The organism is Ectobacillus funiculus (assembly GCF_004138295.1).
In the GTDB taxonomy this organism is placed as follows: domain Bacteria; phylum Bacillota; class Bacilli; order Bacillales; family Bacillaceae_G; genus Ectobacillus; species Ectobacillus funiculus.
On sequence record NZ_SCFM01000014.1, the window covers coordinates 1 to 57,316 of the forward strand.

The window sequence follows — 57,316 nt, forward strand, 5'->3', positions numbered from 1 at the left end:
CTTTTGTATAATTCTTCCACTTTTAGTGTTGTTTTGCAACCAGTCTTCACCTCCTTTTGAAATCATATTTCATCATTTTTGCGAACTTCCAGCAGCTTATTTGCAGCTGTTGTAACCTCCTTACATACAGTTTCATATTTATTGTTGGTTGAAAATGGATAAATTATAAGGGTGATTTGGAAAAAATGTCGAAATTACAGGAACAATTTTAAAAGGAAAAGTTTTTCGTTGTATCGAATGTTACAATATCCCGTTTTTTGTAATATATGTAATATTTAGTTGGAGCAGCTGTTATCGACAGTAGTGAAGAATGCTGTACATATTTGTTGCATGAGAAATTAGAAGGGGACGTGGGTAGGAGTTGATACGATGAAACGACTGATGATTACGCTAGGGGTTTTAGCTTGTATGGCGATAGGATACGTTGCATTAAAGGAGCTGTTTATATATTATGGAAACCGCTCTCTTAGTGCGGCAGGTACTTTACATTCGCAAACAGTGGATGAGAAGGAGTCGTCGCTGCAGTTCATTCGAACTACACATGAAAGCTTAAATGCATTCTTGAATTTTGGAAAAGCTGATTCGTATACAGAGGGAGATTGGAAGAATCTGAAGCAATGGTTTCAAGAGCAGGAGCCTGCATTAAAGGAATTCCCTACTTTGCTGCGAGATACAAAGCTAAAGAACGATACAACACGTGCCTATGAAGCGCTTAAGTTAGGAGTAGATAAAAGCAATATACAGCTTGTTATATACGGTCATCGTATTTACCATGATTTAGATATTTTGGTGAACCAATACAGCCTTGAAACGAATATCTGGCATTATACAGAGTTCGAGAAGCAGGAAAACGTAAAAATAGTAGAAGGGGCAATCCAATCGGCTTCACAGTAAAAGCATGCTTGTCCTGCAGATAAATACACTGTATACCTAAAATTTCCGGCTACGTCGAATGATTGTTTTCTGGAAATTTTAGGTATACAGTGCTAAAAAGCTAGCAAAGGGCTTAGGCTTCTTTGTTAGCTTTTTTCTGCTTACGTAGCAGCTAGTTTACTGTTTCTCAGTGTAAGCTGATAAAGCTGTGCAATAAACTCTCATAAATCAGAATTTCGTTTATATACCTGGAATCTTTGGGTTTACTATCAAGAAAAGATTGTAGCAGTGTCAAAAAACCGACAAATTCTCCCGTTGATAAGGTTTTTCTTTATTTTTATTGTTCTGTTTGTTACTATACTTGGTAGCGAGCAAAACTGCAATGCGAACCTAATAGAGCTAAGGGGGACAAACATGCTAGAACAAAAAATGAGTGATATTAAAATGCCTGCTGATGCGATTATTCGAGTAGAGGAAATGAAGGGCGGCGTTGTTTTATCGGTAGAGATAGACGGCCGTGTTATCTATACGATGGCATATGATCAGGATACGGACAGCTATGGCGAATTGTATGACCGTAACGACAAACGGGCACGGCAGGTACACCATGATCTAATGGGATGGCAGTTGCTTCATTAAAAGCAGATTCGTAATTGCCGGTATCATTTTTGGATGAGCATTCTCTATTATTCTTACAAGACAGAAAACCAGCTTGTTTACAAAGTGGTTTGACTCTATATCTTATTAGCCATATGAGAATAGTGGACAAGCCGTGTTTTTGGCTAGTAGACGATTTCTGATAGACAGAGCACTTTTGTTTTCTAAACTGGTTGGCTCCTTTGCAATGAGTAGATATGTGGCAGTGGAACATACTCTCAGACCTATAAATACTATATTTTCTAAAGAAAAGACGCACGACTGACGCGTCTTTTCGCTTTTTTACACTTTAAGAAAGTAGAAATTTCTAGCTGGAAAACAACTCGACGTAGCGAGAAGTTTTAGAAATACAGTATCAGCGCCACTACGCCTTTGTCTGCGCCCAGGGGGACAGGGCTTGCCAATCGGCGAGAACACTCCGACCTTTGACTAAAAGAAGTCTCCTTGCGGGAATGAAGCGTTAGCGTAGCGAGTAGGTGGGAGTGTTCAAAAAAGGGATTGATAAATCATGCGTGCTCCAATCATAATGAGCACAGCCCGCAAGATGTTTACGATTGTTTTTCCGCTTAATTTCATATTGATATAGGCACCAAATCTCCCTCCTGCCCAAGCTCCTGGAACGAGGAGAAGTGCATATAGCCAAATGACATTTCCGAGCAGGATATGGGTAATAGATCCTGTTACCGATGATAGAAAAACGACGAGCATGGATGTCGCGACTGCAATATGAGGAGGAAATGCAAATAAAAGCAGCATTGCAGGTACGAGCAGCGAGCCGCCCCCGACCCCAAATAAACCGGATATACAGCCGATGAGAAAGGAAAGAATAACAGCCGTGGCAGGGTGAAAGCCGTATTGCACTGTTTTCCCTTCTTCTGTGATAAAGCTTCTCGTAATGGCGCGTTTTTTTGAGAATGGAACAGACTTCAATTTTTCCTTTAGCATCAATAAAACAGAAACTGCAATCATAAATATTCCAAAGTACAGCGAGAAGGAATCCTGATTAAAAAATTGGTTTGCCCATGAGCCAACCATGCTTCCAGGTCCGCTTCCTAGAAAAAACAGCAGTCCGCTTTTATAATCTACACGCTTGTGCTTCATATAGCTCAGTGTAGAGGACAGTCCTGTAAATACGACTGTTACGATAGATGTGCCTACTGCAAGTTGTGGGGACACATTGGGAAGGTGCAATAAAGCTCCTAGGCCGGTAAGCAAGGGAACAATCACAATCCCGCCACCTAGGCCCACAAGGCTCCCAATTGTGCCTGCAATAAATCCAACAATAAGTAATATGATATATTCCAAGGTACACAGCTCCTCTATGTATGGGGTATAAAATTAGTATACACTTTATTTAATGTAAGAGAGGAAAGGATTTTCAGTGCATGTTGTGTTGTAACTTGTTATAATTTTCCTGTTCTCAAATCAACATAAATGCTGAAATTTGGTGGATGTAGAAGTGAAACAGTCTGCAGCAACCATTCGGTGTTTCAATATTCAAACGGCACCTAATTAGATCAGCAAATTAGCAATATAGCTGAGGCGGCAGCAAAGAAATTTAAGATGGAAATAGGATTCTAAAAAGAAAGGAGGTGAATCCTGCTATAAAAACATACAAAAGCATAGAGGCATCATTTAAAAACTTCACGAACGATTAGCGTGCAAGTGGTGAAATCGAATTCGTAGAAGCAGGAAATGATCTAACGGTTTGATTTGTTTATGTTTTTAGTAGCAGCGAACAGGAACATGGATGAGGGTAAGGTCATGATAAAAAATAAAATTCACACTTTATATCCTTCTTTTACGAAATCAGAACAAAAGGTTGCAAATGCAATCCTGCAACATGGGAAACAAACTATTTATTTTTCAGTGACAGAGCTTGCTGAGGCTGCGGATGTGGGAGAGGCGACAATACTACGTTTTTGCCGAAAACTTGGGTATAAGGGATATCAGGAATTTAAGCTTACGTTAGCAAAAGAGCCATCCGATGAAGCTGGGCATGGAGGGGAAGAGAAGTCAGATGTGATACAAAGATTATTACACGGCTATGCGGAAAGTCTCGAGGATAGTTCCCGCTTTTTAAATCGTGAAGTTTTAACTGCAGCGGTGAATGCTTTGTTTCGTGCCCGCTCTGTACATATATTTGGGACAGGATTATCGGGAGTTACCGCTGTTGATATGAAATACCGATTTTGGATGGCGCGCAAGCATGCTGATGCAGCAACCGATTACCATGCACAGAGAATGACTGCAGGAGCGTTGACAGAAGGGGATGTCGTCATCGCTATTTCAATTACTGGAAACGAAACAGAGATGGCACAGGCGTTGCAGGAAGCAAAACGGAATGGGGCTATTATTCTTGCTATTACACACTATGCCGATTCTGTCGTTACACAAGCTGCAGATTATGTGCTATTCACAACTGGCGCAGAAACGTTTGCTGGCGCCAAGCTCTCTCAATTATTTATTGCGGATTGTTTATGTGAGGGAATTGCTCTACAAGAAAAAGAATCATCCGATAATGGATGATTCTTTTTCTTGTTAGAAAATTAAATTTAATAGTAAGTACATAATAGCTGCGAGTGAAGCGGAAATAGGCAAGGTAATGAACCATGTAATTAACATGCGCTGCGCTGTTCCCCATTTTACACCTTTTACACGGTGAGCAGAACCTACCCCTAAAATAGAGGATGTAATTACGTGGGTTGTACTTACCGGTAAGTGAATATACGTAGCCCCAAAAATGATAGCAGCTGATGTTAAGTCTGCGGCAGCGCCGTTTACAGGGCGAATTTTCATAATACGACCGCCAACGGTTTTGATAATTTTCCAACCGCCAATTGATGTACCGAGACCCATAGCAATTGCACAGGAAATCTGTACCCAGATTGGGATATCCGTTGTGGTAAGATAGTTATTGGAAATTAGAGCCATTGTAATAATCCCCATTGCCTTTTGGGCGTCATTCGTACCATGTGTATAAGATTGTAAAGCTGCCGTGAAAATTTGGAAAATCCGGAAGCCTTTATTTGTTTTTGCTAAGTTGTAGTTCTTAAAAATAAGCTTGAAAATTGAGTACACAATATATCCAGCTATAAATGCAAGAACCGGGGAAATAATAAGGGATTCAATAATTTTTAGAAATCCTTGATAATTAAGCGCTCCAAATCCTGCGGCAGCAATGGCTGCACCTGCGATCGAGCCGATGATGGCATGGGAGGAGCTGCTTGGAATACCGTAGTACCATGTGATTAAGTTCCATGCAATGGCTGCAATTAAGGCAGCTAGTATTACCACTGACCCGTTTTCCAGCTTAAATGGATCAACAATATCCTTTGTAATCGTTTTTGCCACACCTGTGAACGTCATGGCACCGAGGAAGTTCATCGCAGCTGCTAGTATAATCGCCTGTCGCGGCTTTAATGCTTTTGTAGAAACGGCAGTGGCAATCGCATTTGCTGTATCATGAAAGCCGTTGATGAAATCAAAGGCTAACGCACCAATGACAACTAAAATAGTTAAAATTAAAAATGTATCCATTGTTATGCCATTACCCCTTATGCGTTTTTCATAATAATTGTTTCTAATACATTTGCCACACCTTGACAGCTGTCAGCAATTTCTTCAAGATTCTCGTAGATTTCTTTGTATTGAATAATTTTAATTGGGTCCTTTTCTCGTGAGAACAAATGCTTAATGGAATGTCTTAAAATGTCATCACAAGTGGACTCATGGTCCTTGATTTTAATCGCATTTGTGCGAATATCGAGCAATTTTTTGTTAGATAGAAGTTCAATCGCAGTTGCGATTTCATTTGCACAGGCATGAATTTCGTTTACAAATTTTTGTATGTATTCATCCGCTTGTGTGATGGAGTACATATCAAATAAAGCAGCTGAGTGTTCTAGACCATCTAATACATCGTCCATACTCATTGCCAACTGTAAAATATCTTCACGTTCAATGGGTGTAATAAATGCTTTGTTTAATTCCATAATCAGCTCATGCATATAAGAGTCGCCTTTTGTTTCATACTCCTTCATACGAATGGATAATTCCTTTAAATCACTTGCGTTTTTAATTTCGTGATCGGCTAGAAATTGTGCACTCTCTTTTATGGTTTCTGAAATATTTGAAAGCATCTCAGAAAACTTATCTTTCTTTGCTTTGAAAACCATCCTTGTTACCTCCACCAAAAGTAATATATAAGACACACACAACTCGGATTGTATCAGAAAAATGTCGAAAACTAAAACATTTTATCGTAATTTTTACAAACTCTTAACATTGTTGCTGTTGTTTAGTTATTAAAGTACATGATGAATTTACAAAACCTTGAAACTTATTGTATAGGATGCACAATTTAGATAGAAGTATGAAATAGTACCTTTGTTTGGTAAGATAAAGAAAATGCTGAAAAGGATTGTTTTGCTATGATTTCAATAGGATTAACTGGCTGGGGCGACCACGAATCTTTATATTCTGACAAACAAGCAGCAAAGCAAAAGCTGCGTACGTACAGTCGTCATTTTTCGGTGGTCGAGGTAGATAGCTCCTTTTACGCGATGCAGCCGACTCGCAATTATCATAAGTGGATTGAAGAAACACCAGCTGATTTTTCATTTGTAGTTAAGGCATATCAAGGGATGACAGGGCATATGCGAGGGGACATTCCATTTACAGATGCAGAAGAGATGTTTACAGTCTTTAAACAGTCCATTGTGCCGCTGCAGGAAGCAGGAAAACTACGCATGGTGTTATTTCAATACCCGCCTTGGTTTGATTGTCAGAAGAAGCATGTAGAGTTGCTGCGTTATACGAAGGAGCGTATGAATGACATTCCATGCTCCATTGAGTTTCGGAATCAATCCTGGTTTGAGCCGCAAATGTGTGACAGAACGCTTGCATTTTTAGAGCAAGGGAAGTGGATTCATACGATTTGTGATGAACCCCAAGCGGGAGTCGGTTCCGTACCAGTTGTTTTGCAAGCGACTAGTCGTGAGGCAGCGCTTATTCGTCTGCACGGACGTAACATTCATGGCTGGAGCAATACAGGTTTGCCAAATTGGAGGGCAGTCCGCTGTTTATACCGCTACAATCAGGAGGAGTTATTAGAATGGGCAGAGAGACTGCGATGGCTACAAGAACAGACGAAGCAAATCTATGTTTTATTTAATAATAACTCTGGCGGTGATGCTGCTGATAATGCGAAACAGCTGATGAAGCTGTTAGGGGTGGAGGAGCCACAGAAGGATTCAGAGCAAATGCGTTTATTTGATTGAGGGAGAAGGAAGTGGAGAAAGAAGAAAAACGCTGTACAAACAGGGGGGATGCGCAGCGTTTTTCTCATATACATATAGGGGGTGAACCCCATTTAAGCTTCTTGTTAATAATGATAACCATTATCAATTAAAACGTCAACAGATTTATGGAAAACGGAGGGAGATGCGTTGAGACAGCAGGAACAGATTTATCATGAGATGCTTCATGCCTTACATGAGGCAAGAGACAGCCTTACATTCGCAAGCTTGTATGAGCATCTGCTGAGAAAAGGGATTATTGAGGATACTCGTGATGATCGTAAGCTTGTGGTCAGTGTGATGAGGCAGCTTGAGAGGGAGGGGAACGGTGTAGTTTCATTAATATGTCCAATCAAAAAAAATAAAGAGCAGTGAGCTGCTCTTTATTCAAAAGAATGACGAAAGTATAGTTAAAAATATCGGTTTGCAGCAGTAACGGCAAAGCCGCTTCTTTACAACGTAAGGTATAAATCTCCAGATAGAAGCTAATTCGGCGCAGCAGAAAACTTTAGAACAAACTGTAAGTGCAGCTACGTTCCTGACGTCACCTAACGGCTCGTCAACCGGAGCGTTTTTTTAAGCAATGCCAAGATATTTTAATGTTTTTGCAGGTGTACTATGATTAAAAAAGTGCTGTAAAAAAGCAATATCTACACCTGCTTTATAGGCACAATAGCCCCATGTTTTTCGCAACGTATGGGAACTTATACCCTCTAACCCGGCTTCTTTTGCTGCTTTATTCAGGATAAACCATGCATGCTGCCGGGTAATCGGTCTTGTTCCTTTTTGTGACTTTAGGAGCGGCTCACTCGGCTTAGAATTCTGTCGCTCTGTTATATAAGCTGAGATAGCTTCTTGCAGCTCGGAGTTAATTGAGAACCATTTATGTTTTGTCGTTCTATCATTTTGAAATAAAATAGAGTTACGTACATGTCCCCTTTCATCCATTACGTCTGCTACTTTTAGCTGTAGAAGCTCACTTACTTTTAATCCGGAGTTTACAGCTAAACTAAACAGCAAAGCATCGCGTCTGGACGATTGTAAAAGGATTTGCTTTATGTGATGCAATTGCTGTTGATCTTGAATCGGTTGACCCATTTGTTTCACGTATGACACCTTCCTCATGGAACAAGTAAACGAAGAGGGAAGAATCCCTGATTTTCACACTGTAGGAAAGTATAATTTCCAGCTAGAAGTCATTCGACGTAGTGGGAAATTTTAAGGATACAGTGTAAGAGCAACTACGCCTCTGTCCTCGCCCAAGGGCGGGGCTCGCCAATCGGCGAGTTTTCTCTAATATAACGAGAAGATGTGTATTTCGTGTGAACTTTTTATAGAATATAGGAAAATTGTCAAGATCCGTGTTCAGGTTTCTGTAGCTGGAAATAAAAGGTGACTCCGTCTTCTGAATTTTGTACACCGAAGGGAGCTTTGTGCAGTTCTAATATATGTTTAGTAATTGACAGCCCGAGTCCAGTTCCTCCTGTATGCCGGCTTCGGGATGCATCAATACGATAGAACCTATCCCATATCCTCTCTAAACTATCCTCTGGAATCGGCTCACCGGTATTATGGATAATAACCTTTACTTCGGAGCCGTAATCATATGCACCAAGTGTAATACATTGTCCGGTAGGAGTGTGGCGAATTGCATTACTTAGTAAATTGACTACCACCTGTTCTATTTTATTTCGATTTGCTTGTACGATAAGAGTTCGGTCTGCTTCAAGCTGCACATGCAGATGTTTGTTTTCTATGTTAAACGAAAGCTTTGCGTGTACTTGGCTCAATAAATCGCCGATAGAAAAGGGAGTCATTTTCAGCTTATACGTCCCGGATTCGAGCTTCGCAAGCTCCAACATCTCCAAAATTAGCGTATTCATGTTGTCGACTTCCTCTAAGATGACATCCGTATAATAGTCTGTATCTGAACTTATTTTGTCTTTAATTCCTTCTGCAAAGCTACGAATCACGCTAAGTGGGGTTTTTAGTTCATGGGAAATACCCGAGATAAACTCTTTGCGTGTTCGCTCAAGCTGCCGCTCCTTTTTTACTTCCTCTTTGAGCTGTTCATTAGTAATCCGGAGCTTCTCAATACGGTCCTTTAAATTAACAGAAAGCGTATTAATACTCTTGGATAGGCTTCCAATTTCATCATGAGATATAACGGGAAGCTTTTGGCTGAAATCGAGGTTTGCCATTTTTTTTGTTACATTGTGAATTTCTAAGAGAGGGCGTGCAATCATTTTAGAAAAATAGAATGACAGCAGAATAATGATGAAAAATACAAAGATAAAGGCATACAAATAATAATGCTTTAGTACATTCATCGCTTCATCAACGGGCTGGAGCGATGTCATTGCAAAGGCAAATGCTTGAATCTTTCCGTTTTGCATAATAGGCTTTACAAACACTTGATTCCGAACCTCTTCATTTTCCTGAAACGAGTACGTAGTCAGCTTTCGTTGGTCTGCTTCCCCGAGACGCACCGCAAGTTCCCAACTTTGTACCGCCTGCATGAGTGAATCCACATTACTAATAAAATGTAAGTCAGCTTTCAAAGGAAGGTGCAGCTTTGTAATATATCCTTCGGTGTCAATCATAAATTGGTGAGAGTCAAGTTCATCCTTAATCATATCCCACTGAATGCCAAAGGCTTTCAAATCTTCAATGACACTGTCGCTCCGCCATTTTTGATTTTTTGTCTGTATTGTTACAGGTATAATTACATTATCCTTTAAAATCCCTTTTATAAATACATGGTCACGTTCTTGGAGGGAGAGGTTCATAAATGACGAATAGGCTTCTCCGTTTAGAATGGTGTTTAATGGAATATAAAATGTTTTGTTTGTGTTAAGTTCTTTTATTTCCATATAATAGTAATCCTCGTCCTGTACGATGCCATTTCGATCGAGCAAGAGCAGCTGTGCGTTCGTTTGCTCGTAAAATCTTTGCTTAAGCTGCTTGACTGTAGTAAAATCTTTCCTGCTATGTTCATAGTCTGTGACAAATTCCTTAAACGCTTGTTGCACACGATCAGTTTTTTTCTGTATATAAAACTTTTCTAAAAAAAGGGATTGTCCGAGAAAAAAGAAAAGAAATGTAATGGTGAACAATCCCACTGTTAATAAAAATAGCTTCCAAACAACGCTTTCTCGCTTCATGTCTGCCCCCTAAGTTGCCTTAATTATTTGCTTCATTATAGCAAACGGATGAACAGACGGATGGAAAAATCAGAAGTTTATCCTAATGTTTGTTATTATTCAGCGTTTGTGCTTCTTGTTCTGAGGTATATTAAAGAAAACTCGCCGATTGGCGAGCCCTGCCCTTGGGCGAAGACAGAGGCGTAGTTGCCCTTATACTGTATTCCTAAAATTCCCCACTACGTCGAATGAACTTTCAGCTGGGAATTTATACTTTCTTACAGTGTAAAGAAAACTCGCCGATTGGCGAGCCCTATCCTTGGGCGAAGACAGAAGCATAGTTGCCCTTATACTTTGTTCCTAAAATTTCTCACTACATTGAATTGTCTTCCTACTAGAAATTTATACTTTCTTAAAGTGTAAAAAAACGGAGCTTGTCGTTGCAACGACAAGCTCCGTTTTTTCGGAAAAGACCTCCCCCACTGCTTTACAATTGTGAGGCCGCCTCAAGTGCAATTGTAATCATATCGTTAAATGTTGTCTGCCGCTCTTCAGCTGTTGTTTCTTCACCGGTAAAAATATGGTCACTTACTGTTAATACAGATAGTGCGTTCACACCATACTTTGCTGCTAATGTGTATAATGCTGTTGTTTCCATTTCGACAGCTAATACACCATAATCACCCAGTTTTTTTACCATATCCATGCTTTCGCGATAAAATATATCGGCTGTTAGTACGTTTCCGACACGTACATATAATCCTTTTCCAATGCCTGCTTCGTACGCTTTTCTTAATAAATCAAAGTTGGCGCATGGCGAAAAATCAAAGCCGGGGAAAGTTAAGCGATTGATGCTAGAATCTGTACACGATGTCATAGCAAGAATAACATCTCTCACCTTTACATCCTTTTGAATACCGCCGCATGTACCAACACGAATCAAATTCTTTACACCGTAGCTTTGAATGAGTTCGTTCACATAGATAGAGATAGAAGGAATCCCCATTCCCGTGCCTTGAACAGATACACGCTTTCCTTTATACGTTCCTGTAAAGCCGAACATACCGCGTACATTGTTATAACACGCTGCATCCTCTAAAAATGTCTCTGCAATATACTTGGCGCGTAACGGATCACCAGGAAGCAAAATCGTTTCTGCAATCTCACCTTGCTTGGCCTCGATATGAATGCTCATGAATTGTCCCCCCTAAATATATGTAATCCAAATTATACAATAGTGCGGGAAAGAAAACGATAAGAAAGCTGTGGATGAAGCTGCTTGAACAATTGTAGTATGCACGTCTGCTGCAGAAATCAAACTTTGGTGAACCCTTTCATATAAATGAGTGGAATCGAGCAGACTAGTAGCAGGATGACGAAGTTTTATGCCAGCTCATGCTTTATCATCTTTTGTCATCGGAATGTATCATCTGCAAAAAGAGGGGACAGGTGGTGAAGGTGGCAAGGAAAGCATTGAAACCGTCAATCATGTGAGGAAAGAGAGGGTTTCAATAGAAAAGGCTGACATTAGTCCAAACGGAACCGTTAGTGTAACTGCGGAAATTGCATAAGAAACGTTAGGTGCATTTTCTTTTGATGAGCGAATTGGACGAGAGACAGCTGGACAAAAGCAAGAATAGACTTATTACACAACCAATAATCTAGTGATAATGGAGGATGAAACATGAAGAAACAGCCATCAAACTTTACAGTCGCACATATTACTGATGATATGCACATGCGTTTAAAGCAAATTGAAGAGGACTTCGAGCAAAAATTAGGAAAGAAAGTTGCTCTTGTCGCCTATGAGGAGGAGAAGCGTTAAAAGAAAGGGCAGCCTTGCTTCTTCTTACACTATGGAAAAGTATAGATTTCCAACTAGAAGCGAATTTGGCGAAACAAGAAATTTTAGGAATACAGTATAAGGGTAACCACGTCTCTGCCTTCGCCCAAAAACAGATCTCGCCAATCGGCGAGTTTTCTTTAACTTTTCAATTGACAATGATTATCATTGTTGGTAGGATGGAAGAAAATATGAACGGAAGAGAAGGGGTTATTATGGAGGAGTTGTGGAATAAGTATCGCATTCGTACTATGGAGGCTGCAAGCGTTCATCTGGGGGGCAAACAGCTGATTGATGGGAAAGGGCTTGAGGCTTCTTTACAAACAATACAAAGCATGTTCCGTACTCCTGATAAAAAAACAGCAGCTTCGTTGTTTATAAAACGATATAATGTGTACATAGCTGTGCTAGAGGCTATGAGTTGCCGGAATGCGGAGACGCGGCTGTCACTCTCACAAATGTCATTCTCCTGTTCAGCTACTTATATTTTTACGTACGCCCCAATGTTATTTACGAAGCGAAGCAAACAAAGTCGTGATGCGTGGCGAGAGCAATTGCTGCAAGAGTTATTCCAAGAGCACCTTTCTGTCATGATTGCGTCGCTCGAACGTGAGACAGGGTTCTCAGCTTCTGTGATGTGGTCGCATATCGCGTATTATATTCATGTTATGTACGAGAGATGGATTCGCGAAGAAACGGATCCATTGATACAAGAGCGAATTATAGCTGATTTTGCTTACCTACAGAAGCTGCCTGCAAAGTGGTTCGGAGCACGTGACCAAAATCCGCTGTGTGTGTCATTTTCTTGCATGAAACATCCTATAGAAGACAAGCCGGTACTTGTCCGAAAAACGTGCTGTCTGAACTATAAGACAGAAACTAGCAAGGGGCCTTGCTATACCTGTCCACGTTTATCGGAGCAAGAGCGTCTTGAAAAAATACATGCATTATCTAAAAAGGCATAATAGATTTTATGTCTTTTTATTTGGAAAAAAACGGAATAATGTTACAATAGAAGAAAAACAGTCGGGTGATAGCGCATGAGAAACATAACGCTTGGAATGACGGTTTTATTTCTTGTTCTTCTTGTTGCGGCATACGTACATAAGCAAGGAAGTGGAACAGAACGTACAGTTTCTCTGATGAAGAGTGGGGTGAAATGGGAGGTTGAAACAGCGGCTATTGGCAAAAAAACAAAGGTTTCTTTTATTATTCAAGATGACAAGGGGAAGGGCCTTCGAGGCTTGAATGACGAAAAACAAAATGAAATACGAGCTGTAATTGTACCGCCGGATATGAAGGAGTATATAGAAATTCAACCTTCCTTTCTCGGAAAAGGAGCGTTTATGTTTACCCATATTTTTAAGCAAAAGGGGGAATATGCTGTCTTTTTGTACGAAAAAAACAAAAATATGCGGCAATCCTTTGCAAATACAAGGATAACAATTGGCCAAGATAGCGAGAAACAGCAGAGTTTAGTTCCGGATTCCTTGTTAACAACAGAAATCGGACCATATAAAACATCTCTTGTGTTTGATGCACTGCGAGTGGGAAAAATGGAAACATTAACCTTTCAATTCCCAGATAAGGGAGGAAGGCTGCGCTTTCGTTCGGAAAGTGGAGAGTTACCTTCCTTTCTGTTTGTAAATGAATCAAAACGTTCACTTGTACACACCGTGGCGCAGGACCAAGAGGGGAAGAAGGAACTCTCGCTGGCTGTTACATTTCCTGAGGAAGGATTGTATAAAATGTGGGGGACCTTCTATGTAAATGGCAGGGAATATCATCGGGATTTTGTTGTACAGGTCGGGAGTAAAAACTAGAAGCTATATAAGAGCTATTGAAGAACTAAATACTTACATGTCAAGGAACGGAATATAGTAAATGCAAGAGAAGACAGATGCTGCTGTAGGAATTTGTCTTCTTTTGTTTTAACATGACAGAGCTATGCAGTAAACAGACTGCTTTCTTTTTTGTATTTTCTGAAATATTTTGGAAGATCAAGAAAACATTTATGGTAAGATACAAGTAGGAGAGCAAAAGAGGGGTGAGACGATGATTATAAAACAATTCAGCGGATACGAGCTGACGAAAGCGCAACCGAATACATCCGAGGATTATTTTAATCGTTCAGAAGTAACCTACATAACTAATGGAGAAGAACGGACGCTACATGTCCTATACGTTCGTTATTTCGAGGAGCAGCTGCAACAATTTACACCGTTTGCAGGAAATCCGGTATTTCAAATCGAAAACGAAGATATAGCATTTAAGGACATCGCTGCACTTGCCTGTTTACTGCATGACCCGGAGATGATCTCTCGAAAACGTGTGTATATTAATACAACTGAAGAACTTGCCCCGTACTTCGAGGTACACGCTGTTGAAAGATTAAAAGAAATTGCTGCCGAGTGCCGTAAAAATGGCGGCGTCCTAGTAAAGGAAGAAAACAAAACAGCATAAACATAAAGTACAAGAATGAAGAGGGGGAATATAGCATGTCCAATTCTGTAGTGGAAAATCAAACAAAGCAAGTAGAAGCCTTTTTACAGGATGTTGTTTCTGTTATGACAGAGTACATGAATCATCACACGATTATATCCTTGCTTGAAGAGTCCGAGAATGGAAATAAGGAATACTACGAAGGGCTTCTTGCCGGGATGCGCCGCTTACTTGTTTTTTGCGAGGAGGGTTTAGATGCGTGCCGCGTTCTAGTCAAAAGCACTCCGTTTCGTAAAGGAGCAGCGGAGCGCATGCTCTACAAAATTTATCATCAGGTCATATGTGAGTTTTTTACACCTAAAAACGATTATTGGTATGAAAATAGTCGTTCTGCTTATACGGGAAAAAATGCCATTGCATTTACTATGACACCACCTCTTTCCGTACAGCAGCTTATGAAATCACTTGAAGGTAAATTCCAAGTGATGCGTGAGGAGCTGGAATACTACGAAACAGATTATCAAACGAAAATGATTCAGTCGCAGTAAAAGCAGCCGAATACGCTGCTTTTTTTTTCATCGCACTGTAAGAAAGAATAAATTTCCAGCCGGAAGTGAATTCGACGTAGGCGGAAATTTTAGGAATACAGTATAAGTAGGGCTACGCCTCTGTATTCGCCTAACGGCTCGCCAGTCGGCGAGTTTTCTTTATCCTTCTTTTTGTTGGCGTCATAGTAAACCGTTAATTGGAATACATTTAGAAGGTATAGCGATGAAGCGGGGGTGTCTCCATGATGCAGCGGGAACTGTTCGACCATTATTTTCACGAGGTGGAACATTGGTGTGAAAGTGTACTTCACGTATTGGATAGCCGGGCGATGGAAATCTATGACGTTCATATATTAGAGTATCGAATTCAAATGCTGCTCGAGCAGCTCAAAGGACAAAATGCCGACTATAATGTAGAGTTAGTTTATCAAATTAGCGATGATGTAGAACATATTCAGCATCATTTGCAAGAGGTGCTAACAACTGGGCATTACGAGGAATATGCCGCGTATGAACGGGGCTATGAAAGGGAGCCTGTCCCAATCGGAGGACACGTCCTTCCTCCGCTTTCTTACCCATACAACGCATTGGAGCCCTATATTGCAAAAGAAATTATGATGCTGCATCATGATAAGCATCATCGCAGCTACGTGGATGGTTTGAATAAAGCGGAGAAAATGATGCAAAAGGCTCGTAATACGGGAGATTATGATTTACTAAAGCATTGGGAACGTGAAGCGGCATTCCATGGATCAGGCCATTATTTGCATACTATTTTTTGGAGCAATATGAAGAAAGGAGGCGGCGGAGCCCCGAAGGGAACCCTGCTTCCGCAGCTTGAACAGGATTTCGGCAGCTTCGATCGGTTTCAAGCGCACTTTACAGAAGCAGCTAATAAAGTGGAGGGATCAGGCTGGGCTATTCTCGTTTGGGGCCCGCGTTCAGGGCGTCTGGAAATTTTGCAAAGCACACTGCATCAGTTATTTACGCAATGGGATACGGTTCCACTCCTTGTTTTGGACGTTTGGGAGCATGCATATTACTTGCAGTACCAAAATAGAAAAGAGGAATATATTCGGAACTGGTGGAACGTTGTTGATTGGAACAATGTAGAGGAACGATTTCAAAAAGCACGGAAGCTGCAATGGCAGCCATTTTAAAAGCTTCGCCCATAGTCGGGCGAGGCTTTTTTACACTTTAAGAAAGTATAAATTTCTAGCTAGAAGCCAATTCGACGTAGTGAGAAATTTTAGGAATAAAGTATAAGTAGGGCTACGCCTCTGTCTTCGCTCAAAGGCAGGGCTCGCCAGTCGGCGAGTTTTCTTTACAAGATACAAAAGTATAGCCTTTCAGAGAAAGCCGCCTAGCGCTTACGTTCTGCTCAGGTATTTGGCATGCTCTTTGGCAGGAGCTAGGCAGATCATGCAGCTATTCCAGCATCATTTTCAGATGCGCTCTGTTTTTCCGTTCTTGCCGCTTTTCAATCATAATTCCTAGGACAAAGCATACACTTGTACAAAACTGGAATAGGAAAGGATGTGGAAACGGTGCACGTATGGGTAAAGACAACTCTTTCCGTTCTTTGTGCTGCCTTTTTATGTGTCTTGCTTCTTTCTCAGCATACATATGCCGGCTTTCAAGGTGTGAGTGCGCGTAACGCTGTTTTGATTGAACAGCAGACCGGGCGTATTTTATACAGCAAGCAGGCGAATGCACCAGAGAAGATCGCCAGTATTACAAAAATTATGACAGCTCTTTTGGCGATAGAGTCTGGAAAAATGAAGGAGACGGTTTCCGTTAGCAATACAGCAGTGCGAACAGAGGGATCCTCCATTTATTTGACAGCAGGGCAAAAGGTGAAGCTTGAGGATTTAGTATATGGTCTTATGCTTCGATCTGGTAATGATGCAGCACAGGCAATCGCTGAGCATGTTGGCGGAAGCACAGATGGGTTTGTCTATTTAATGAATGAGAAGGCGCGGGAAATTGGGATGAAGAATACTCATTTTTCTAATCCAAGCGGTTTAGATGGAGATGGAAATCATTATTCCTCCGCCTATGATATGGCGTTATTAACAAGATATGCAATGCAAAATAAGACCTTTCAAAAGATATTCGGTACGGAAACGTATCAATCTGAGGCGTGGGATTATCCTTGGCACAACAAGCATAAGCTACTTACCTCTATGTATAAGTATGCAACAGGAGGGAAAACAGGATTCACGAAAAAAGCAGGAAGAACGCTCGTGACGACAGCTTCAAAGGACGGTTTGGATTTAATTGTTGTTACATTGAATGCGTCGGGGGATTGGAATGATCATATGTATTTATTTAACGAAGGCTTTAACAAGTATAGCATGACAACAATTATGCAGGATGGCGGTATTGCTGAAGTAAAGGGGAATTCGTATAAACAGCATGTATATTTAAAAAACAGCTTTTCGTATCCATTGACAACAGAGGAAAAACAGGACATAACCGTTAGTATCGAGCTGGAACCACGAGCACAAGTACAAACAGACGGCAGTATAGTTGGAAAAGCTATATTTCTATTAAAGGGGGAACGGATTGGCGAGCGAAATGTGTTTTATAGCAAGAAGCGGCTGTTGCCTGTGACAGGCTTATTTTGGGAAGATTTCCAGGAAGTATTTTCTTCCATGTTAGGTGTTACATACGATGGTTAATCTTATCTGGGTTGCGATGACGATTATTGGTGTGTTGTACGCGATGATAAACGGCACAATGGAAGCTGTAAATAAAGCTGTATTCGATGGCGCAAAGATGGCGGTTACGATTTGTATTGGTTTATTGAGTGTACTGATTTTTTGGCTTGGGCTGATGCGGATTGCCGAGGAAGCTGGTTTATTAAAAAAGCTGGTGGCTATATTTTTGCCGTTGATTAAAAAGCTGTTTCCTGAAGTGCCAAAGGATCATCCAGCAATGGGATTTATTCTATCAAATATGATGGCAAATTTCTTTGGGCTTGGCAATGCTGCAACGCCGCTCGGGATTAAGGCGATGGAGCATTTGAAGGAATTAAATGGGGGCAAGGACTCCGCAAGCCGTTCGATGATTACGTTTCTTGCTCTGAATACGTCAGCGATTACCCTTATCCCGACAACTGTTATTTCCATTCGGATGACGTATAATTCAGCTAATCCAACAGATATTGTACTAGTTACGTTTATTGCTCAACTATTATCCATGATTGGCGCGATTTGCATTGACCGTTATTTCTATAGAAGGCGTACAAAAAAGGAGGGGAACAAACGATGAGTATCGTGAACACCATTTCTCTTTGGCTTATACCATGCATGATTGCCTTTATTCTTTTGTACGGTACTGTCAAAAAGGTTCCAACGTACGAAACATTTGTCGAGGGGGGGAAAGAAGGTCTCGGCATTGCTGTCTCGATTTTGCCTTTTATGGTCGGCATGCTTGTCTCCATCTCCATTTTTCGTGCCTCAGGAGCATTGGATGCGCTGGTCGGTGTGATGAAGCCTTTTTTGGACAAAATTGGGGTGCCTGCAGAAATTGTTCCACTCGCTCTGATTCGTCCGATTTCCGGATCTGCCGGTCTTAGTATTACGACGGATTTAATTGCAACGTATGGACCTGACTCCTTTCTTGGCCGTTTGGCTGCTGTTATGCAAGGAAGTACAGATACGACCTTTTATGTTTTGACTGTTTATTTCGGGGCGGTAGGCATCCGAAAGATGGGAGACGCGCTGAAGGTCGGCCTGTTTGCTGATTTGATCGGGATTGTTTGCTCCATTATATTTGTTTCACTCATGTTCCGCTGATCATCAGCGGTTTTTTCTTTGTGCTGTAAGAAAGTATAAATTCCTAGCTGAAAGTTCATTGGACGTAGTGGGGAATTTTAGGAATACAGTATAAATAGGGCCACGCCTCTGTCTTCGCCCAAGGGCAGGGCTCGCCAATCGGCGAGTTTTCTTTAGGAACAATGTTTTCCTTTTCGACAAACTTTTATTATAATGAAATTAGTGTCGTTATGAGGGAAAGGTGTAGACTAGGATTTTTTCACACTTTAGGAATAAAGTGTAAGTGTGACTCGCTTCTGTCTTCGCCTAACGGCTCGCCAATCAGCGTTTTTTTTATAAGGTTTGTAGAGCAAAAAGTGAACAAATTGTTAACAATTTATTGTAGAAATGCCGTCAGTTGGAAGCTGTGAACTTGTATTCCCTATTACATAACGGTAAGATGAACTTGAGGTGGAAAACGAAATGGAAAGATTGCAAAAGGTAATCGCACAAGCTGGGATTGCTTCCCGAAGAAAAGCAGAAGAACTTATTCTTGAGGGGAAGGTAAAAGTCAATGGCAAAGTGGTGACTGAATTAGGAATAAAGGTAGGCAGACAGGACGAGGTTGAAGTGCTCGGTGTGCCGATTGAGAAGGAAGAACCTGTATACTTTTTATTATATAAACCGACTGGTGTAATCTCTGCTGTAAGTGATGATAAAGGAAGAAAGGTTGTAACCGATTTCTTTCCGGAAATTAAGCAGCGTATTTTTCCTATTGGCCGGTTGGATTATGATACGTCTGGTCTTCTCCTCCTGACGAATGATGGAGAGTTCGCAAATGCGCTTATGCATCCGAAGTATGAGGTTGAGAAGGTATATGTAGCAAAAGTGAAGGGCGTATTGACTGGAGAGAAGATTCGTATGCTCCAAAGAGGCGTCATGCTGGAAGATGGTAAAACAGCACCGGCACGCGTGAAGCTTATTTCCGGAGATCGCCGTAAGGAAATAGCTGTTGTTGAAATTGCCATTCACGAAGGGCGTAATCGGCAGGTTAGAAGAATGTTTGAAGCAGTCGGCTGCAAGGTTGTGAAGCTAAAGCGGGAGCGCTATGCGTTTTTAGGGCTCACATCGCTCAGACCTGGAGAAGCACGTGCACTGTCGCCACATGAAGTGAAGCAGCTTCGCGCAGTGGCTCTCACCAAGCCGAGATAAGCAGCTCGGCTTATGTCGGGCTATCTAGCCTAGAGGGGGAGAAGATGATGAAGAAAAACAGATTTGTATTTCGTAGCGTTATTTTACTCATTCTTGTTGGTGCGCTTGCGTTCACTCTGTATCAAAATTTCTTCACAGAGACGGAAAAGGTAGAAATCGGTAAGAAAGCACCGGATTTTCTTGTTACCGATATGAGTGGGAGCAAAATTTCACTTTCTGATTTGCAAGGAAAAGGAGTATTGCTGAACTTTTGGGGAACGTGGTGTAAACCTTGTGAAAAGGAAATGCCGTATATGAATGAGTTGTACGCTTCCTATAAGGAAAAGGGAATTGAAATGATCGCGTTAAATGCGGATGAGACGGAGATTGCTGTGAAAAACTTTGTGAACCAATATGGTTTGACATTTCCAATCGCGATTGATAAGGAACAGGAGATATTAAATACATACGGAGTAGGGCCACTTCCTACGACTTTTTTAATTGATGCCAGTGGTACAGTAGTAAAGCAGATTACAGGTACACAGACGAAGGAGCAGCTTGAGGAATACATAAAGGGGATTGTTCCTGAATAAAGCATGTTGCAAGTAGACATAAGGGGTGAGGGAATGGAACACGTAAAATGTCAATGCGGTCATGTCAATCCTGTTGGCACCTTTTTTTGTGAGGCATGCGGGAAGCCGTTTCAACACGAAGAGTCTGTAAGTTTACTAGATATGAAGTATGAGGGAAGTGCACGGCGTTCGATCACCTATAACAAAACACTTGTAGACAAAATATGGAGCTTTTTTTCATCTGTAAAGGTTGGAATTTGGCTTATTGTCATTACGCTTGTGGCATCCGCTATCGGTACTGTGTTTCCGCAGCAGATGTATTTGCCTCCAGCGGTTACGCCAAGTGAGTACTATGCTGATCAATACGGTGTTCTCGGCAAGTTGTATTATAATCTTGGGTTCGATAATCTGTACAGTTCTTGGTGGTATATGGTTTTACTCGCATCCATCGGAATTTCGCTTGTTATATGCAGTCTCGATCGGGTCGTGCCTCTGTATAAAGCATTGAAAAATCAAAGAGTAACGCGTCATCGCAGCTTTTTAAAGCGGCAGAGATTGTTTGGTGTTTCTTCAGCAACGCCTGAAGACATTGCTATCGTTCAAGAAAATCTGATAAAACGGCGTTATCATGTACGAACAGAAAATGAAAACATACTAGCTGAAAAAGGCCGCTTTTCTCGTTGGGGACCTTATGTGAATCATATTGGGCTCATTATCTTTCTAATTGGTGCCATGCTTCGTTTTGTACCAGGTATGTATGTAGACGAGGTCATTTGGTTACGCGAAGGTGAAACGAAGGAAATACCGGGTACAGATGGTAAGTACTATTTAAAAAATGAAAAGTTTATTAAAGAAGTGTATAGCAAAGAAGAAGAGGATAAAGTGTTTGACGAGGCGATTGATCGCGTCGGCAACAGCATGATTCCGAAAAACTATCAAACGAATGCTGTGCTGTACGAAGCAGTAGGCTCCACAATTGCCGGTCAAGAGCCTAAGCTGAAAAAGGTAACAGATTACAAGATTCGGGTGAACGACCCTCTAAAATTTGAAAGCTTTGCTTTATATCAGACAGATTATAAAGAGGGAGAACTAAGCAAAATGTTTCTTCATCTGGAGGATAAGACAACCCACGAGAAACGCGGTCCAATTGAAGTGAATCTTGCGAATCCAGAAGAGAAGTATGATTTAGGGAATGGATACCGAGTGGAGCTGTTAAGCTATTTTCCTGATTTTTACTTTGATGAAGAGGGAAAACCGAGCACGAAAACGAAGGTGCCGAACAACCCGGCGTTTGTATTCAAAATGTTTACTCCAACAACACCAGATGGGGAAGTAAGCTTTGTTGCGATTCGACAAAATATTGAGCCAGCAGGCACAAATAAGTATAAAATGACATTCGCAGGCATAGAGACGAGAAATGCAACTGCGCTCACTGTACGGAAGGACTTAACACTGTGGATTCTCGCTCTTGGCGGTACTATTTTCATGATAGGGGTAATCCAAGGGATGTATTGGAATCATCGCCGTATTTGGATGCAGCGTATCGACGGTGAGTGGTGGATTGCTGGACATACAAATAAAAATTGGTATGGATTTCGCAATGAAATTGAGACGGTTCTGTCAGGTACCGCTGTTCCGCAGCCGGAGGATAAAGCACTGATGGAAAAAATCAGTTAAGGGTGGGAGAAGTATGGCACAAATCAGCAGTAACTTTCTTTTTGCTGCCTTTATTCTATATCTTGTGGCAACCCTTTTTTTCGGAGGAAGTATTCGGGAGAAGGGAAAGAAATGGGCAAACATTGGAATTTGCATTACAATCGCGGGATTTCTTGCTCAACTAATTTATTTTGTCACACGTTGGATTGCAGCAAAGCATGCTCCTGTAAGCAATATGTTTGAATTTACGACATTTTTTGGCATGGCGCTTGTGTTAGCCTTCATCGTTATGTACTTTATTTATCGTACAAGCGTTCTTGGACTGTTTGCATTACCGATTGCGATTTTAGTGATTGCCTATGCGAGTATGTTTCCTCGTGAAGTGACACCGCTTATTCCATCGCTTAAGAGCTACTGGCTGTATATTCATGTGACGACAGCGGCGCTTGGAGAAGCTATTTTGGCAATTAGCTTTGTCGCGGGTCTGATTTACTTGATTAAAAACGTAAATCAATCCAGACAAAGCAAACAAACATTTTGGCTTGAAGCAGTGCTGTTTTTTCTTGTATGTACACTGGGCTTTGTTAGTGCGACAACAGCTTTTTCTATTAGTAAGTATGAGGCGAAGTTTGAATACACGGATAAAAATGACCAAAAAACTGAGATGGTATATCAGTTGCCAGCGCTTGTTGGACCTTATGAGGGTGTGCTGCAGACAAAAGGAAAGCTTGATCCCGTGCTTCATACCCCTGCCATTGTAAATGCCAAGAAATTGAATACGGTGATTTGGTCTTTGCTGTTTGGAATCGCTATATATACAGTGCTCCGTTTATTATTTCGTAAGCGCATCGCGGCGTTCCTGCAGCCATTTGTGCAACGTGTCAACAATGATTTGCTTGATGAAATCGGCTATCGCTCGGTCACGATTGGATTTCCGGTCTTTACACTTGGCGCTCTTATTTTTGCAATGATTTGGGCACAGGTAGCATGGACGCGTTTTTGGGGATGGGATCCGAAAGAGGTATGGGCGCTTATTACATGGTTATTTTACGCTGCCTTTTTGCATTTGCGCCTTTCAAAGGGGTGGCATGGGGAAAAGTCTGCATGGTTAGCTGTTGTTGGTTTTGCTATTATTATGTTTAATCTTGTGGCGGTGAATCTCGTCATTGCAGGTCTGCATTCATATGCGTAAAAAAGAAGCGGAAACGCTTCTTTTTTACACTTTTAGAAAGTATAAATTTCTGGCTGGAAGACAATTCAAACGTGTTTTATGAGGTATTGTTATAAATGTTTGTAAAATTGTCAAACTCTTGGATAGGTAATGATAGGTTTTTACTGTTATGATGAAGGAAAGGCATAAGAAGCAACAGAATGGCCAAATTTAGAGCAATAGATGAGAAAGGCAGGTGAATCCGTTTTCTGGGGTTTTCTAGAAACGGTAATGAATATGCAAAATGATATCAAAATTTTGGTTGTGGATGATGAAGAACGGATTCGACGTTTATTAAAAATGTATTTAGAGCGGGAAAATTATACAATTGATGAGGCTGATAATGGTGAGGTCGCCTTATCGAAGGCGTTGCAGTTTGAGTATGATTTAATCTTGCTTGATTTAATGATGCCTGGAAAAGACGGCCTTGAGGTATGCCGAGAGATTCGGGAAAAGAAAGCAACTCCGATTATTATGTTGACTGCAAAGGGAGAAGAAGTGAACCGTGTACAGGGATTTGAAGTAGGGACAGACGATTATATTGTAAAGCCGTTCAGTCCGCGTGAGGTTGTACTGCGGGTGAAAGCTTTGCTGCGTCGTGCAACTTCTACAACGTTTTTTACGAAAGAAACGGCCACCAAGGATATCATCGTTTTTCCGTACCTTACAATTGATAATGATGCCCACCGTGTCATGGCAGATGGGCAAGAAGTAAATCTAACGCCAAAGGAATATGAATTGCTTTTATTTTTGGCAAAGTCACCGGATAAGGTATTTGACCGTGAGCAGCTTTTGAAAGAAGTATGGCAATATGAGTTTTTTGGCGATTTACGTACAGTTGATACGCACGTAAAGCGTTTGCGTGAAAAACTAAATAAAAAGTCTCCGAACGCAGCGAGAATGATTGTAACTGTTTGGGGAGTCGGGTATAAATTTGAGGTCGTGAGCGAGTAATGCTTTGGAGAAGTGTAGTCGGAAAGCTTTGGGTTACTATTTTACTGCTTGTTTCCGTCGTGCTAGGCTTCGTGGCAATTCTGTTGCTGCAGTTTTTCGAAAATTATTATGTCGACACGAGTGAGACAAGACTTACAAATGTGGCGACACGTATTTCAGAAATGATTGGAGACGGGATGGATGAACAAACGGTTGAAACCGTTGCTTATCAATTCGTTGATCCGCTCTCCCGTATTATTGTCGTAAAGAATGGAAAGGCAGCTTCATATTCTCCAGAGGAAAAGGGACTTGTAAATCTTACAGTGGAGGATTTAAAAGCCGACCCCGATTTGGTAAAGGTGTTTACAGAACAAAAAACAGTGCACAAAAAGATGTCTATACCTTCGGCGGATGATACTTCAAATGGTGAAATTATGATTGTCGGGGTTCCAATGAAGAACGGGGGAGGGGCTGCATTTGTATATCAATCTCTCCAAGTAGCGCAGCAGGCTGTTGCAAAGTCGATGGATTTTATCCTTTTATCAGCTGGAATTGCTATTATTCTGACGACATTTTTTGCTTTTTTCTTATCTACCCGTATTACTGCTCCGTTACGGAAAATGAGAGAGGTTGCGTTTGAAATTGCCCGAGGAAAATTTCAAATGAAGGCACCCGCGGTTTCGCAGGATGAAATCGGTGAATTGGCAACTGCTTTAAATCAAATGGGAAAACAGCTAAAATTTAATATCAATGCTTTGCAGCAGGAAAAGGAACAGTTGTCTGGTATTTTGACAAGTATGGCAGATGGAGTCATTACGCTAAACCAAGAGGGCGAGGTGGTTGTCGTAAACCCGCCTGCTGAGAAATTTTTAAAGTTTTGGAATGAAGAGAATGGGACGGGTGAAGAAGAAAAGCTTCCGCCAGCGCTTGTACAGCTATTTCATGAGGTAGGCCATGATGAACGCGAAAAGGCAATTGAACTGCATTTGCAAAAAGGGAACTATGTGGTGCTCATGACTCCGCTTTATAATCAAACGAAAGTTCGCGGTGCAGTAGCGGTGCTTCGCGATATGACGGAGGAGCGCCGGCTGGAGAAGATGCACAAGGATTTTATTGCAAATGTCTCACACGAACTTCGTACACCTATGGCGATGCTGCAAGGATACAGTGAGGCCATTTTAGATGATATTGTAACTACGAAGGAAGAAGTGAGAGAGTTTACCCAAATTATTTACGATGAATCTGTTCGCCTTGGTCGTCTTGTGAACGAACTGCTCGATCTTGCTAGGATGGAAAGCGGGCGTGTTGAATTATATGTATCAGAAGTGGAAATCGTTGCATTTGTGGAGAAAATGATTCGTAAGTTCCAAGGGATGGCAGCTGAAAAGGATGTACGGCTATATGCCCAGTTTGCAACAGATGTTGAAAAATATGCGTTTGATGGAGACCGCATGGAGCAGGTACTAACAAATCTCGTTGATAACGCTGTGCGTCATACAAGTGCAAAAGGAAATGTTTCTCTCATTGTTCATGAGCGGGCTGATGGTCTTGTATTTGAAGTGAAAGATTCCGGGATCGGTATACCACAGGAAGATATTCCTTTTGTTTTTGAGCGTTTTTATAAAGGGGATAAGGCAAGAACACGAAGCATAGATGGAGGTACAGGTCTCGGATTAGCCATTGCTAAAAATATTGTAGAAGCACATGGAGGAGAAATTTCTGTTTCAAGTGTTGTGAATGAAGGAACGACATTTTCTGTGTTTCTTCCGAAGCAGTTATGCTAATGTGGTGCAGCTGTACTAATTCCAGGGAGGGGAATCAGTATGAAATTGTATACGAAAACAGGGGATGGAGGAAAAACGAGTTTAATTGGCGGGCGCGTTGACAAGCACCATCTTCGTGTTGAGGCGTACGGAACTATTGACGAGGCGAATTCCTTTATTGGCCAAGCGATGACAATGCTGACGGATGCGAAGTTTGCCGATGTGTATCAGGAGCTTAAGAAAATACAACATGAATTATTTGACTGTGGCGGAGACCTAGCGATTGTACAGAATAAAATTCCGTATAAAGCAACCGCAGAAATGATTACGTTTCTAGAGCAGCGTATTGATGCATATATTGACGAGGCGCCGCCGCTTGAACGTTTTATTTTGCCAGGAGGAACTCCGGCAGCGGCAGCGATTCATATAGCGAGGACTGTGACGCGTAGAGCAGAGCGCTGTATTGTAGCGCTCAAGCAAACCGAAGAAATAAATACCTATGTTTTGGCTTATATAAATCGTTTATCTGACTACTTGTTTGCGATAGCTAGAGTGGTAAATGCTCGGTCTGGTGTACAGGATGTGGAATATGCAAGGAGTGCGATTGTGTTCCGGGATAAACCAGAACAGAAGGAAATAGAACCCTCAGAATGATGGTTATGTGTCCAAAAAAATGTCTGCCGCTTTGCGGTAGACATTTTTTTGTATTTTAAGAAAGAAGTTTCCACTTTCCCCCTTTGTGGTAGAAATGCAGGAAAATTGCTAGCCTACTATCCTTTCTATTTTTTTTGCATACTTTTTCGTTAGGCTATGCAAAATAGATAAGGTGAATCTTAAGATAAAACGGAGGTTGAGGAATGAGAGGGTATAGGAAGTGCTTGTTTTTGCTGTTTGCATTCGGTTCCTTGTATGCAGGAGGTGCAGAAGCAGCAGAACAATGGACATGGCCTGTGTCCGGGGTGATTAGCGATTATTTTGGAACGCGCAATGGCAAGCATTATGGAATTGATGTGGCCGCCGCAGTAGGGACGACAATTGTGTCTGCAGGTGATGGCAAGGTGACAAAATCGTATTATTCTAGTTCGTATGGAAATGTTGTATTTATCCGGCATAGCAACGGCTATGAAGCAGTGTACGCACATATGAAGCAGCGTCTTGTAAAAGAGGGGCAGCAGGTTACAGCGGGTCAACCGATTGGGCAGGTAGGAAATACAGGGCAATCACATGGTGCTCATTTACATTTTGAGGTGCATAAGGGGTCATGGAACTTCGGAAAAACAAATGCTATTAATCCGTTGGCTGTACTTGGAGAGCCGTTACATGAGAGTGTTTCATCGTCCTCCTATATTGTGCAGAGGGGAGATACTCTAACCGCAATTGCAAGGAAATTCGGGATGACGGTTGAAGAATTAAAGCAGGTCAACCAGTTGAGTCGCGATGTAATTTATCCGTCTCAAAAGCTGACGATTAATTAAGTAGAATAGTTTGTTTACACTTTAAGAAAGTATAAATTTCTAGCAGGAAGCCCATTCGACGTAGTGAGAAATTTTAGGAACAAAGTATAAGTGCAACTACGCCTCTGTCTTCGCCCAAGGGCAGGGCTTGCCAATCGGCGAGTTTTCTTTATAACCAAAAGGAGACATCAAAAGAGCAGAATTGCTTGTTTGATGTCTCCTTTACATAGTTTTGTTTTGGAGCGGTGTCTATTTTCACAGTTAAATAACATTCTTACAAAAGAAAAAAGTATATTCCGTGGTACGGAACATACCGAATACTTCTATAAACCGTCCCCGCCTGAACCATGCGTCTTATGTGCAGGTTGTTTTACTGTGCTGAGGAAACAAAGGAGGGACATAACCACTTTTCCGAATTATAGTCAACAGCTCTCTTTACCAAAAAATGAAAATAGAAATAAAGCCAGTGATACATAAATAGCTGTAAATATAGAGGACTTTTTCCCTTGTTTTCGGTTCTAATTTTGGCAGGACAATTGTCGGTTCAATAAGCCCGATCGTTAAGCAAAGCAACCCGAGAAGCATTATCCCAATCGAAAGGGAGAACATGGCGATCTCGGCTTTATAAGGCAGGAGCAGCTTAAATAAAAGCGAAAGCAGCGCGCTGTAAAGCAGCGAGGCTATATATATGTTTCGTTTTGTTTTCGAACGGTAGCCAGGAATTTTCCGCCATGCTGGCCGCGGCATTTCTTCTATAGAAAGCGTAGTATACGTCTCGATAAGTTGTTGGACTTCTTTTCCTTTATGCATAATATATAAAATCCAGTTGGGCTCGCCTTGAAAGATAAACTGTGAATTTGTTAAATAATGGTCCACTTTTACATTTTGCCAGCTAGACCAAGGATGACGTGTAATGAGCTTTATTTTGCTCTCAAGCGTTTTATCATATTCATAAATGCTAATGCCGTCTGTATCAAAGGCTGCATAATGAAAATGCTTGGATAGTTTTCCGAAGTCTACCTGACAATAAAACAGTAAGTCCCGTTTTAAATAAAAATACTCTTTTCGAAGACTTTTTTTCATTACTTCGTATATAGTCTGTTTTTGTTGTTTTTTCATGGTACTTCCTCCAACAAGAAACATAGCTTTTTCCACTGTAAGCGAGGGAGGTTCATTTAAATCAAAAACGCTATTCCAGCAGGAATAACGTTCTTATGCGACTATTCAAATTTTAGAGCATCACCATCAAATGGCTCGTCTGCAACTTTGATGGAATCCGTTGGGCATCCTTCGAATGCGTCCATCATGTCGTCTATTAATACGTCTGGAATTTCCACGATCCCTTGATTATCGTCAAGCGTTACAAACGCAATGCCTTCATCGTCGTAATCGTAAATATCTGGTGCAGCTGCTCCACAAGCTCCACAAGCAATGCAAGTTTCTTTGTCAACAATAGTGTACTTTGGCATTTCTGTATACCTCCCGATAATATGTATATAACATAAAATATTCATTAGGTAGTGTTGTGCTAATGAAAGAACATTCTACCCTTATTTTAAAACGGTTTGTCGAGATTTTCAATATAAAATTATAATGATAATGCTTATCAATTAAAAATGTCAATCAAATTTGTAAATTATTCAAAAGAAATGAGCAAATAAACATTTTTCTTTGTTACACGGCAAGGCAAAATGATTCATAAATGACTGCTCCTATGCTCGTTTGTTACAATACATATAACAGCAAAAGAAGGAGTGAAATTTCTTGCAGCTGCTATATACAATTTTGTACGGGCTACAGCGAATAAAAGGGGAACGTACAGCATCTTCCATTTACCACTTGTTAAAAGGTAAGCGTTCGTCTCAAACGTTGCAGGATGGTGCGATCTATCGTCTGTCATTTTTGTTTGGCGTGTATAAGAAACTGAACCGACACGTTTATGATGAACAAATCCAGCTTCTTTTAAACGAAAATTGTATTGAACAAATACAGGAAAATACGTATGCTGTAACTGCGAAGGGAGAGGACAGGCTGGCGCAGTATGGCGCTGTTGTTCCTTTGCCCCTGCATTTGGAGGGAGTGCGTTATGGGGATACGGGTGAAGTGCTTTGGAAGCGTCTTTCCCTTGTTGTGCAAAGTTTATCGCATTTACAGAGAAATAGTTCTTCTTTTCTCCCTATTCAGCAGGACATAGAAGTGACAGAATGGGTGAAAAGGTTTTTTTTATCGGCACTAGTTTCGCGTACGCAGCTAGCAGCTGCTTTGTATGAAGAATGCATGAGTGCACTCTCCGCTCTGACGGAAGCAGAATGTACTGCATTTGTGTTACGGCTCAGCGGCTATCACCGAGTTGGATATACGGAAGGGCAGATTGCTGAGATGCTGGATGCGGATCCTCTTCGCATTCATTTTCAATTCCTTAGCGCGCTTCATTGGCTCACAAAGCAGGGACTTGAGGAGGATGGAAGATATCCGTTATTGTCGCAAATGACATCCTATAAAGAAAAAAGAGTTGCTGTCCTGAGCTTATCTACCATTAAAACGTACGATTTGTGGAAGCAAGGAAAAACAATAGCGGAGACAGTGCGCATACGCGGCTTAAAGCGAAGTACTATTGAGGACCACATCGTAGAGATTGCGTTGCATGAGCCGGATTTCCCGATTGAATCTTTTCTGGCAGAAGATAAAGTGAGAAGGATCACGGAAACAATTCAACGCATGAATACGAGAAGGCTGCGAGAATTGAAAAAGTATGCAGGAGACGATGTAAGCTATTTCGATATTAGACTGGTGCTTGCAAGGATAGGGGGAGCGAATGAGGATTGAGGATGTGTTATATGAAAAATTCGGTTACCGTGTTTTTCGCATCGGACAGAAGGAAATTATTGAGGATCTACTGCGCGGTGTTTCTGTTGTAGCGATGCTGCCAACTGGGGGAGGAAAGTCGGTTTGTTACCAAGTTCCAGGATATATGATGCACGGGACCGTATTGATTGTATCGCCGTTGCTATCCTTAATGGAGGATCAGGTCAATCAGTTGCGGCTTATTGGGGAGAAGCGTGTTATTGCATTTAACAGCTTTCGCACAATGGAAGAAAAGAGAGAGGCTATTCGCAATCTCAGCTTTTATAAATTTATTTTTGCATCTCCGGAAATGCTGCAGGCTCGCTCTTTTCTCCATGCCCTCAAACAGATGAATATCGCTTTATTTGTTGTAGATGAAGCGCACTGTATTTCGCAATGGGGGTATGATTTTCGACCGGACTACAAAAAGCTTGATCATGTCATTCAGGAGCTTGGAAATCCCGCTGTACTTGCACTAACAGCTACAGCGACAAGAGAGGTGCTGAAGGATATTGCTCATAGTCTTCATCTGACGACCGCCTCGTTTCACTTGCATTCTGTAGATCGTCCTAATATTGCCTTACAGGTAGAGCACGTAGAAACACTTGATGACAAAAAAGAAAGGGTGCTTTTATATGCTAGTCAGCTGCAAGGGCCGGGCATTATTTATTGCTCAAGCCGCAGTTGGGCTGAAGCGCTTGCGCAAGCGCTGCGAGCATCAGGGATAGAAGGGGTAGCGTATTATCACGGCGGTATGGAGCAGGAGGAGCGGATGCTCATTCAGCAGCAGTTTATGAAAGGGCAGCTTTCTATCATTGTTTGTACAAGTGCCTTTGGAATGGGAATTAATAAACCTGATGTTCACTATATTATTCATTTTCATTATCCTGCTAACTTAGAGTCATATTTGCAGGAAATCGGAAGAGCAGGACGAGATGGAGGGGCGAGCATTGCCATTTTATTATTCTGTACGGTTGATCATGAATTGCCGCTCTCTCTTATTCAGGAGGAACTTCCGAATGAGAGAAGCATAGCGTATTGTCTTTCGTTGTTTAAGGAGGAACTAGTTCGTCGACCGGTGCTCCTGCTATCTGATGCTGAATATATAGCGCGAAATGTTGCGGGTTTTGCAGAACAGCATTGGCGGTTTTTACAATACCGCCTCGAGCAAATTGGCGCAGTGAAAGGCAAAGAACTTATCCTAGGGGCGATCCCTTCCCATGCTCCTGCCCTCTTTTATGAAAGGGTAATAGAAAGGCTTAACCAAAAATATGAAAAGCTACAAGTGATGCGGAGTTGGCTGGAGGGAAGCGGCTGCCGAAGAGAATCGCTGCTTCGGTTTTTTGACTATGAAAAAGAGAGCGTGCCTAAGCAATGCTGTGATGTTTGCGGAATCATGCTTGATGCGTATAAAAAGAACAGCAAGAGCGGCGCGCTTCCTTATGCGGGATGGCGTGAGGAGCTGAAGCAAATACTGGGTATTGGAGAAACGGAAGCTATATGAAAAGCCAGCAGGAGAAAATTAAAAATATGTCTGACCGTGAGCTACGGCTCAATTTGTATATTACACAAGCTCTTATTTTGTTTGCGTGTATGGTTTTATCGTACTGGCTGTTTGATGATGCCGCAGCATTTTTAGCTATGTGGCAATGGAAGCCTATTTCTATCGTCTTGCTCGGGGGAGGAGCGGCTTTTGTGATTATTATAATGGATTACGCTGCTATGCGCGTGTTTCCTGAGTCCTGGTTTGATGACGGAGGGATTAATGAACGGATGTTTCGCGGCTTATCCATTCCGCATTTACTAGGCGTTACGCTCTTAATAGGAACTTGCGAGGAACTATTATTTCGCGGCATTTTGCAAACGCACTTTGGATTGCTAGCTGCAAGTGTGATGTTTGCTGTTTTGCATGTGCGTTATATAAAAAAGCCATTTTTATTTTGTTTTGTGTTAATAATTAGCATAGCCTTTGGGTATTTGTTTGCATATACAGGAAACCTTTTGGTTACAATTTTCTCCCATTTTCTTGTGGACTTTGTGATGGGCCTATACTTGCGCCGGAAAAATGAAGATATATTATGATTTGTATAAGTTATGTATTAGTAATTGTACAATGAAAATGTAAGGAGTATACAATGATCGTTATTTTGATGCTCATTATCATCGCATGTCTTACTTGGATTGTTTTTATGTATAAGGAAGCACATGTAAATCGGGTCATATATCAAGAATACTGTTTTCCTGATTTCCCTCGAAGCTTTGGAGAGGTTCGTATTTTTTTTATTTCAGATATTCATAAGCGAAAGCTGCCAGATCCATGGATTCGTGATATGCAAGGAAAAGTGGATTTTGTGGTAATCGGGGGCGATTTAACAGAAAAAGGAGTGCCGCTTACAAGAGTGTCACATAATCTTCGTCTGCTTAGCCAGATTGGCCCTGTTTATTTTGTTTGGGGCAATAATGACTATGAAACGGAACGTCATGATTTAGATGCGCTTCTTCTTGATCATAAGGTGAAGAGCTTAGATAATACAGCTGTTTTGTTTGAGTCAGAAGAAGGGGAAAAGCTTTGGCTGCTCGGTGTTGATGATACATCGTTAGGCAAAGATCGTTTGGATTGGGCGCTAGCAGATTGTGAGGAGGAAGGGTTTCGCATTCTTGTTAGTCATAACCCAGATATCGTTCAAAAGTTTACAGAGAAAGAGCGTATTTCATTTGTGCTAAGCGGTCATACACATGGGGGACAAATCTATTTGCTGCCTTCAGACAAATATATGCGAGGAGGAACTTACTCGTATGCGCACACATTATTGTTGGTCAGCAACGGTTATGGTACAACATTCGTTCCGCTGCGGTTTCGTGCTCCTGCACAAACTCACTTACTCTCGCTAAAAAGGAAAGAAGTATAGATTTATTGTTTAAGGTGGGAAAGGGTATGTCAACCTTAGAAGGGAAATACAACATTAAGGCAGTTTCAAACATGCTTGGTATTCAGTCAGGCACGTTGCGAGCATGGGAAAGACGTTATCAAATGATTGCTCCAAAACGCAATGAAGCAGGCCATCGCCTTTATACCGAGGAGCATGTCAAGATATTAAAGTGGTTGATCACAAAGGTGAATGAAGGATTTACAATCGGGCAGGCAGTAAGTTTACTTGAAAGCAATCAGTTGAATACCCAAGTGTTTTCTGAGCAAGAGGATAATAAAGCAGAGTCATTAACGGAAGCAATTTTGTATGCATTGTTAAAGTTTGATGAGATGAAGGCGCATGAACATTTGAATGAAGCGTTTAGTTTATTTTCTGTTGAAAAGGTAACAATGGATATTTTGCGGGGGATTTTAGTGCGGATTGGGGAGCTTTGGCGGCAGGGGGCTATTACAAGTGCTCATGAGCATTATGCTACATCTTTTCTACGTTCGCGAATTGGTATGATTTATCATAATCTACCTGCTAATGCTGTGCTGCCAAAAGTCGTTGCTGTATGCGGGCCAGGGGATTCTCATGAGCTTGGACTGTTGATTTTTACGATTTATTTACGCCGTAAAGGCTATGAGGTTATATATCTTGGGACAAGCATTGATGAAAAAGATATTCATGCTATCATTGAAGAAGTAAGGCCTAAATTTTTATTTATGTCCTGCACGTTGACAAAATATGTTGTCCCAACGATAAAACTTGCCAATTGCTTGCGGGAGGAGTATGATTATCTATCCATAGGAATCGGAGGAACTGCTTTTTCGCTCTTGCCTGAGCAAGAAAGAGCGGCGCTAGAGGAGTATCTTGTGGGAACAACGAAAGACGATTGGGATCAATGGATGGTGAGAGCGTAGCCTCATTCTATGAACCATCCGATTCATCCTTCATATAATAAACATTAGGTGTAACGGTTGAGGTAAGGAGGGTAAGAGATGAGATTGGAACGTTTGAACTACAATAAAATCAAGATTTTCCTTACGTTTGACGATTTGTTGGAACGTGGGCTCACGAAAGAAGATTTATGGCAAAATGCGCCGAAAGTACAGCAGCTGTTTCGCGATATGATGCATGAGGCAAATAAAGAGCTTGGATTTGAGGCAGACGGACCAATTGCTGTAGAAGTATTCTCACTTCAGGCGCAAGGTATGGTTGTCATCGTGACAAAGGAGCATCAAGAGATAGGGCTGGATGAAGACTTTAGCGATGACTTTATTGAAATGCAGGTAACTCTTGATGAGAGCGAGGATATTTTATATGAGTTTGCTTCATTCGAGGACATTATTTCCTTGGCAGAGCGTTTATATCCTCTGGGGATTGAAAATGGGAAATTGTATTCCTTTCAAAATCATTTCTACTTATTGCTGGAAGAATCAGCTACATCGCTCTCTCATGAAAATTTAATCGCTATCTTGGCGGAATTCGGAAATTCTGCAACGATTACAATCTATAGGTTAATGGAATATGGGAAGGAACTGATGGCAGAGCGTGCATTAGCCCAGTTGTATCACTATTTTGTAGCGAAATCAAACCTCAACTAAGGTATAGTTGGGGTTTTTTGCACTGTAGGAGTATAAATTTCCAGCGAGAGGTCATTCGACGTAGTCGGAAATTTTAGGGATACAGTATAAGTAGGGCTACGCCTCTGTTCTCGCCTAGGGGCAGCGCTTGCCAATCGGCGAGTTTTCTTTACACTTTAGGAAAGTATAAATTTCTAGCTAGAAGCAAGTTCGACGTAGTAAGAAATTTTAGGAACAAAGTGTAGGTGCAACTATGCCTCTGTCTTCGCCCAAGAGCAGGGCTTGCCAATCGGCGAGTTTTCTTTACACTTTAGGAAAGTATAAATTTCTAGCTAGAAGCAAGTTCGACGTAGTAAGAAATTTTAGGAACAAAGTGTAGGTGCAACTATGCCTCTGTCTTCGCCCAAGAGCAGGGCTTGCCAATCGGCGAGTTTTCTTTACACTTTAGGAAAGTATAAATTTCTAGCTAGAAGCAAGTTCGACGTAGTAAGAAATTTTAGGAACAAAGTGTAGGTGCAACTATGCCTCTGTCTTCGCCCAAGAGCAGGGCTTGCCAATCGGCGAGTTTTCTTTACACTTTAGGAAAGTATAAATTTCTAGCTAGAAGCAAGTTCGACGTAGTAAGAAATTTTAGGAACAAAGTGTAAGTGCAACTACGCCTCTGTCTTCACCCAAGAGCAGGGCTCGCCAATCGGCGAGTTTTCTTTATCAGAAAGGATGCATGATGCTTTTTTATTACGGAAAACCTATTATAACCATGTTTTTAAGTGCTTATGAACCGGAGATGTCAAATTTTGCATTCCGGTTTTCAGAGTGTATACTAAGCAATAAAGGCTTACTCAAGAAATGTATACAGGGGGTTTACTGATTATGGTGGCCGAAAAGGGAGATCATTCACAACAGAAAGCTGAACAATTAGATGTATTGAGGTCTACACAAATTGTTATCCATCAGGCGTTAGACAAGCTAGGCTATTCGCAAGAAGTATATGAACTGCTAAAAGAACCTATCCGCATGATGACGGTAAAGATCCCAATTCGTATGGATGATGGCACTGTGAAGGTATTTACAGGTTATCGCGCACAGCATAATGATGCAGTGGGACCAACAAAGGGGGGCATTCGCTTTCACCCGAATGTAACAGAAAAGGAAGTAAAAGCTTTGTCAATTTGGATGAGCTTAAAGTGCGGTATTGTGGATCTGCCTTATGGTGGCGGAAAGGGTGGTATTGTTTGTGATCCGCGTGACATGTCGTTCCGCGAGTTAGAACGTTTAAGCCGCGGATATGTAAGAGCAATTAGTCAAATTGTAGGACCAACAAAAGATATTCCGGCACCTGATGTATTCACAAACTCGCAAATTATGGCGTGGATGATGGATGAATACAGCCGGATTGACGAGTTTAATTCACCTGGCTTCATTACGGGAAAGCCTCTTGTGCTCGGAGGATCGCATGGACGTGAAACCGCTACCGCAAAGGGCGTGACGATTTGTATTCGAGAAGCTGCTAGGCGAAAAGGAATTAACATTGAGGGTGCCCGTGTTGTTGTACAAGGATTCGGAAATGCGGGCAGCTATCTTGCAAAATTCATGTATGATGCTGGAGCAAAGGTAATAGGGATTTCTGATGCGTATGGGGCGCTGCATGACCCGAACGGACTTGATATCGATTATTTGCTTGACCGTCGTGATAGCTTTGGAACGGTAACGAAGCTGTTTACAAACACAATTACAAATAAAGAGCTGCTTGAGCTTGACTGTGATATTCTCGTACCGGCAGCAATCGAAAATCAAATTACGGAAGACAATGCGCCTCATATTAAAGCAAAAATCATTGTGGAGGCAGCTAATGGTCCGACTACCTTGCAAGCGACAAGTATTTTAACAGAGCGCGGTATCTTACTCGTTCCTGACGTATTAGCCAGTGCGGGCGGCGTGACGGTATCGTATTTTGAATGGGTGCAAAATAATCAGGGTTACTATTGGACGGAAGAGGAAGTAGAAGAAAGATTGGAAAAGGTAATGGTAAAGTCATTTAGCTCTGTATATGAAATGTCCCAAGTTCGCAAGGTGAACATGCGTCTTGCTGCTTATATGGTTGGTGTTCGCAAGATGGCAGAAGCGAGCCGATTCAGAGGCTGGGTATAACCGGAAAAATGTCCAAAACGACAGTGCTTGTTGTTTCGGGCATTTTTTGTTTGTATTTTACACTTGCCGAAGCAACAAACTGTGCTGACGCTTTGCACTAACCGGTATTTGCTTTATTGGCAAGGTTGTGTGTGGCGGTTTTACTTCTATTGGGACGAACGGTTGGAATACATATATAGGGATATATCATGCATGGAGATGATCAGATGAGATTTCCGATAGAACGAATTTATATTAGCTACGGCAACTCTAGACCCGGCAGCCGTTTGTCAAAAGTCCGTTTTATTGTAGCGCATGATACAGGGAATCCCGGGAGCAATGCCATTGGAAACCGTGACTATTTTCAGGAAACAATGCCCAAATCGTCTGCTCATACGTTCGTTGATGATCAGCGTATTATTGAAATGATTCCCATTGATGAAGTTGCGTATCATGTCAGATACAGCGTACCAACCGATAATGAGCTGTATGGGTATAATGCAAACAGTGCTGCAATAGGCGTAGAGCTTTGCTACGGAGGGAATATTAGTTTTTGGGATGCCTATACAAGATATGCCTGGTACCTCGCATATCTATGTCAGGTATATGGGCTGAATCCCAAAACAGATATTGTGTCTCATAAACGGCTCGATCCAGCACGCAAAATCGATCCCGAAAATGTTTTGAAGCAGCAAGGTATTCCGTTCAAACAATTTTTAAATGATGTATATCGTATGTATGTATCGCTTAGGTGACAAACAGTACAGAAAAGCATACAATACAAATGGGCGCCTACTTCGAATGGTAGGTTTTTTCTTTTTATATATGTGGTTATCGAAACGGAGTGTTGGGGAGTGAGCAGTATGCAACAAGAGAAAGTAATTATTGTGGGTGGAGGTCCGTGCGGCTTGGCGGCAGCGATTTCCTTGCAGCGCATTGGAGTTGATGCGCTAGTCATTGAGAAGGGAAACATTGTCAATGCCATCTATCATTATCCAACTCATCAGACTTTTTTCTCTACAAGTGAGAGGCTCGAAATCGGCAATGTTCCTTTTATAACAGAAAATCGAAAACCTGTTCGTAATCAGGCGCTTGCTTATTATCGTGAGGTTGTGAAGCGGAAGCAGGTGCGTGTCCAGCCCTTCGAGCGGGTTGAGCATGTGGAGAAGCAGGATGATCATTCATTTGTTATACGTACGACGAAGCAGGGTGGAGAGGCGGCAGAGTATCGTTCTCAATATGTTATCGTAGCGACAGGGTATTATGACCATCCTAATTATATGAATGTACCGGGTGAGGAATTAGCGAAAGTGTCTCATTACTTTAAAGAGGCACATCCATACTTTGATCAGGATGTAGCTGTCATCGGCGGTAAAAATTCAAGTGTGGATGCGGCACTTGAGCTTGTAAAAGCGGGCGCACGTGTCACGGTGCTTTATCGCGGTGATGTTTTCTCATCAAGTATTAAGCCATGGATTTTACCGGAGTTTGAGGCTCTCGTTCGCCAAGGAGAGATTACGATGGAATTTCAAGCACATGTGAAGAAAATAACAGAGCATACACTTACGTATGAGGTGAACGGTGAGGAGAAAATCATTGTGAACGATTTTGTGTTTGCGATGACGGGATACCATCCTGACCATGCCTTCTTAGCGAACATGGGTGTAGGTATTGATCAAGAAACCGGTCGCCCGCTCCATGATCCAGATACGATGGAGACGAGTGTACAAGGTATTTTTATTGCAGGTGTTATCGCAGCAGGTAATAACGCGAATGAAATATTTATTGAGAATGGGCGGTTCCACGGGGACGCTATTACTAGAGAAGTTGCCAAACGGCAGTAGTATAAATCACGTGTACTTGTTCTAAACTGTGAAAAAGGACAAGGCGGGATAAGTGTGAAAAGGGTAGAGCATTTTATTATTAAGCTTGTGCTAGTGCAGTTTTTACTTCTTTTGCTGGCGCAAGTGCTGCTGATGCAGCCGCGTATTGCACCTTATTTATCAAAGGTTGTGTACTACGAGGGCGTCACAAAGGGAGAGGTTACAAAAAGTTTAGAAACAGGAAAGTAGTTTTGATTTGCTTCTCTGCATGGTTGTGTTACAATAAATGGAGACTTTCAAGGGAAAAACTTACAAAAGCAGGTCAGATTCCTGCTTTTCTCTATTTCTTTTTATTTAGGTGAAATTATGAGGTGTTACTATGAATCAAAAAATCTCTATTGCAATTGACGGACCAGCCGCTGCGGGGAAAAGTACGGTTGCAAAAATTATCGCAAAGTCTCTTTCTTATGTATATATCGACACAGGAGCGATGTATCGCGCTCTAACATATGCTGCTTTAAATCATAGTATCGATGTGAACGATGAGAGCAGTGTGGTGCAGATGCTCAATGCGGTTGAAATTCGCTTCGAAAACCGGGGCGATGGACAGCATGTATTGTTAAATGGCAATGACGTTACAGATGCGATTCGATCTCCTGAGGTAACCAATACTGTCTCTATTCCCGCGAAGCATCGTCTTGTTCGAGAAGAGATGGTAAAAAGGCAGCGAGTGCTCGGTGAGAGCGGTGGTGTTGTGATGGACGGGCGTGATATCGGAACGCATGTCCTACCGTATGCAGAAGTTAAAGTTTTCCTTTTGGCTTCTGTTGAAGAGCGGGCGCAGCGACGCTATCAGGAAAATATAGAGAAAGGTTTTTCGTCAGATTTAGAAAAACTGAAGGAAGAAATTGCCCTGCGTGACAAGCTGGATTCCGAGCGGGAGTTTGCGCCGTTGCAGAAAGCAGAGGATGCAATTGAATTAGATACAACATCTTTATCCATTGAACAAGTCGTGGAAAAGATTATGGATATTGTCTCTTTGAAATTAGCACAATAAGGAAAGAGTAGGATCTCTTTCCTTATTTTTATAAGAGGACAATTTACTTGACAAATTCTTGGATTTGTTAGAACTTAGTAAAAGAAGATATTTTCTGAATACTTTTCCAACATGCAAATGGAAACTTATTCTTTCCATTTCGTATATACATAATATGCACTTTCATTTTAGTAGGGAGGTATTTCCATGGTTGAAAAGATGAATGAAGAGATTGTAGAGGCGAAGGCGCTGCAAGTTGGCGATATTGTCACAGCTCAAGTTACAAAAGTCGAAGATAAGCAAGTGCTTGTAGATGCAGGCTACAAAACAGAAGGTGTGATCCCAATCAGTGAGCTGGCAAATGTACACATTGAGAAAGCAAGCGATGTTGTACAAGAAGGTCAAACGCTGGAACTGCAAGTCATCAAACTTGAAGACGACGATCTTGTTTTATCGAAGCGTGCTGTTGATGCAGAACGGGCTTGGAAGGAGTTGCAAGGCAAATTCCAAACAGGTGAAGTGTTCGATGTAACGGTAAAAGATATCGTAAACGGCGGTCTGGTTGTGGACCTTGGCGTTCGTGGATTTATCCCAGCATCCCTTGTAGAAACACATTATGTAGAAGATTTTACAGATTATAAAGGGAAAACATTAGATGTAAAAATCGTAGAGTTAGAGCGAGAGAAAAATCGTGTAATCCTTTCCCACAAAGCAGTAGTAGAGGAAGCGCTGGAGACTAAGAAAAAGGAAGCGCTGCATTCATTAAAGGCGGGAGAAGTGCTGGAAGGAACTGTACAGCGTTTGACTGACTTTGGAGCATTTGTCAATGTTGGCGGTGTGGATGGTTTAGTCCACATTTCACAAATTTCTCACGATCGTGTTGAAAAGGCATCTGATGTATTATCAGAAGGGCAAGCTGTTAAAGTGAAAGTATTGTCAGTAGATCCAAGCACGCAGCGTGTATCACTTTCCATTAAGGCTGCTCAGCCTGGTCCTTGGGAAAACATAGCAAATGAAGTGAAGGTGGGGGATATTTTAGAAGGAAAAGTCAAACGTCTTGTTAGTTTTGGAGCGTTTGTAGAAGTGCTTCCTTCTATTGAAGGTTTGGTACATGTGTCCCAAATTGCCAATCGCCATGTAAAGAATCCAAGTGAAGTGCTTGAAATCGGACAAATTGTAAAAGTAAAGGTGCTCGAAGTGAGCCCGCAGAATAAGCGTGTGTCTTTAAGTATTAAAGATGCGTCAGAGCCGGAAGTGCAAGAAGATTACAGCAAGTACCAGCCTACAACAGAGTCGTCCACCTTCCAGTTGGGTGACATTATCGGTGAACAGTTGAAAAAATTACGCAAATAAACGGGTGATGGTTGTGACAAGAGCGCAGCGAAAGATAGATCATATTCAATTTGCGCTTTCTACTGGGCAATCCTGCTCTCATGGCTTTTCGGATGTTTCTTTCGTTCATCAAAGCTTACCGAATACGTCATGTGAACATATCTCGTTACAGACGAGAATAGGCGAACTTTCTTTAAGTTCGCCTATTTTTATCAATGCGATGACGGGTGGCGGTGGAGCAGAAACGGAGCGTGTTAACGAAAGTTTGGCGATGGCCGCAAAGCACCAAGGTTTGGCGATGGCAGTAGGCTCACAAATGGCGGCCTTACGAGACAAGCGGGAGGAACTTTCTTATAAAGTCGTGAGAAGAGCAAACCCGAATGGAATCGTTTTTGCAAACCTAGGAAGTGAGGCAACAGTTGAACAGGCAAAGCGTGCCATTGAGATGATTGAAGCAAACGCAATACAAATTCACTTGAATGTGATTCAAGAGCTAACAATGCCGGAAGGCGATCGTGATTTTACAGGTGCGCTCAGGCGCATTGAGATGATTGTTAAGGAGTGCGCCGTTCCTGTTATTGTAAAAGAGGTCGGCTTTGGCATGAGTAAAGAAACAATACAAAAGCTGCGAAACGTAGGTGTGACCATTATTGATGTCGGCGGCTTTGGCGGAACAAATTTTGCCGGCATTGAAAACGAACGGCGTCAGCGAGTGTTATCATATTTTAATGATTGGGGTATTCCTACCGCGGCATCGTTAGTAGAGGCTGAAAGTGTCGGGGGCGCGTCGTTAATTGGTTCAGGTGGCCTGCAAACGGCTCTGGATGCAGCAAAGGCTATTGCGCTCGGGGCTTCGGCTGTAGCATTTGCTGGACAGTTCTTGCGTATACTTGTGCATCATGGAGTAGAAGCTTTAATACAAGAGCTAGCTGCGCTGCATGAGGATTTGGTATTGATTATGACAGCGCTGGGAGCAAATACTATCGAGCAATTACAGCACGTCCCGCTTGTAATTAGTGGCTATACACATCATTGGCTGACGGAACGAGGTATCGATACTACTGCCTACAGCAGAAAAAGCGCGACATAACAAAACGTTATGTCGCGCTTTTTTTGATGTCTAGCTTTTTCAGGTCAAATATTTTTCCCGATCCGAAGCCCAAGAGCGGCTTTCATAGTGAGAAACGTTGGCCCTCTGGAGCTGAGGAGTTATAGTTTTAATGCTTGTTTTGTTCACGTGCGAGCTCTGGTGTATCGAGACCAGTAGCCCCTGGGTATTGCAGATTTTGATCACGGTCGGATTCAACGCGACGTGATTCTCTCATTTTCTTTTCTTGGCGGTCTTTACCCATCCTCTCCACCTCCTTATTGTAAGTGTTTCTGTTTCGGGATGAACTATACGATTTTACATGAAGGATTATTTTTCATAAAAAGCACCCATAATGGAAATGATAGGAGGGAGTAGCATGGAAGGGGCTTATTTTTATTTCTTCTCTTGGCTCGGTTGGATTTTTGTTACATTTTTTATGAAAAAAAGCAAAGCGCGTCTTGTTTATGCAGCAGTTCTTTTGTTCACGATTATGATTTCACAAACAGTCGTAACGTTCGGGGAATTCCGAATATGGATCGGTGCATTTTTTCTGCTAGTCATTGGCATTATCGGTATTAGTCGTCTGTCGATGTTGACAAAGCTGTATTATGCTGTGTGTTCGACAATAGTGGGAATGGTGTATGCAATTGTTCATCTTGTTGAATTGTACGATCCGGTCTGGATTATTATCAACCATACATGGTTTCTTAGTATATTGCTTGCGTACATATCTTACGTATTAATTCGTTTACCAGAAGAGCGTATTTTGGTACTTTGTGTTGGGGTTGTACAGGGTGAAATTTTAGTTACAGCTGTTTTAGAGCCATATGGTTTTCATAATGAGTTTGGATCGATGTTGTTTCTAGATGCAGTTGCATGTGCTGTTTTTTTACTGTGCGTATTGTCCGCCATCTTGAAGGGACTCGCGTTTGTAGAACCATTCAAACAAAAACAAGTAAGGGAGAGACAGGGCTAGGATATGAATCATTATACGTTCCCAATTTTACTTGGTGTGCTTGTGGGGGTTATCACACGTCTAATTATGCTAAGGACCGATACGAGACAATATCCGACCCGTTTGCATGGGAAGATTGTTCATATTGCAATGGGGTTTATTGCGGCTATTTTGGGAGCAGTTGCCATTCCTTCTATTATGAAAAAGGACTTTTCGGCACTAACATTTTTAACGCTCGCTGCTTCGCAATTTCGCGATGTCCGCAATATGGAACGCAATACTTTACAGCAGCTTGATGGCGTTGAACTTGTACCGCGCGGAAGCACCTATATAGAAGGAATCGCACTTGTGTTTGAGAGCCGGAACTATTTGGCGATGATGGCATCCTTCGTGACGACATTTGCATATTTCGCCTTTAATTCTCCCATAGCGGGTGTTATCGCAGGCATTGCTTCCTTTTTCGCAGCGAAAGCGCTCATGTCCGGAGGCAGGCTGCAGGATCTTGTCGAGATTGAACATGCTCCGCTTCGATTTGATGGGGCTGGTTTGTATATTGATAATATCTATATTATGAATATCGGCTTACCGGCAAGACAGAAAGAGATTATGAAGTATGGAATGGGATTTTTGTTAAAGCCAAAGTCAATGGATGCAAATATTACGCTCTCAAACCTTGGACAACGGCAGGCGATTTTGCATGATGTGGCAGTTGGGCTTGGTGTTGTGCGTGATTCAGGCACCCCAGCTCTAGTGCCTCTTGCTAAGCGGGACTTAAATGATGGTCGAATAGGAGTGTTTGTTCTTCCGCAGGAGCAGGATGTGGAAAAGGCGATACAGATTATTGGTAATGTGCCAACACTTGAAAACGCTATTCGCCTCTCCTCTGAAGCGGCAAAAGGGGGGCGTACATCGTCATGATATTGGAAAAATGCATACTAGCCGTTATTACAACGGATGCAAGTAAGTTTGCAGGCGGAGCACCTTTATTCACATGCCCTTCTACAGAGGAGATGGAATTTGTTGCAGCAAATCTAGAGGCTATTTTAGATGGGATTGCGCACAGACTTCAGGAGAACGTATATATTATTGTGAAACACTCCTAACATATGATATAATGTGTAGTGCTTGAAAGATAGGAAATATTGTTGATACCCCCTTCTTGCGCAAAGAGGGGGTTTTTACATACAGATTAGTCAGAGAAAGGATGAAAGTAATATGCCAAAACCAACAGTTGCCATTGTTGGACGTCCAAACGTTGGTAAGTCTACGATTTTTAATCGCATTGTCGGGGAACGGGTTTCGATTGTGGAGGACATTCCAGGTGTAACACGTGATCGCATTTACAGCTCTGGTGAATGGCTTACGCATGAATTCAATATTATTGATACGGGCGGAATTGATATCGGTGATGAGCCGTTTTTGTCACAAATTCGTCAACAGGCGGAAATTGCGATTGATGAAGCTGATGTTATCGTGTTTTTAACAAACGGTCGAGATGGGGTTACGTCAGCTGATGAAGAGGTAGCAAAAATTTTATACAGATCTAAAAAGCCTGTTGTACTTGCGGTAAACAAAATCGACAATCCTGAAATGCGGGAGGATATTTACGATTTTTATTCGCTTGGTTTTGGGGAGCCGTTTCCGATCTCCGGTGCACACGGTCTTGGACTTGGTGACTTGCTTGATGAAGTTGCGAAGCATTTTCCGAAATATGAAGGCGAGGATTATGACGAAGGTGTGATCCGCTTTTCCTTGATTGGGCGTCCGAACGTTGGGAAATCGTCGCTTGTGAACGCTTTGCTTGGTGAGGAACGCGTAATTGTGAGCGATATTGAGGGCACGACGCGCGATGCGATTGATACACCGTATCGAAAAGACGGACAGGATTATGTAATTATTGATACAGCGGGTATGAGAAAAAAAGGGAAAGTGTACGAGAGTACCGAAAAATATAGTGTATTGCGCGCGTTAAAAGCAATAGAGCGCTCTGATGTCGTTCTTGTGGTCCTAGATGGTGAGCAAGGGATTATTGAGCAGGATAAAAAAATTGCAGGTTACGCACATCAAGCTGGACGAGCTGTTGTAATCGTGGTGAATAAATGGGATGCAGTTGAGAAAGATGAGAAAACAATGAAGGAATTCGAAGAGAATATTCGTGCGCATTTTCAGTTTTTAGATTACGCGCCGATTGTTTTCTTGTCCGCTAAAACGAAGAAACGGACGCATACACTTTTACCGATGATTCAAGCAGCTAGTGAAAGCCATAATTTACGTGTACAAACGAATGTCTTAAACGATATCATCATGGATGCGGTAGCGAGAAATCCTACGCCGATGCATAACGGCAAGCGTTTGAAGATTTATTATACAACGCAAGTAGCTGTAAAACCGCCGACGTTTGTTGTATTTGTCAATGATCCGGAATTATTGCATTTTTCGTATGAGCGTTTTTTAATTAATCGCATTCGTGATGCCTTTAATTTTGTGGGAACACCGATTAAGATTCTGGCAAGAGCTAGGGATTAATGGGGGAGGATGAGGTTGTATGACAGTTGTTGCAGTAGCAGGGGCTGGCAGTTGGGGAACGGCTTTAGCGATGGTTCTAGCCGATAATGGCCACGAAGTGCGTCTATGGGGACATCGCGAGGAGCTTATGCAGGAAATCAATGAAACTCGTATGAATAATCGTTATTTGCCGGGGGTTGAACTGCCGGATGGAATCCGTGCGTATGCTTCCTTAGAGAGCGCCTTGCAGGATGCCGAGCATATTTTGCTTGTTGTGCCGACAAAGGCATATCGCGACGTATTACGGCAAATCAGGCCGATGCTGTCTAGTCCTGTAACATTCATTCATGCGAGCAAGGGGATTGAACCAGACTCGTCTAAACGTATTTCCGAGGTAATTGAGGAGGAAATTCCAGCTCATCTTATTGCGTCTGTTGTTGTTCTCTCTGGTCCAAGCCATGCGGAGGAAGTTGGATTACGCCATCCGACGACCGTTACGTCAGCGTCTAAGCATCTGGAAGCAGCAGAGATGGTGCAGGATTTATTTATGAACAGCTATTTTCGAGTGTATACAAATCCAGATATTATCGGTGTAGAACTTGGCGGCGCTTTAAAGAATATCATTGCGTTGGCTGCCGGTATTACAGATGGTTTAGGACTTGGAGATAATGCAAAAGCAGCACTTATGACGCGCGGTTTAGCGGAAATCGCGCGTTTGGGACGAATGATGGGAGCAAATCCGTTAACTTTTGCCGGTTTAACCGGTATGGGAGATTTAATCGTTACGTGTACAAGTGTACATAGCCGAAATTGGCGAACTGGGCATATGCTTGGTAAGGGTCAATCGCTAGAGGATGTACTGGCGAATATGGGGATGGTTGTAGAAGGAGTACGCACAACAAAAGCAGCTTATCAGCTTGCTGGTAAAATGAATGTGGAAATGCCGATTACAATCGCTCTTCATGAAGTGTTATTTAATGGGAAAAGTGTCAAGGAAGCGGTTGAATCGCTGATGGGGCGTGTCCGAAAACATGAAATGGAGGCTATTCCCGATTTATTGTAAAAGAGAGCTCACAGCTCTCTTTTTAGTTTCGTAAAGTATACATGTTCAGCTGGGGGACCTTTGATATAATGGGAACATGCAAATGCAACGATGCCTTGCTTTTTACACTTTAAGAAAGTATAAATTTCTAGCTAGAAGACAATTCGAGGTAGCGAGAAATTTTAGGAATACAGTATAAGTAGGGCTACGCCTCTGTCTTCACCCAAGGGCAGGGCTCGCTAATCGGCGAGTTTTCTTTATTGGGTGTTTTCACCAATTCTCCGCTCTCGCATAGGATGGATTGTAGATTACAGGAGAGGGTGGAGTTCATGAACGGCAACAACAACTTTTTTGATAATATTGAAAAGCAAACAAAAGTCAATAAAGAAGATATTTTTAAGCTGGCAGCTTCTGTACAAAATGCGAATTTAAAGGATGAAAAAGTACTGCGTCAGCTCATTCAGCAAGTCGCTTTGCTTGCGGGGCGTCCAGTATCGAAGGATAAGGAAGAGCAAATTGTAAAAGCAGTCGTAAATAATAATATCCCTGCTGATTTAAGCGCTTTAGGCAATTTATTTAAGAAATAAATGACACAACTTTCATAAAAGTGGGAACCATCCGCATTTCGTATAGCATATGATACTATGTATAATAGGAACATGGATTGGCAATGGGAGATATTTGGTCAACGGAAGCGAAGATGCCCCTCTTCGCTTCCGTTTTTTAGTGGGAAATTTTCTTATTGATTGTAAGCGAGGATAGGGTCTGGATTCTTTTCATACAGGTCCTGTATTTTTACTTTTTCTTTAGATACATAATTTGCTAAAATAAAAAAGAGTTATAGTACTAGATTGTCATTACATAAAGGGGGGTATGTATGTCTGTCGGGTTAATAAAAATGTGGTTTGCGCTTGGAGCAATTGCATTTATGTTTATTTCAGTTATGTTTATTTTGCTGAGCCGTTATAAAATTCGGAATAAGCTTTTGAAAGGGATTACAGCCGTTATTGCGTACGTGCTTATGATTGTGTCTGGATTTATTATTTTTATTGTTGTGTTTAGTGGTCCGGTAAGTGAGTGAAGGACGGATGTATATGAAAAATATTGCAATTGTAATTATAATGATGTGTATTGTAAGCGTGTTAACAGGATGTTTGTATCCGCAGGAGAAATTACAGCAAAACCAAGCCCCGTATGCTGACCAACTTGCTGCTGTGCAGGCTGCCGTAGACTCGTTTCAGAAGGAGAGCGGTGGTCTGCTTCCCATTAAAACACGGGATATGAGCACGTCGCTATACCAAAAGTATCCGATTGAGTTTACTAAATTAGTGCCGCGCTTTATGCAGGAGCCTCCCGGCAACTCGTTTGAAAATGGCGGTATCTATCAGTATGTACTCATTGATGTGGAAACGAAGCCGACGGTAAAGCTTATTGATTTGCGTGTGACTGAGAAAATTCGTGATCTAAAGCTAAAGCTACAAATGTACCGTGATCAACATCAATATCCGCCATTTCAAAAAGTGCTTGCAAATGGTGTGTATACGTTAGATTATAACAAGCTTGGTTATGATGAAGAACCGTATGTTGTGAGCCCGTATTCTGGTAAAAACTTGCCGTTGGTGATCGATGGACAAGGAGAAATTTATGTAGACTACAGGGTGGACCTATATGAAGCGCTGCAGAAGCATGGGGACAAAGTGCAACCAGACAGCGATATCCGCTTTCTGCTCACAAAGGAATCCCCTTTTGTACCGGCGTATTCCCTTCCCTATAAGGCAGAGGACAAACAACCCGTTTTTTTCATGCAATAAGTCATGAACCCTTCTATTTAAGAATACGTTCTAAAAGAAGGGTTTTTTACTTCTTCTGACTACACAACGAAGAAAAAATTTCTTTATAAAATAGTCATACAACACGGACAACATCATAAGTATGTAATGTCCTAACTACTAGAATGATCGCAATTTTATTTCCAACAACTCTTGGGGAGGGGATCACTTGGAAAAGGTCGATATTTTCAAAGATATTGCCGAGCGTACAGGCGGTGATATTTATCTAGGGGTAGTGGGTGCCGTTCGGACAGGGAAGTCAACTTTCATTAAAAAGTTTATGGAGCTCGTTGTGATTCCGAACATTGAAAGTGAAGGCGATCGTCAAAGAGCGCAAGATGAGCTCCCGCAAAGTGCGGCAGGCAGAACGATTATGACGACTGAGCCGAAATTTGTTCCGAATCAAGCGGTCTCCATTCAAGTGGAGGACGGCTTAGCTGTTAATATTCGTCTTGTCGATTGCGTTGGCTATACTGTTCCTGGTGCCAAGGGATACGAGGACGAAAACGGACCGCGTATGATTAGTACACCTTGGTATGAGGAGCCAATTCCTTTTCATGAGGCGGCAGAAATTGGAACTCGTAAAGTGATTCAGGAGCATTCTACAATCGGTGTTGTTATCACAACAGATGGAACGATTGGTGAAATTCCGCGCCGCGATTACTTAGATGCAGAAGAGCGCGTTGTGAATGAATTGAAAGAAGTAGGTAAGCCTTTTATCATGATTATTAATACGGTACAGCCGTATCATCCAGATACTGAACAACTGAGACAAAGTTTGATTGAACAATATGATATCCCTGTTCTAGCGATGAGTGTGGAAGGGATGAGAGATGGTGACGTCTTCAATGTTTTGCGTGAGGCGCTGTATGAGTTCCCTGTACTTGAGGTAAATGTAAATTTACCGAGCTGGGTTATGGTGCTAAATGAAAGCCATTGGCTGCGTCAAAGCTATCAAGAAGCGGTTCAAGAAACGGTCAAGGACATTAAACGCCTGCGTGACGTAGACCGTGTCGTATCGCAATTTGGCGGGTATGATTTTATTGACCACGCGAGCCTTGCAGGTATTGACATGGGGCAAGGGGTGGCAGAAATCGACCTATATGCGCCAGATGAGCTATATGATCAAATTTTAAAGGAAGTTGTCGGTGTTGAGATTCGAGGCAAGGATCATTTGTTAAAGCTCATGCTTGATTTTGCTTATGCAAAGACGGAGTATGATCAAGTGGCTGATGCCTTGCGGATGGTCAAACAAACAGGCTATGGCATCGCGGCGCCAGCTTTGGCTGATATGAGCCTCGATGAACCAGAAATTATTCGTCATGGCTCCCGCTTTGGCGTAAAATTAAAAGCTGTTGCGCCATCTATCCATATGATTAAAGTAGATGTAGAGTCAACCTTTGAGCCAATCATTGGAACCGAGAAGCAAAGTGAAGAGCTGGTTCGTTATTTAATGCAAGATTTTGAGGATGACCCGCTCTCTATTTGGAGCTCTGATATTTTTGGACGTTCATTGAGCTCTATCGTGCGCGAAGGGATTCAGGCAAAGCTATCTCTCATGCCGGAGAACGCTCGTTACAAGCTTAAGGAAACGCTGGAACGTATTATCAATGAAGGCTCCGGTGGTCTAATTGCTATTATTTTGTGAAACAGGGCTCCTTTTTGGGGCCTTTTTCTTTTTTTAAAATAACATATTGTTGAAGGGAATATGGTGAAATTTCTTTTTTTTTGTTATGAAAAAATCTACTATTACTTTGAAAAGAGCAAATATAGCCAGAGTTAGAGTAGATTTTGCGGTGTTTTCGATTTTTTTCTTGTTTTCTTGGCAACATTTTCTTTAAAAATATTGAATTCTAAGAAAGAATCATATAATATAGGCGTTGATAAAGAATTATCTGTAGCTTTGTAGTATAGAACTTGTGAAATTTGCCTACAAATTAAAATAAGACTCACTTTATTAATATTCATACAGTGGTCCCTTTGGGAGGAGGTGAATGGCATGAATAAGACAGATTTAATTAATGCAGTTGCGGAAGCAAGTGATCTTTCAAAAAAGGACGCAACGAAAGCAGTTGATGCTGTTTTCGATTCAATCTTAGATGCATTAAAAAATGGTGATAAGGTACAATTAATCGGATTCGGTAACTTTGAGGTTCGTGAACGTGCTGCTCGCAAAGGGCGCAATCCTCAAACTGGCGAAGAGATTGAAATTGCGGCTAGCAAGGTGCCTGCTTTTAAACCAGGCAAGGCTCTTAAGGACGCAGTACAAGAAGCGTAAAAGGCAAGGTGCTTAGAAGAAAGTTGCTGAACTAAGCGAGTGTAATACATACAAAGACTCAGCGTTGATAACTTCTACAAATAAGTGCCTTATTACAAAAATAACCCTCTGCCTCGAAAGAAGCAGGGGGTTGTTTTTTTGCACTATAGGAAAGTATAAAGTTCCAGCGAGAAGTCACCCGGTCAGCGGTGCTTTTTGCTTTTCCAAATGTTTCTATGCTAGAATATGTTCATAAATAGGTTTTAGTCTGGAGGATCTTGGTGGATGGCAAAAGTGAATTTAGAGCAGATTGAATATGCAGTTCGCCTTATTCTTGAGGCGATTGGTGATGACCCGAATCGTGAAGGGGTATTAGAGACGCCAAAGCGTGTTGCCAAGATGTATGCTGAAGTTTTCGCAGGCATGAATGAGGATCCGAAGTTGCATTTGCATAAAGTATTTGGAGAAGAACATGAAGAACTCGTTCTCGTCAAAGATATTCCGTTCTTTTCTATGTGTGAGCACCACTTAGTGCCATTTTACGGAGTAGCCCATGTTGCATATATACCAAGGGGCGGACGCGTAACAGGGTTAAGTAAATTAGCTCGTACAGTGGACACGGTAGCGAGGAGGCCGCAACTTCAGGAGAGAATCACGTCTACCGTAGCCGATGCTATTTTAGATGTACTTGACCCACACGGTGTAATGGTTGTGTTAGAGGCAGAGCATATGTGTATGACGATGCGCGGCGTAAAGAAACCGGGGGCGAAAACGGTGACGTCAGCGGTTCGAGGTGTACTAGCAACAGACGCTGCAGCAAGAGCTGAAGTGCTATCCCTTATTAAATCCAACTAAAAGAAAAGCAGAAGGCTGCTTTTCTTTTTTTAATAGGAAATTGATGTGTATGTGTTATAATAGGTTTTACGGATTATGTTATGCATGGACTTTGAAGGACAAGGGTGATGAGTGTGGATGACATCTATGAATGCATTAAGGAAATAAAAGAGCGCTTGGAAGAAAAATTGCGGCATCCCTACGTAATGCGTCACATTGACCTTCCGTTTGTAGACGAAGATAAATTATTGCTTTTATACTCTCTGTTACAAAGTGCAAACTTACATATAGATGAGATTCAGCATTATGCCTTGACGATTATGCTTGTACAAATCGCTCTTGATACTCACGAGAATGTTTCAAATAATACAGGATCGGAAGACTCTCATACAAAACGGCAGATAACCGCGTTGGCGGGGGATTATTACAGCGGATTGTATTATTATCTGTTGGCGGAACGACATAATATTGCTTTGATTCGGACATTAGCAGAGGGGATTGAAGAGGTTAACGAGGAGAAGATTGTGCTCTATCAAGAGGAGAAAAAGATGGTAGCAGTTGTTGTGGAGAGTGTGGCTATTATCGAATCGGCACTTCTTCAAAAAGCCTGTGACCATTTTAATGTACCGTTATGGAAACCGTTTGTTGCGGCAGCTGCAGCACTCAAGCGCATGGAGCGTGAGTATGTGATGCACCAACAGGGGAAGGAGACACCTGTGCGGTCCCTTTTTTTACGGATGCTCCCGAGCGAGGAATTGAATGAAGCATATGAGTCTTGTATCAAAAATGCGAAGACAGAGTTGCGTAAACTGGCGGAAGGTCATGAAAAGCTAATAGGAACCATGAAAATGTTGAATATATAATAATAAGCTTTTGACAGAAATCCACTGGAAGAAGGGTAGAAGGCATGCAACAGTCGAAGGAAGAACGAGTGCACGATGTGTTTGAGAAGATTTATAAACGATATGATGTAATGAACTCTGTGATCAGCTTTCAACGCCACAAAGCATGGCGTCAATATACGATGCAGGTGATGGATGTAAAGCAAGGAGAGGCAGCGCTGGATGTTTGCTGCGGAACATGTGATTGGACGATTGCGCTTGCTAGGGCAGTTGGCAAAGATGGGAAGGTGTATGGCCTTGATTTTAGTCAAAACATGCTTTCTATTGGAGAGGAGAAAATCAAGGCGCTAAATTTGGAGCAAGTAAAGCTTGTGCATGGAAACGCAATGCAGCTTCCGTTTGCGGATAATACGTTTGATTACATAACAATTGGTTTTGGATTACGCAATGTTCCAGATTATCTGCAGGTATTACGGGAGATGACAAGAGTTGTAAGACCAGGGGGGAAGGTTGTATGCTTGGAAACATCACAGCCTACAATATTCGGTGTGCGTCAACTCTATATGTTATATTTCCGCTACATTATGCCGATATTAGGGAAAATGTTAGCGAAAAGCTACAAGGAATATTCTTGGCTTCAGGAGTCGGCAAGCACGTTTCCAGGAATGCAGGAATTAGCAAGGATGTTTGAACAGGCAGGATTAGAGAAAGTGCAAGTAAAGCCGTTTACGTTTGGCGTTGCGGCGATGCATGTAGGGTATAAACCAAAGAAGTTTTGAAGTCAAGGTGAACAGTATGAAGTTACAAGTAACGTACTCTTTTTTAAGGTCGGATATTGAAAAAATTGAGCAAGAATTAAAAGCGGTTGTATCGTCTGAAGAGGCACTGCTGCAGGATGCAGCGATGCAGTTAATTCAGGCAGGCGGCAAGCGGATCCGCCCTATTTTTGTGCTGCTGTCAGGAAAGTTTGGTAATTATCGGCTAGATGTCATTAAGCATGCAGCGGTTGCTCTGGAGCTGATTCATATGGCCTCTCTCGTTCACGATGATGTGATTGATGCAGCCCTTGTAAGACGCGGCAGCCCGACAGTAAATGCGAGATGGGGAGAGCGCATTGCTATGTATACTGGAGATTATCTGTTTGCCAAATCACTCCGTTGTATTACAAATATCGAGATCCCAGAGGTGCATCAAACTTTATCAAAAGCGATGGTAGAGCTATGCAAAGGAGAAATTGAGCAAATTCGCGATAAATATAATTTTGATCAGAGTCTACGTACATATTTAAGACGGATTAAAAGGAAAACAGCTTTGCTCATCGCTGCGAGCTGCGAACTTGGAGCAATTTCATCGGGGGCGTCCCCTGATACTATCAAGCGTTTGTTTTGGTTTGGTTATTTTGTAGGAATGTCGTATCAGATTATTGATGATATTCTCGATTTTGTTTCAACAGAGGAGAAGCTCGGCAAACCAGCAGGGGGCGATCTCTTACAGGGAAATATTACACTCCCGGTATTATATGCGATGGAAATTCCTTCTCTCCGTGAACGGATTGTTAAGGTTCACTCAGAAATTGATACAGATGAGATGAAAGATATTATTGCTTTGATTAAAAATAGTGATGCGATTGAGAAATCCTTTATGCTTAGTGAAAGGTATTTGCAAAAGGCATTAGAAGTAATTAAGCCGTTGCCAAGAGGGCAAGCTAAAACAGCGTTGTATAATATTGCTAAATATATTGGGAAAAGAAAGTTTTAAGGTCTATTTTTGAAAGAATTGAATTTTAAGAAAATTCCTCCATTTCGAAACTGTTGATAAATTAAGAAAGTAATGATACTATTGTCATGGGATGGTAATATACATAATGAATGCAGAAATGGAGAGAATTTCATGGAAAAAACGTTTTTAATGGTAAAGCCTGATGGTGTGCAGCGTGCATTGATTGGCGATATTGTTGCTCGTTTTGAAAAGAAGGGGTATCAACTTATCGGCGCGAAGCTTATGCAAATTTCTAAGGAAACAGCAAGTCTTCATTACGCTGAACATGCCGAACGTCCGTTTTTTGGCGAACTTGTAGATTTCATCACATCGGGTCCTGTCTTTGCTATGGCTTGGCAAGGTGAGGGAGTCATTGCGACTGCACGTCAAATGATGGGGAAAACAAATCCGAGAGAAGCTACTCCGGGCACTATTCGCGGCGATTTCGGGGTAGCACTGAATAAAAATGTAATTCATGGATCAGACTCTCCTGAAAGTGCGGAGCGTGAGATTTCCATCTTCTTCAAAGAAGAAGAGCTTGTGTCCTATACAAAATTACTAAACCAATGGATTTACTAATTGGAATTGAAAACGCTTTAGATAAAAAGGCAGGAGACCACTATGGCGGGCTCATGTCTTTTTTGTTTGAACTAGTTACGAAAGAGAAGACGATGTGTTATATTGATACATAAATACTGCATAAGGAGGTATCGCCATGCGCTACTTAACAGCGGGAGAATCACATGGACCGCAACTAACAACAATAATAGAAGGCGTGCCAGCCGGATTGCCACTACTGGCTGAACAAATCAATGAGGAATTAGCAAGAAGACAAAAAGGACACGGTCGCGGAAGAAGGATGCAAATCGAAAAGGATGAAGCACAAATCTTAAGCGGTGTGCGCCACGGCGTGACGCTTGGTTCACCGATTGCACTTGCGGTAGAAAACCGTGACTTCAAGCATTGGACAAAGATTATGGGGGCAGCTCCATTAGATCAAGAAGAGGATAGTGAAATCAAACGCAAAATTACAAGACCTCGTCCGGGGCATGCGGATTTAAATGGTGCTATCAAATACGGTCATCGTGATATGAGAAATGTTCTTGAACGTTCTTCAGCACGTGAAACGACGGTACGTGTTGCAGCTGGTGCTGTAGCAAAACGTATTTTGGAGGAGCTTGGGGTAAAGGTTGCAGGACATGTTCTTGAAATCGGCGGTGTCAAAGCTGAAAAGACTGCTTATACATCGATTGATGAGCTGAAAGAAGTTACAGAAGCGTCACCTGTACGCTGCTTAGACGAAGAAGCAGCAGTGAAGATGATGCAGGCAATTGATGATGCGAAGAAAAACGGAGATTCTATTGGCGGTATTGTAGAGGTAGTTGTAGAAGGTATGCCAGTGGGTGTTGGTAGCTATGTGCAATACGACCGCAAGCTGGACGCGAAGCTAGCGGCGGCAGTCATGAGCATTAATGCTTTTAAAGGCGTAGAAATCGGCATTGGTTTTGAAGCGGCGCACAAACCTGGAAGTGTTGTACATGATGAGATTACATGGGATGAGCAAGCTGGTTTTTCACGGAAAACAAATAATGCAGGTGGATTAGAGGGCGGAATGACAACTGGTATGCCAATCGTTGTGCGCGGTGTGATGAAGCCGATTCCGACATTGTACAAGCCACTGCAAAGCATAGATATTGACACGAAAGAGGCATTCCAAGCGAGCATTGAGCGCTCTGACAGCTGTGCCGTTCCGGCAGCTAGTGTGGTTGCAGAAGCAGTTGTTGCTTGGGAGCTTGCGTGCGCTTTAGTGCAGCAATTTGGTCAAGACCGTATTGACTTGCTGAAGGAAAATATTGAAAAGCATAAACGATATGCGAGGGAGTTTTAATGAAGAGCGTACATATTGCAACGAAATCGAAGCAATATCCGCTGTATTTAGGACAAAACACCTTGACAAAGCTTGAGGAAACAGTAGCGGCTATGAAGCCGGCTGTTTCCTCTGTGCTTATCATCTCAGACGAGGCGGTTGCTTCTCGTTACTTAGACGATGTTACAAATGCCATTCATTCTGACTTGTCAGTATATTCATTTGTCGTTCCTAGCGGGGAAAAGGAAAAATCTTTTGAGAACTATTACAAAGCTCAAACGCGCGCCCTTGAAATCGGGCTAGACCGACATTCCCTTGTGATTGCACTTGGCGGGGGGATGATTGGTGATTTAGCTGGGTTTGTTGCTGCAACATTTATGCGCGGCATCCGATTTATACAGATTCCGACAACTTTGCTCGCTCATGATAGTGCGGTTGGCGGGAAAGTAGCTGTCAATCATCCCCTTGGGAAAAATATGATTGGAGCGTTTCATCAGCCAGAAGCTGTTTTGTACAATATTTCATTTCTCGATTCGCTTCCGGTACAGGAATGGCGTTCTGGATTTGCTGAAATGCTAAAACATGCGCTTATTTGGGATGCGGAGCTGTATGCTTGGCTGCGCAACGAGGTTCGCACGTTAGAGGATTTACGCGGTGATAAGCTGATTTATGCATTAGAGAAAGCAATCGGAGTAAAGGCTGCGGTCGTTTCTCAAGATGAGACCGAAAAGGGTATCCGAGCGTATTTAAATTTTGGTCATACGCTTGGGCACGCGATTGAAGCTGAGTTAGGATACGGAACAGTGACACATGGGGACGCTGTAGCAATTGGGATGCTATACGCAATTTTATTGAGTGAACGTGTATACCATAAGGATTTGCAATATAAGTCATTTGTACAAACGTTCCGCGCTTACGGCTTTCCTAAGCTTCCGGCCGGTCTATCGGCAGATCGCCTGATTGAATTGATGAAGAAGGATAAAAAAGCAAATAGCGGTGTAATCCGCATGGTGCTGATGAAGGAAATTGGTGAAGTAGAAGTTGTGCCGGTGTCAGATGAACTCATTGCATCGACACTTGAGGAGTTTATGAATAGGGAGTGGTCATTGTGATGCGTGCAATCCGCGGCGCGACAACGGTTGAGCATAATGAAGCAGATATCATTTTGGAGGCGACCGAGCAGCTATTTAAAGAAATAATTGAGAAAAACAACCTTTCTCCTACCGATGTTGTGTCTGTACTTATTTCTGCCACTGCGGATATAAATGCGTGCTTTCCGGCAGCTGCCCTTCGCAGAATAGATGGATGTATGTATGTGCCTGTGACGTGTATGC

General features: G+C 42.0%; 64 protein-coding genes (1 of these 64 cut by a window edge). 55 read left to right on the top strand and 9 right to left on the bottom strand.

The features are described 5' to 3' along the window. Positions 1-369 precede the first annotated feature (369 nt). Together EP737_RS11290 and EP737_RS11295 are read left to right on the top strand one after the other, a co-directional pair. The gene (locus EP737_RS11290; protein ID WP_129728081.1) at positions 370-894 is read left to right on the top strand and encodes a hypothetical protein; all 525 of its coding nucleotides are present in this window, start codon (positions 370-372) and stop codon (positions 892-894) included. A gap of 393 nt (positions 895-1,287) precedes the next feature. Further along, on the top strand, positions 1,288-1,512 hold the full coding sequence (locus tag EP737_RS11295; RefSeq protein WP_129728082.1) for a hypothetical protein: 225 nt from the start codon (positions 1,288-1,290) through the stop codon (positions 1,510-1,512). A 504-nt stretch (positions 1,513-2,016) separates the two neighbouring features. On the opposite strand, the gene EP737_RS11300 is transcribed toward EP737_RS11295, so the two are convergent. Then, on the bottom strand, positions 2,017-2,835 hold the full coding sequence (locus EP737_RS11300; protein WP_129728083.1) for a sulfite exporter TauE/SafE family protein: 819 nt from the start codon (positions 2,833-2,835) through the stop codon (positions 2,017-2,019). Between the two features lie 459 nt (positions 2,836-3,294). Here EP737_RS11300 and EP737_RS11305 point away from each other — a divergent pair, with 459 nt between their 5' ends. Further along, a complete protein-coding gene (locus EP737_RS11305) occupies positions 3,295-4,059 on the top strand; it encodes a MurR/RpiR family transcriptional regulator (protein WP_165350762.1) in 765 nt (254 codons plus the stop codon). A gap of 12 nt (positions 4,060-4,071) precedes the next feature. Here the strand turns inward: EP737_RS11305 and EP737_RS11310 are convergent, their stop codons facing one another. Together EP737_RS11310 and EP737_RS11315 are read right to left on the bottom strand one after the other, a co-directional pair. Beyond that, positions 4,072-5,070 carry an inorganic phosphate transporter gene (locus EP737_RS11310; RefSeq protein WP_129728085.1) on the bottom strand — a complete coding sequence of 333 codons (999 nt, stop codon included), beginning with the start codon at positions 5,068-5,070 and terminating at the stop codon, positions 4,072-4,074. A 17-nt stretch (positions 5,071-5,087) separates the two neighbouring features. Next, positions 5,088-5,708, bottom strand: a complete 621-nt coding sequence (locus EP737_RS11315) for a DUF47 domain-containing protein (protein WP_129728086.1) — start codon at positions 5,706-5,708, stop codon at positions 5,088-5,090. Between the two features lie 255 nt (positions 5,709-5,963). Between EP737_RS11315 and EP737_RS11320 the strand changes: the two genes are divergently transcribed. Then, positions 5,964-6,812, top strand: a complete 849-nt coding sequence (locus EP737_RS11320) for a DUF72 domain-containing protein (protein WP_129728087.1) — start codon at positions 5,964-5,966, stop codon at positions 6,810-6,812. Positions 6,813-6,980: 168 nt separating this feature from the next. After that, positions 6,981-7,205: a hypothetical protein gene (locus EP737_RS11325; protein WP_129728088.1), complete on the top strand. Its 225-nt coding sequence runs from the start codon at positions 6,981-6,983 to the stop codon at positions 7,203-7,205. 201 nt (positions 7,206-7,406) lie between these two features. Here the strand turns inward: EP737_RS11325 and EP737_RS11330 are convergent, their stop codons facing one another. From EP737_RS11330 to deoD, 3 genes are all read right to left on the bottom strand, one after another. Further along, positions 7,407-7,937 carry a tyrosine-type recombinase/integrase gene (locus tag EP737_RS11330; RefSeq protein WP_129728089.1) on the bottom strand — a complete coding sequence of 177 codons (531 nt, stop codon included), beginning with the start codon at positions 7,935-7,937 and terminating at the stop codon, positions 7,407-7,409. Between the two features lie 245 nt (positions 7,938-8,182). Next, positions 8,183-9,994: a sensor histidine kinase gene (locus tag EP737_RS11335; protein ID WP_129728090.1), complete on the bottom strand. Its 1,812-nt coding sequence runs from the start codon at positions 9,992-9,994 to the stop codon at positions 8,183-8,185. 466 nt (positions 9,995-10,460) lie between these two features. Next, the gene (deoD, locus tag EP737_RS11340; RefSeq protein WP_129728091.1) at positions 10,461-11,168 is read right to left on the bottom strand and encodes a purine-nucleoside phosphorylase; all 708 of its coding nucleotides are present in this window, start codon (positions 11,166-11,168) and stop codon (positions 10,461-10,463) included. Positions 11,169-11,358: 190 nt separating this feature from the next. Between deoD and EP737_RS11345 the strand changes: the two genes are divergently transcribed. The 18 genes from EP737_RS11345 (at position 11,359) to EP737_RS11425 (ending at position 27,367) form a co-directional block, all read left to right on the top strand. Then, positions 11,359-11,544, top strand: a complete 186-nt coding sequence (locus tag EP737_RS11345; protein ID WP_129728092.1) for a hypothetical protein — start codon at positions 11,359-11,361, stop codon at positions 11,542-11,544. A 113-nt stretch (positions 11,545-11,657) separates the two neighbouring features. After that, the gene (locus EP737_RS25560) at positions 11,658-11,798 is read left to right on the top strand and encodes a hypothetical protein (protein ID WP_165350763.1); all 141 of its coding nucleotides are present in this window, start codon (positions 11,658-11,660) and stop codon (positions 11,796-11,798) included. A gap of 176 nt (positions 11,799-11,974) precedes the next feature. After that, a complete protein-coding gene (locus tag EP737_RS11350) occupies positions 11,975-12,781 on the top strand; it encodes an IucA/IucC family C-terminal-domain containing protein (RefSeq protein ID WP_246040239.1) in 807 nt (268 codons plus the stop codon). A 75-nt stretch (positions 12,782-12,856) separates the two neighbouring features. After that, positions 12,857-13,639 (top strand): hypothetical protein, encoded by a 783-nt coding sequence (locus EP737_RS11355; RefSeq protein WP_129728094.1) that lies wholly within the window; start codon positions 12,857-12,859, stop codon positions 13,637-13,639. Positions 13,640-13,871: 232 nt separating this feature from the next. After that, complete coding sequence (locus EP737_RS11360) at positions 13,872-14,279, top strand: hypothetical protein (protein ID WP_129728095.1); 408 nt, start codon at positions 13,872-13,874, stop codon at positions 14,277-14,279. Between the two features lie 35 nt (positions 14,280-14,314). Continuing rightward, positions 14,315-14,806, top strand: a complete 492-nt coding sequence (locus EP737_RS11365; protein WP_129728096.1) for a YpuI family protein — start codon at positions 14,315-14,317, stop codon at positions 14,804-14,806. Positions 14,807-15,048: 242 nt separating this feature from the next. Continuing rightward, positions 15,049-15,966 carry a superoxide dismutase gene (locus EP737_RS11370; RefSeq protein WP_129728097.1) on the top strand — a complete coding sequence of 306 codons (918 nt, stop codon included), beginning with the start codon at positions 15,049-15,051 and terminating at the stop codon, positions 15,964-15,966. 444 nt (positions 15,967-16,410) lie between these two features. Beyond that, positions 16,411-17,490, top strand: a complete 1,080-nt coding sequence (locus EP737_RS11375) for a D-alanyl-D-alanine carboxypeptidase family protein (protein ID WP_129728229.1) — start codon at positions 16,411-16,413, stop codon at positions 17,488-17,490. Then, positions 17,483-18,082, top strand: a complete 600-nt coding sequence (locus tag EP737_RS11380; protein WP_129728098.1) for a nucleoside recognition domain-containing protein — start codon at positions 17,483-17,485, stop codon at positions 18,080-18,082. Before EP737_RS11375 ends, EP737_RS11380 begins: the two co-directional genes overlap by 8 nt. Next, positions 18,079-18,609: a spore maturation protein gene (locus EP737_RS11385; protein WP_129728099.1), complete on the top strand. Its 531-nt coding sequence runs from the start codon at positions 18,079-18,081 to the stop codon at positions 18,607-18,609. The genes EP737_RS11380 and EP737_RS11385 overlap by 4 nt, the downstream gene beginning before the upstream one ends. Positions 18,610-19,050: 441 nt before the next feature. Then, positions 19,051-19,779: a 23S rRNA pseudouridine(2605) synthase RluB gene (rluB, locus tag EP737_RS11390; protein WP_129728100.1), complete on the top strand. Its 729-nt coding sequence runs from the start codon at positions 19,051-19,053 to the stop codon at positions 19,777-19,779. Between the two features lie 47 nt (positions 19,780-19,826). Next, complete coding sequence (gene resA, locus EP737_RS11395; RefSeq protein ID WP_129728101.1) at positions 19,827-20,351, top strand: thiol-disulfide oxidoreductase ResA; 525 nt, start codon at positions 19,827-19,829, stop codon at positions 20,349-20,351. 33 nt (positions 20,352-20,384) lie between these two features. Further along, positions 20,385-22,007, top strand: a complete 1,623-nt coding sequence (locus EP737_RS11400; protein WP_129728102.1) for a cytochrome c biogenesis ResB family protein — start codon at positions 20,385-20,387, stop codon at positions 22,005-22,007. A gap of 13 nt (positions 22,008-22,020) precedes the next feature. After that, positions 22,021-23,178, top strand: a complete 1,158-nt coding sequence (gene ccsB, locus EP737_RS11405) for a c-type cytochrome biogenesis protein CcsB (RefSeq protein WP_129728103.1) — start codon at positions 22,021-22,023, stop codon at positions 23,176-23,178. 255 nt (positions 23,179-23,433) lie between these two features. Beyond that, complete coding sequence (locus tag EP737_RS11410) at positions 23,434-24,150, top strand: response regulator transcription factor (RefSeq protein WP_129728230.1); 717 nt, start codon at positions 23,434-23,436, stop codon at positions 24,148-24,150. Beyond that, positions 24,150-25,913 carry an ATP-binding protein gene (locus tag EP737_RS11415; RefSeq protein WP_129728104.1) on the top strand — a complete coding sequence of 588 codons (1,764 nt, stop codon included), beginning with the start codon at positions 24,150-24,152 and terminating at the stop codon, positions 25,911-25,913. Before EP737_RS11410 ends, EP737_RS11415 begins: the two co-directional genes overlap by 1 nt. Before the next feature lie 39 nt (positions 25,914-25,952). Continuing rightward, positions 25,953-26,546, top strand: a complete 594-nt coding sequence (locus EP737_RS11420; RefSeq protein ID WP_129728105.1) for a cob(I)yrinic acid a,c-diamide adenosyltransferase — start codon at positions 25,953-25,955, stop codon at positions 26,544-26,546. Between the two features lie 203 nt (positions 26,547-26,749). Beyond that, positions 26,750-27,367 carry a peptidoglycan DD-metalloendopeptidase family protein gene (locus EP737_RS11425; RefSeq protein ID WP_129728106.1) on the top strand — a complete coding sequence of 206 codons (618 nt, stop codon included), beginning with the start codon at positions 26,750-26,752 and terminating at the stop codon, positions 27,365-27,367. 414 nt (positions 27,368-27,781) lie between these two features. Here the strand turns inward: EP737_RS11425 and EP737_RS11430 are convergent, their stop codons facing one another. Further along, positions 27,782-28,465 (bottom strand): hypothetical protein, encoded by a 684-nt coding sequence (locus EP737_RS11430; protein WP_129728107.1) that lies wholly within the window; start codon positions 28,463-28,465, stop codon positions 27,782-27,784. 101 nt (positions 28,466-28,566) lie between these two features. Next, the gene (locus EP737_RS11435; RefSeq protein ID WP_129728108.1) at positions 28,567-28,815 is read right to left on the bottom strand and encodes a ferredoxin; all 249 of its coding nucleotides are present in this window, start codon (positions 28,813-28,815) and stop codon (positions 28,567-28,569) included. Positions 28,816-29,110: 295 nt separating this feature from the next. Between EP737_RS11435 and EP737_RS11440 the strand changes: the two genes are divergently transcribed. The 13 genes from EP737_RS11440 (at position 29,111) to fni (ending at position 42,093) form a co-directional block, all read left to right on the top strand. Next, positions 29,111-30,172 carry a YpbB family protein gene (locus tag EP737_RS11440; protein WP_129728109.1) on the top strand — a complete coding sequence of 354 codons (1,062 nt, stop codon included), beginning with the start codon at positions 29,111-29,113 and terminating at the stop codon, positions 30,170-30,172. Continuing rightward, positions 30,162-31,694 (top strand): RecQ family ATP-dependent DNA helicase, encoded by a 1,533-nt coding sequence (locus tag EP737_RS11445; protein ID WP_129728110.1) that lies wholly within the window; start codon positions 30,162-30,164, stop codon positions 31,692-31,694. Before EP737_RS11440 ends, EP737_RS11445 begins: the two co-directional genes overlap by 11 nt. Beyond that, positions 31,691-32,272: a CPBP family intramembrane glutamic endopeptidase gene (locus tag EP737_RS11450; RefSeq protein ID WP_129728111.1), complete on the top strand. Its 582-nt coding sequence runs from the start codon at positions 31,691-31,693 to the stop codon at positions 32,270-32,272. The genes EP737_RS11445 and EP737_RS11450 overlap by 4 nt, the downstream gene beginning before the upstream one ends. Before the next feature lie 53 nt (positions 32,273-32,325). Then, a complete protein-coding gene (locus EP737_RS11455; RefSeq protein ID WP_129728112.1) occupies positions 32,326-33,099 on the top strand; it encodes a metallophosphoesterase in 774 nt (257 codons plus the stop codon). Positions 33,100-33,125: 26 nt separating this feature from the next. After that, on the top strand, positions 33,126-34,022 hold the full coding sequence (locus EP737_RS11460) for a MerR family transcriptional regulator (RefSeq protein ID WP_129728113.1): 897 nt from the start codon (positions 33,126-33,128) through the stop codon (positions 34,020-34,022). A 78-nt stretch (positions 34,023-34,100) separates the two neighbouring features. Next, a complete protein-coding gene (locus EP737_RS11465; RefSeq protein ID WP_129728114.1) occupies positions 34,101-34,706 on the top strand; it encodes a genetic competence negative regulator in 606 nt (201 codons plus the stop codon). Between the two features lie 849 nt (positions 34,707-35,555). Further along, the gene (locus EP737_RS11470; protein WP_129728115.1) at positions 35,556-36,833 is read left to right on the top strand and encodes a Glu/Leu/Phe/Val family dehydrogenase; all 1,278 of its coding nucleotides are present in this window, start codon (positions 35,556-35,558) and stop codon (positions 36,831-36,833) included. Between the two features lie 206 nt (positions 36,834-37,039). Beyond that, positions 37,040-37,567 carry a peptidoglycan recognition protein family protein gene (locus EP737_RS11475; protein WP_129728116.1) on the top strand — a complete coding sequence of 176 codons (528 nt, stop codon included), beginning with the start codon at positions 37,040-37,042 and terminating at the stop codon, positions 37,565-37,567. A gap of 108 nt (positions 37,568-37,675) precedes the next feature. After that, complete coding sequence (locus EP737_RS11480; protein ID WP_129728117.1) at positions 37,676-38,656, top strand: YpdA family putative bacillithiol disulfide reductase; 981 nt, start codon at positions 37,676-37,678, stop codon at positions 38,654-38,656. Between the two features lie 54 nt (positions 38,657-38,710). Next, positions 38,711-38,884 carry a DUF5359 family protein gene (locus EP737_RS25565; RefSeq protein ID WP_165350765.1) on the top strand — a complete coding sequence of 58 codons (174 nt, stop codon included), beginning with the start codon at positions 38,711-38,713 and terminating at the stop codon, positions 38,882-38,884. A 130-nt stretch (positions 38,885-39,014) separates the two neighbouring features. Continuing rightward, the gene (gene cmk, locus EP737_RS11485; RefSeq protein WP_129728118.1) at positions 39,015-39,692 is read left to right on the top strand and encodes a (d)CMP kinase; all 678 of its coding nucleotides are present in this window, start codon (positions 39,015-39,017) and stop codon (positions 39,690-39,692) included. A gap of 186 nt (positions 39,693-39,878) precedes the next feature. After that, positions 39,879-41,024, top strand: coding sequence for a 30S ribosomal protein S1 (rpsA, locus tag EP737_RS11490; protein ID WP_129728119.1), 1,146 nt, complete (start codon positions 39,879-39,881; stop codon positions 41,022-41,024). Between the two features lie 13 nt (positions 41,025-41,037). Next, positions 41,038-42,093, top strand: coding sequence for a type 2 isopentenyl-diphosphate Delta-isomerase (gene fni, locus EP737_RS11495; RefSeq protein WP_129728120.1), 1,056 nt, complete (start codon positions 41,038-41,040; stop codon positions 42,091-42,093). A 127-nt stretch (positions 42,094-42,220) separates the two neighbouring features. Here the strand turns inward: fni and EP737_RS11500 are convergent, their stop codons facing one another. Beyond that, on the bottom strand, positions 42,221-42,355 hold the full coding sequence (locus EP737_RS11500; protein WP_129728121.1) for a YpzI family protein: 135 nt from the start codon (positions 42,353-42,355) through the stop codon (positions 42,221-42,223). A 114-nt stretch (positions 42,356-42,469) separates the two neighbouring features. Here EP737_RS11500 and EP737_RS11505 point away from each other — a divergent pair, with 114 nt between their 5' ends. From EP737_RS11505 to aroH, 19 genes are all read left to right on the top strand, one after another. Next, positions 42,470-43,069, top strand: coding sequence for a YphA family membrane protein (locus tag EP737_RS11505; RefSeq protein ID WP_129728122.1), 600 nt, complete (start codon positions 42,470-42,472; stop codon positions 43,067-43,069). Positions 43,070-43,072: 3 nt separating this feature from the next. After that, positions 43,073-43,966, top strand: coding sequence for a YIEGIA family protein (locus tag EP737_RS11510; protein ID WP_129728123.1), 894 nt, complete (start codon positions 43,073-43,075; stop codon positions 43,964-43,966). Then, positions 43,963-44,151 (top strand): capping complex subunit for YIEGIA, encoded by a 189-nt coding sequence (locus tag EP737_RS11515; protein ID WP_129728124.1) that lies wholly within the window; start codon positions 43,963-43,965, stop codon positions 44,149-44,151. The genes EP737_RS11510 and EP737_RS11515 overlap by 4 nt, the downstream gene beginning before the upstream one ends. Positions 44,152-44,263: 112 nt before the next feature. After that, the gene (gene der, locus EP737_RS11520) at positions 44,264-45,574 is read left to right on the top strand and encodes a ribosome biogenesis GTPase Der (protein ID WP_129728125.1); all 1,311 of its coding nucleotides are present in this window, start codon (positions 44,264-44,266) and stop codon (positions 45,572-45,574) included. A 19-nt stretch (positions 45,575-45,593) separates the two neighbouring features. After that, the gene (locus EP737_RS11525) at positions 45,594-46,616 is read left to right on the top strand and encodes an NAD(P)H-dependent glycerol-3-phosphate dehydrogenase (protein WP_129728126.1); all 1,023 of its coding nucleotides are present in this window, start codon (positions 45,594-45,596) and stop codon (positions 46,614-46,616) included. Between the two features lie 308 nt (positions 46,617-46,924). Beyond that, complete coding sequence (locus EP737_RS11530) at positions 46,925-47,182, top strand: stage VI sporulation protein F (RefSeq protein ID WP_129728127.1); 258 nt, start codon at positions 46,925-46,927, stop codon at positions 47,180-47,182. Positions 47,183-47,472: 290 nt separating this feature from the next. Beyond that, the gene (locus tag EP737_RS11535; protein ID WP_129728128.1) at positions 47,473-47,676 is read left to right on the top strand and encodes a DUF2768 domain-containing protein; all 204 of its coding nucleotides are present in this window, start codon (positions 47,473-47,475) and stop codon (positions 47,674-47,676) included. A 13-nt stretch (positions 47,677-47,689) separates the two neighbouring features. After that, positions 47,690-48,406, top strand: a complete 717-nt coding sequence (locus EP737_RS11540; RefSeq protein WP_129728129.1) for a hypothetical protein — start codon at positions 47,690-47,692, stop codon at positions 48,404-48,406. A 187-nt stretch (positions 48,407-48,593) separates the two neighbouring features. Continuing rightward, the gene (gene spoIVA, locus EP737_RS11545) at positions 48,594-50,072 is read left to right on the top strand and encodes a stage IV sporulation protein A (protein ID WP_129728130.1); all 1,479 of its coding nucleotides are present in this window, start codon (positions 48,594-48,596) and stop codon (positions 50,070-50,072) included. 351 nt (positions 50,073-50,423) lie between these two features. Then, the gene (locus EP737_RS11550) at positions 50,424-50,702 is read left to right on the top strand and encodes an HU family DNA-binding protein (RefSeq protein WP_129728131.1); all 279 of its coding nucleotides are present in this window, start codon (positions 50,424-50,426) and stop codon (positions 50,700-50,702) included. A gap of 264 nt (positions 50,703-50,966) precedes the next feature. Then, positions 50,967-51,536 (top strand): GTP cyclohydrolase I FolE, encoded by a 570-nt coding sequence (folE, locus tag EP737_RS11555; protein WP_129728132.1) that lies wholly within the window; start codon positions 50,967-50,969, stop codon positions 51,534-51,536. Positions 51,537-51,649: 113 nt separating this feature from the next. Then, the gene (locus EP737_RS11560) at positions 51,650-52,378 is read left to right on the top strand and encodes a heptaprenyl diphosphate synthase component 1 (protein WP_425455885.1); all 729 of its coding nucleotides are present in this window, start codon (positions 51,650-51,652) and stop codon (positions 52,376-52,378) included. A gap of 44 nt (positions 52,379-52,422) precedes the next feature. Then, entirely contained in the window at positions 52,423-53,136 is a 714-nt protein-coding gene (locus tag EP737_RS11565) for a demethylmenaquinone methyltransferase (RefSeq protein ID WP_129728134.1), read from the top strand. 16 nt (positions 53,137-53,152) lie between these two features. Next, positions 53,153-54,115 carry a heptaprenyl diphosphate synthase component II gene (gene hepT / locus EP737_RS11570; protein ID WP_129728135.1) on the top strand — a complete coding sequence of 321 codons (963 nt, stop codon included), beginning with the start codon at positions 53,153-53,155 and terminating at the stop codon, positions 54,113-54,115. Positions 54,116-54,247: 132 nt separating this feature from the next. Then, a complete protein-coding gene (gene ndk, locus EP737_RS11575; RefSeq protein ID WP_129728136.1) occupies positions 54,248-54,694 on the top strand; it encodes a nucleoside-diphosphate kinase in 447 nt (148 codons plus the stop codon). Beyond that, the gene (locus tag EP737_RS26545; protein ID WP_281278892.1) at positions 54,682-54,807 is read left to right on the top strand and encodes a hypothetical protein; all 126 of its coding nucleotides are present in this window, start codon (positions 54,682-54,684) and stop codon (positions 54,805-54,807) included. Before ndk ends, EP737_RS26545 begins: the two co-directional genes overlap by 13 nt. 23 nt (positions 54,808-54,830) lie before the next feature. Further along, the gene (aroC, locus tag EP737_RS11580) at positions 54,831-56,003 is read left to right on the top strand and encodes a chorismate synthase (protein ID WP_129728137.1); all 1,173 of its coding nucleotides are present in this window, start codon (positions 54,831-54,833) and stop codon (positions 56,001-56,003) included. Continuing rightward, positions 56,003-57,094 carry a 3-dehydroquinate synthase gene (gene aroB / locus EP737_RS11585; RefSeq protein ID WP_129728138.1) on the top strand — a complete coding sequence of 364 codons (1,092 nt, stop codon included), beginning with the start codon at positions 56,003-56,005 and terminating at the stop codon, positions 57,092-57,094. Before aroC ends, aroB begins: the two co-directional genes overlap by 1 nt. Beyond that, positions 57,088-57,316 carry the 5' portion of a chorismate mutase gene (gene aroH / locus EP737_RS11590; protein WP_129728231.1) on the top strand. Its footprint extends 137 nt past the window's final position, so only the first 229 of its 366 coding nucleotides appear in the window; it begins with the start codon at positions 57,088-57,090; its stop codon lies beyond the right edge, outside the window. The genes aroB and aroH overlap by 7 nt, the downstream gene beginning before the upstream one ends.

Bases quoted from the DNA above. Each gene is read 5' to 3' on its own strand.
- EP737_RS11525 (WP_129728126.1), top strand. From the start codon at position 45,594: ATGACAGTTGTTGCAGTAGCAGGGGCTGGCAGTTGGGGAACGGCTTTA.
- resA (WP_129728101.1), top strand. From the start codon at position 19,827: ATGAAGAAAAACAGATTTGTATTTCGTAGCGTTATTTTACTCATTCTT.
- EP737_RS11310 (WP_129728085.1), bottom strand. From the start codon at position 5,070: ATGGATACATTTTTAATTTTAACTATTTTAGTTGTCATTGGTGCGTTA.
- folE (WP_129728132.1), top strand. From the start codon at position 50,967: ATGGCAAAAGTGAATTTAGAGCAGATTGAATATGCAGTTCGCCTTATT.
- EP737_RS11335 (WP_129728090.1), bottom strand. From the start codon at position 9,994: ATGAAGCGAGAAAGCGTTGTTTGGAAGCTATTTTTATTAACAGTGGGA.
- der (WP_129728125.1), top strand. From the start codon at position 44,264: ATGCCAAAACCAACAGTTGCCATTGTTGGACGTCCAAACGTTGGTAAG.
- EP737_RS11410 (WP_129728230.1), top strand. From the start codon at position 23,434: ATGCAAAATGATATCAAAATTTTGGTTGTGGATGATGAAGAACGGATT.
- EP737_RS11365 (WP_129728096.1), top strand. From the start codon at position 14,315: ATGTCCAATTCTGTAGTGGAAAATCAAACAAAGCAAGTAGAAGCCTTT.
- EP737_RS11535 (WP_129728128.1), top strand. From the start codon at position 47,473: ATGTCTGTCGGGTTAATAAAAATGTGGTTTGCGCTTGGAGCAATTGCA.
- EP737_RS11445 (WP_129728110.1), top strand. From the start codon at position 30,162: ATGAGGATTGAGGATGTGTTATATGAAAAATTCGGTTACCGTGTTTTT.
- EP737_RS11350 (WP_246040239.1), top strand. From the start codon at position 11,975: ATGATTATCATTGTTGGTAGGATGGAAGAAAATATGAACGGAAGAGAA.
- deoD (WP_129728091.1), bottom strand. From the start codon at position 11,168: ATGAGCATTCATATCGAGGCCAAGCAAGGTGAGATTGCAGAAACGATT.
- EP737_RS11530 (WP_129728127.1), top strand. From the start codon at position 46,925: ATGAACGGCAACAACAACTTTTTTGATAATATTGAAAAGCAAACAAAA.
- EP737_RS11385 (WP_129728099.1), top strand. From the start codon at position 18,079: ATGAGTATCGTGAACACCATTTCTCTTTGGCTTATACCATGCATGATT.
- EP737_RS11430 (WP_129728107.1), bottom strand. From the start codon at position 28,465: ATGAAAAAACAACAAAAACAGACTATATACGAAGTAATGAAAAAAAGT.
- EP737_RS11480 (WP_129728117.1), top strand. From the start codon at position 37,676: ATGCAACAAGAGAAAGTAATTATTGTGGGTGGAGGTCCGTGCGGCTTG.
- EP737_RS11400 (WP_129728102.1), top strand. From the start codon at position 20,385: ATGGAACACGTAAAATGTCAATGCGGTCATGTCAATCCTGTTGGCACC.
- EP737_RS11455 (WP_129728112.1), top strand. From the start codon at position 32,326: ATGATCGTTATTTTGATGCTCATTATCATCGCATGTCTTACTTGGATT.
- rluB (WP_129728100.1), top strand. From the start codon at position 19,051: ATGGAAAGATTGCAAAAGGTAATCGCACAAGCTGGGATTGCTTCCCGA.
- EP737_RS11450 (WP_129728111.1), top strand. From the start codon at position 31,691: ATGAAAAGCCAGCAGGAGAAAATTAAAAATATGTCTGACCGTGAGCTA.
- rpsA (WP_129728119.1), top strand. From the start codon at position 39,879: ATGGTTGAAAAGATGAATGAAGAGATTGTAGAGGCGAAGGCGCTGCAA.
- EP737_RS11380 (WP_129728098.1), top strand. From the start codon at position 17,483: ATGGTTAATCTTATCTGGGTTGCGATGACGATTATTGGTGTGTTGTAC.
- aroB (WP_129728138.1), top strand. From the start codon at position 56,003: ATGAAGAGCGTACATATTGCAACGAAATCGAAGCAATATCCGCTGTAT.
- EP737_RS11565 (WP_129728134.1), top strand. From the start codon at position 52,423: ATGCAACAGTCGAAGGAAGAACGAGTGCACGATGTGTTTGAGAAGATT.
- cmk (WP_129728118.1), top strand. From the start codon at position 39,015: ATGAATCAAAAAATCTCTATTGCAATTGACGGACCAGCCGCTGCGGGG.
- EP737_RS11510 (WP_129728123.1), top strand. From the start codon at position 43,073: ATGAATCATTATACGTTCCCAATTTTACTTGGTGTGCTTGTGGGGGTT.
- EP737_RS11290 (WP_129728081.1), top strand. From the start codon at position 370: ATGAAACGACTGATGATTACGCTAGGGGTTTTAGCTTGTATGGCGATA.
- EP737_RS11415 (WP_129728104.1), top strand. From the start codon at position 24,150: ATGCTTTGGAGAAGTGTAGTCGGAAAGCTTTGGGTTACTATTTTACTG.
- EP737_RS11460 (WP_129728113.1), top strand. From the start codon at position 33,126: ATGTCAACCTTAGAAGGGAAATACAACATTAAGGCAGTTTCAAACATG.
- EP737_RS11435 (WP_129728108.1), bottom strand. From the start codon at position 28,815: ATGCCAAAGTACACTATTGTTGACAAAGAAACTTGCATTGCTTGTGGA.
- EP737_RS11355 (WP_129728094.1), top strand. From the start codon at position 12,857: ATGAGAAACATAACGCTTGGAATGACGGTTTTATTTCTTGTTCTTCTT.
- EP737_RS11425 (WP_129728106.1), top strand. From the start codon at position 26,750: ATGAGAGGGTATAGGAAGTGCTTGTTTTTGCTGTTTGCATTCGGTTCC.
- aroC (WP_129728137.1), top strand. From the start codon at position 54,831: ATGCGCTACTTAACAGCGGGAGAATCACATGGACCGCAACTAACAACA.
- EP737_RS11360 (WP_129728095.1), top strand. From the start codon at position 13,872: ATGATTATAAAACAATTCAGCGGATACGAGCTGACGAAAGCGCAACCG.
- EP737_RS11315 (WP_129728086.1), bottom strand. From the start codon at position 5,708: ATGGTTTTCAAAGCAAAGAAAGATAAGTTTTCTGAGATGCTTTCAAAT.
- EP737_RS11475 (WP_129728116.1), top strand. From the start codon at position 37,040: ATGAGATTTCCGATAGAACGAATTTATATTAGCTACGGCAACTCTAGA.
- EP737_RS11550 (WP_129728131.1), top strand. From the start codon at position 50,424: ATGAATAAGACAGATTTAATTAATGCAGTTGCGGAAGCAAGTGATCTT.
- EP737_RS11370 (WP_129728097.1), top strand. From the start codon at position 15,049: ATGATGCAGCGGGAACTGTTCGACCATTATTTTCACGAGGTGGAACAT.
- EP737_RS11320 (WP_129728087.1), top strand. From the start codon at position 5,964: ATGATTTCAATAGGATTAACTGGCTGGGGCGACCACGAATCTTTATAT.
- EP737_RS11305 (WP_165350762.1), top strand. From the start codon at position 3,295: ATGATAAAAAATAAAATTCACACTTTATATCCTTCTTTTACGAAATCA.
- EP737_RS25560 (WP_165350763.1), top strand. From the start codon at position 11,658: ATGAAGAAACAGCCATCAAACTTTACAGTCGCACATATTACTGATGAT.
- hepT (WP_129728135.1), top strand. From the start codon at position 53,153: ATGAAGTTACAAGTAACGTACTCTTTTTTAAGGTCGGATATTGAAAAA.
- ndk (WP_129728136.1), top strand. From the start codon at position 54,248: ATGGAAAAAACGTTTTTAATGGTAAAGCCTGATGGTGTGCAGCGTGCA.
- ccsB (WP_129728103.1), top strand. From the start codon at position 22,021: ATGGCACAAATCAGCAGTAACTTTCTTTTTGCTGCCTTTATTCTATAT.
- EP737_RS11515 (WP_129728124.1), top strand. From the start codon at position 43,963: ATGATATTGGAAAAATGCATACTAGCCGTTATTACAACGGATGCAAGT.
- EP737_RS26545 (WP_281278892.1), top strand. From the start codon at position 54,682: ATGGATTTACTAATTGGAATTGAAAACGCTTTAGATAAAAAGGCAGGA.
- EP737_RS11420 (WP_129728105.1), top strand. From the start codon at position 25,953: ATGAAATTGTATACGAAAACAGGGGATGGAGGAAAAACGAGTTTAATT.
- EP737_RS11465 (WP_129728114.1), top strand. From the start codon at position 34,101: ATGAGATTGGAACGTTTGAACTACAATAAAATCAAGATTTTCCTTACG.
- EP737_RS11505 (WP_129728122.1), top strand. From the start codon at position 42,470: ATGGAAGGGGCTTATTTTTATTTCTTCTCTTGGCTCGGTTGGATTTTT.
- EP737_RS11345 (WP_129728092.1), top strand. From the start codon at position 11,359: ATGCCAGCTCATGCTTTATCATCTTTTGTCATCGGAATGTATCATCTG.
- EP737_RS11500 (WP_129728121.1), bottom strand. From the start codon at position 42,355: ATGGGTAAAGACCGCCAAGAAAAGAAAATGAGAGAATCACGTCGCGTT.
- EP737_RS11540 (WP_129728129.1), top strand. From the start codon at position 47,690: ATGAAAAATATTGCAATTGTAATTATAATGATGTGTATTGTAAGCGTG.
- EP737_RS11470 (WP_129728115.1), top strand. From the start codon at position 35,556: ATGGTGGCCGAAAAGGGAGATCATTCACAACAGAAAGCTGAACAATTA.
- EP737_RS11295 (WP_129728082.1), top strand. From the start codon at position 1,288: ATGCTAGAACAAAAAATGAGTGATATTAAAATGCCTGCTGATGCGATT.